Here is a 49,185-nt window from a genome sequence, read left to right as displayed (position 1 = left end):
CAATGGTACTGCGTCTTAAGACGTGGGAGAGTAGGTCGCCGCCAGGTCACTCAGGCTCAAGAGACGCTAAACACCGAAGCACAAACGCTGGCATCGTCACGACATCCATCACCCCATATGACAGACATCCGCGGGGTGGAGCAGCCCGGTAGCTCGTCAGGCTCATAACCTGAAGGCCGCAGGTTCAAATCCTGCCCCCGCAACCACCATTACCGAACGTATCTGTTCCCGAAGGCCGGACGCTCCCGCAGCGCCGGCCTTCAGTGCGTTTGCGCCCAGCCCAAGGCTGAGCAGCGCCACCAAGTCGCCCTCAAGCTCAATCTCGACACCTCGGGAGTCGGCAGTGCCGGCGCGCTTCGATCGTAAGCGTCCGCCGAGCTACGCGGCTTCGGCGTTTCCGGTGCTTTCAGCGACCTTGGTCCAGTTCCAGGGCAGCAGTTCGTCGATGCGGGTGAACTTGTGATCGGTGATGCGGGCGATCAGGTCGCGCAGGTATGAACCGTGCCGGGTTTGTCGGAGGCCATTCGGTTGATGGTGTGGACGACCGCTGCCCACCGGCCTGAACTGGCCATAAAGTGGTCGGTGTCGAACGCCACGTCAGGGAGGGCCGTCCACATGAGCATTGTCACTGTCGGTCTGGATCTTGCCAAACAGGTCTTTCAGGTCCATGGGGGCGACGAAACCGGCCGAGTGGGTGTTCGCCGTCAGCTCCGGCGCGATGCCGTTGAGAGCTTTTTCCGGGATCTGCCTGCTTGGTCGGCATGGAGGCGTGCGGCACGGCGCATCATTGGGCACGAAGGATCCTGGCGTTCGGCCATCGTGTCCGCCTGATCCCGCCGGCTCGGGTCAAGGCCTATGTGGCGCACGGCAAGAAGAACGACGCGACCGATGCTGCCGCCATCGCCGAAGCTGTGACACGGCCGGACATGGCCTTCGTTCCGGTCAAGGGTGAGGAGCAGCAGGCGGTCTTGATGTTGCACCGGACACGCGATCTGCTTGTGCGTCAGCGGACCATGCTGATTAACGGCCTTCGCGGACATCTGGCTGAGTTCGGCATCGTTGCCGCCCAGGGACGGCGAAAGGCTTCAGCGCTGATCGCCGGACTGGATGACCAGGATTTCCCGGAACCGGCGCGTGCCGCCTTGCAGGAATTGGCCGGGCAAATCGAGACATGTGACCAGCGGATCGCCGTGATCGAGCAGCAGATTGTTCGATGGCATCAGAACAACGAGGCAAGCCGGCGGCTGGCCACGATCCCCGGCATCGGACCGATCACGGCATCGGTTCTCTCGGCCACCGTCACGGACCCGACGGCCTTCAAGAGTGGCCGGCATCTGGCGGCATGGCTAGGCTTGGTGCCCCGGCAGAATTCCAGCGGCGGCAAGCAGCGGCTCGGCAAGATCGCAAAGACCGGCGACAGGTCCATCCGCCGCCTGCTGGTCATCGGCGCCACCTGCATTATCCGTCATGCTCGCACCAAGGCTCCGGGCGACGCGGATTGGGTGAAGAACCTGCTGGATCGAAAGCCGGCCCGGTTGGTCACCGTGGCCTTGGCCAACAAAATGGCGCGCATCGCCTGGGCTGTTCTGGCCCGAGGAGAGGTGTACCGCAAGACCTCCTCCGTCCCGGCAACGACCTGACCGAACAGGGTTCAGAAAGTTACCAGGACGAGGATGTGCGAGGGTGACGAGAGACGTGATGGCAATACGGTTTGAGCCGAGAATCGGGAAAACCCGGGTGACTCAATGCGTGCGAAACGCGCTTGGTTGATAGGAACCTGATCCGCGGATTTCATCATGGCCCGCGGTCCTACGTGCCGCATCATTCGAGGCCGGACACATGACCGCACCTGACCATATTGCTGAACACGCCACTTTTCCCTTGCGCCGCAGCGGTCGTCCACACATGATAACTGTTTCGTCATGAGGACCCTAGTTTCTCAACAAGTGGGGCCTTCGACAATCCCGGCGCGGTTCACAAACGGCTCAGGCAGCGGCTTGGATGAAAGAGTTGGCGAAGGCACGCCAACTCCGCTCCCCGCATATGAACGCCCGCCCCCTCTCGGCACAGGCACGTGCAGCCGCCCTGTCGGCATATACGTGTTCCAACTGTTCGATCACCTCCTCCACAGCGGATTCGCCCCAGCCCCGCCGCGCACCGGTGGGATCGACCACCGGAGTCTGGTCGCGGAGCGGCAGGCAATTGCCTTCACGGATCAGGTCGAGATGGCCGGTGTTGGCCGACAAAATCACCGGCACACCGCAGGCCATCGCCTCCATCGCGACAAGGTTGGTGGCGCCCTCGCAGCGGTTGGGGAAAACGGCTGCGTGACAATCGGCCATGATCGCCGCGATCCGATGCCTCGGGATGAAGCCCATGTCGACGAAGCCCTCCGGCGGCATGCCATGCGCCATCGCCCATTCCACGATTCGAAGCTTTCCGTTGTCGCCGATCATCGGGGGCATCGGCGTCAACGGGGATTCGGCAATCGTTCCGGAAGTGTGCGGCCAGTGATTGTGCCAAGCGGTGACCAGCAGCGCCTCGGGATGGCGTTCGTGGAAACGGCGGAAGGCGGCCAGCACGATGTCCTGTCCCTTCCGGAACTCCAGCTTGCCCCCGGAGAAGATGACGAAGCGGTCGCCGAACCGGCCGGTGGGAGGCAGAGGGGTGAGTTCACCCGGATCTATGCCCTGGAAAGCGCAGCCGACCTCAGAGAGTCCTTGCTCCAGAAGCAAATCCCGGTTGTAGGTCGAATGCACCACGAGCTTGTCATAACTGCGCGCGCGCCCCAGTGTTGCGGTGTCGAACCGGCTGTCCTCGAAGGCGATCACGCCGACATTGCGGCTGCCGCGGAAGCGCGCGGATGTCGGCCCCTCGTTGAAGCCGTTGGCCAGCGCGTGCAGCAGCGTCCAGCCCTTGATGACCACCACAGAATCCCGGACCTGATCGGCGATGGCGCTGATGCGCTCATGCCCGGCAAGCAGGGGCGTCATTCTTTCCCGGTTCTCCGGCCGCAGCGTGGCCAGCAGCGGCCGGTCCAGCAAAAGCGGCGGGCGGCCGTGGTCCAGCAGGTAAAGCGCCGTGTGCACCCCAACCAGACCCCAGCCATGGATTTCCGAAAGCTGCCAGGTCAAAGCAATGTTCTGTTCCACCCACAGCCTTTCGACGCGCAGCGCAAATGCCGGTTGACCTTCCCGCCGGGGACTGGTGCTATGCAGCAGGAAGTGCCGGCATCCGGCCGGCCCGTTATTTTGCGCCGGCCCACCTCGACCTTCAAGGCATGACCGTCAAGATCGCATTCATCGACCCGACGAAGGGCGATTACACCCCCGAGACGCCGCGTCATCAGCCGCTTGGCGGATCTCAGTCGGCGCTCTGCTACCTTGCGGAATTGCTGGCCGCCGCCGGCCATTCGATCACCGTGGTCAACGGGACCCATGCGGCCGTGATCGTGCGCGGCGTGCGCTGTCTCCCCATCGCGTCGATGACCCTTGAGGATTTGTGCGACTTTCACGTCGTGGTCGTCCTGAATGGGTGCGATCGGGAGTTTCTGCTGCGCCTGCGCGCCAAGCTGGGCGGCGAGCGCAAACTGATCCTCTGGACACAGCACGCCGCCGACCAGCCTGCAGTTGCTGATCTGGCCGAAGCCGACCTGCGCGGCTGCCTGGACGGCATCGCCTTCGTCAGCCGATGGCAGATGGATGGGTACCTGAAGGCCTTCCATCTCGATCCGGCGCGCTGCCGGGTGATGCGCAACGGGATCGCGCCGGCCTTTGCCGGCCTGTTCGGGCCGGACGAGGACATCCTGGCGGCGAAGCCCCGGCCGCCGGTGCTGGCCTACACCAGCACGCCGTTCCGCGGCCTCGACGTGCTGCTCGACAGCTTCCCGCTGATCCGGGCGGCGATTCCGGGAACCCGGCTGCGCGTCTGTTCGAGCCTGGAGGGCTATCAGGTCTCCGTCGAGCAGGATCCCTTCACCGCTCTGTATCAGCGCTGTCGCGAGACCGAAGGGGTGGAGTATCTCGGCGGCCTCGGCCAGGTGGAGTTGGCCGGGGTGATGCGGGAGGCGACCTGCCTTGCCTATCTCAACCGCTTCGCCGAGACCTCCTGCATCGCCGTGCTGGAGGCGCTGGCTGCCGGCTGCCTCGTGGTGTCGAGCCAACTGGGAGCCCTGCCGGAAAGTGGGGCCGGGTTCGCGCGTCTCATTCCCGTGCCGGAAAGCCCGCAGGAGCATGCGCGGCGCTATGCCGAGGCGGCGGTCGCCGCCCTGAGCGAGCTGCGGAACGATCCCGATGCCGGCCGACGGCTCCGCGCCCAGGTCGACCATGCGAACACCGGGACGACCTGGAGGGCGCGGGCACAAGGCTGGATCGATTGGTTCAAGGAATTGCTGCCGCCCGTTTCTCTGCCGCCAATTCCTCAGCCACCGGTTCCGGTCGGGGCCGCCACGGCGATCACCGCCAAGATCGTCTCCGCCCAACAACAGATCATGGAGGCGTTGGGCATCCATCTGAATTCCGGGGGCGACCGCCGGCTGGCCGACCCGGCTTGGCGGGCGGAGGCGCGTGGGATGATCGAGCTGGTGGAGCGCTCGCTCCACCTCGATCACAACGACGAGGAGGCGCGCACCGGCGTCTGGTCGGCTCTGCGGGGCTATGACGCCTGGCTGTCCTACCAGACCGCGCTGCCCGAACTGCCGCCGCCGTCCCCGCTGCCGCCCGGCGGGCGCCGGATTTTCGACTGCTTCCAGTTCTACAACGAACTGGATCTGCTGGAGGTCCGGTTGGCCGAACTCTACCCGGTGGTGGACCGCTTCGTCCTGGTCGAGGCTACCTACACCCATGCCGGCGCGGCCAAGCCGCTGCATTACGCCGACAACCGGGCGCGCTTCGCGGCCTATGCGGACAAGATCGTCCACATCGTGGTCGCCGAGGATCCCGGCGGCTTCGCCTGGAACCGCGAGGCGTACCAGAGGGAGGCGATCCTGCGCGGCCTCGGGGACTGCCGGTCCAGCGACATGATCCTCATCTCCGACGCCGACGAAATCCTGCGCGCCCCGGTCGTCGAGCGGCTGCGTTGGGAGCCGGATGAGGGCGCAGGTATGGGCGCCACTCTCTTCGCTCCCCATCTGGACATCTTCCTCTATTTCCTCGACCTCAAGGCGCCCGACCCCTGGGTTTCCGTGGCGGCCGCCCCCTGGGAGTTGATCCGCCGCATCGGCGCCAACCGCGCCCGCTATCTGGCCAAGCAGGGGATCGGGCGGGTCGTTCCGGATGCCGGCTGGCATTTCACCTGGATGGGGGGCGCCGACCGTTTCCGCGCAAAGCTGGAGGCCTTCGCCCACCGCGAGATGATGGCCGGCTTCGACCGCGATCCGCAGGTCAACCAAGCCCGGCTCGACCGCTTCTACGCCACCGGCCGTTTCGATGACGGCGCGTTGCCCGGCATGTGGACGGGCCTTCACCGTGTGCCTATCGACGGGCGCTATCCCGCGCGCATCCGGGAGACGCTCGCCCGCTTCCGCCATCTCGGCTGGATCACCCCGCAGGCGGAACCCACGCCGGAGGACCTGATCGAGGAAGGCCGGACGCAAGAGAGGGGCGGGGACGGTGCTGGGGCAGAGGCGCTCTGGCGCCGCGCCATTGCCCTGGAGCCAACCGACATCGAAGCCTTCCACGCGCTTTCCGAGGGGCTGCTCGCACGGAACGCAATGGCTGAGGCGCTCCGGCCGCTACGCTGCTGCACCCGGCTGGACCCCGAGGGAAGTTTCCACCTTTTCAAGCTGGCCCACAGTCTGCTTCTGCTCCGCCGGTACGGGGAGGGAGCAACGGTCCTGAGGGAACTGATCCGCCGCGAGCCGGAGGAGCATCGCGCCTACGGCAACCTCGCGGTCGCGCTGAAGAATCTCGGCCTCCACGAGAAGGCGGTGGCGGTCGGCCGCCGTGCGCTGGCGCTGATGCCGGCGGATGCGGGCCTGCTGAGCAACCTGGGGCTCGCTCTGTCGATGCGGGTCGGAGGAGACGAGGCGGCGGCCATCGCCCTGGCGCGCGCCTTGGTCCTGGAGCCGAACCATGCCGAGACGCGGATGAACCGCGCCCTGGTCCTGCGCAGCCTGCATCGGCTGGACGAAGCGGAGGACGCGTGCCGCCGCCTGATCGCGGAGCGCCCCGACGAGGCCGGGGCCCACGCGCTCCTGGCAACCTGCCTGCTGATGCGGGGCGATCTCGCAGCGGGGTTCCGCGAATATGAATGGCGCAGCCGGCTGGCCGATGGGCAGGTGGTGGCGCGCGGCCTGCCGACGCCGCCGTGGAAGGGGGGCGCTCTCGACGGCCGGCGCATCCTTCTGCACGACGAACAGGGGCTCGGCGACGGGATCCAGTTCGCACGCTACGCGCCGCTGCTTGCGCGGCGCGGCGCCCATGTGATCGTGGAGTGCAACGACGCGCTGGTACGGCTCTTCGCCACGTTGCCGGGCGTGGCGAATGTCGTCGGGCGTTCCTCGCCGACGCCGGAGCATGATGGTCATGCGGCCCTGATGAGCCTGCCGCATCTGCTTGGCACGTCCCTCGCTTCGGTCCCGGCGGAGGTGCCTTACCTTGCGGCCGAACCCTCCCTCGTCGGGATGTGGCGCGACCGACTGGGGCCGGCGCAGGCGGGGCTGCGCGTCGGGCTGGTCTGGGCCGGCAACGCGGGCCTTCCCGACGATCCGAAGCGCTCGCCGGGGCTGGAGCCCCTGCTGCCGCTTCTCGACCTTCCCGGCGTCGCCTTCGTCTCCCTTCAGAAGGGCGACGGCCGGGCGGATCTGGAACGGCTGGGCGGTCGGCTTCCCACTGGCTTCCATGACGTCGGCTTCCATGACGTCGGCGACGCGTTGGACGACCTCGCCGATACCGCGGCCGTCGTGGCGCAGCTCGATCTGGTCATCTCCGTGGACAGCGCGGTCGCCCACCTTGCCGGCGCGCTTGGGCGGCCGGTCTGGACCATCCTGCGCGCGGAGTCCGAATGGCGATGGATGCTGGAGCGCACCGACAGTCCTTGGTATCCGACCATGCGGCTGTTCCGGCAGAGGCGGGCGGGGGACTGGAGCGACGTCGTGGCCGCGCTGCGCACCGCGCTTCAGCGGGCGGTCACGGAGTCCGCACGGTGAGGGTGCCCTGCGCGGCGCGCTGCCGGACCTCGTTGTGGAGAGCGGCGCGGACGCTTGCGAAGACGGGCGCCCAGTCCAGTTCCGGCCCCTGGCGGAACAGGCGCATCGACGGGTACCAGGGCGTGCGCTCGCCGGTGAAGCCATAGACCCAATAGGGGACGTGCTGAACGAGGTTCCAGATGGGGGTGCCGAGCGAGCCGGCCAGATGCGCGACGGCGCTGTCGGTCATGATGACCAGATCGAGCCGCTCGATCATCGCCGCGGTGTCGGCGAAATCCTCCAGATGGGGGCCGAGCGGCACCACCAGCCGGCCTGCCGGGCCGAGCGCGTCCAGTTCGGCCTCCTGCGGTCCTTTCTGAAGACTGTAGAGCCGCACAGCCGGGATTTCGGCGAGGCGCAGGAAGGGCGCGAGCTTCGTGGCGCGCCACGCGTTGTCGGCGAAGGTGGACCGACCCGCCCAGACGATGCCCACCCGCAGCGTACCCGGTACGCGCTCCCCCAGCAGCCGGGCCGCTTTCTCCCGAGCCTCCACCGGGATGGTGAGCGGCACCGGCGGAGGCACGGAGGCCAAGGTCGTGCCGAACAGCATCGGCAAGGTCATTTGCGACACCTCGACGTCGCAAGCCGGCGCGGGCGCACCCCACGGCCTCCAGTCGTCGAGGCCGAGGCCGGACAACACCCGTCGCAATTCCGAATGGCATTCGTAGATCACCCGGCCGCCGGCCCTCTTGACCATCGGCAGATAGCGGGCCACCAGCAGGCCGTCGCCGAAGCCCTGCTCGGCCGTCACGAAGATGCTGCGTCCATTCAGGGCCTGCCCGGTCCACGGCGGCGCCGAGGGCGGTCGCGCGAGATATGAGGGAATCTGCCGTCGGGCCTCGTAATCGTCGAAGCCGTGCACATAGTCGCCGATCTGCAGCCGCGTCAGCGCCCGCTCCCACCGCAGGAGCGCCGTCGGCCCGCCGTTCTCGGTGACGGCGAATTCGATCGCCGCCAGGGCTTCCGCATACCGCCCCGCCTTGCGGAGGGCGACCGCGCGGTTGAACAGAACCGTCCGGTCGTGGGGGGCGCGCCGGAAGGCCTCCTCCTGCGCCGCGACCCCCTCGGCAAGGCGTCCGGCGTCGGTCAGCGCGTTGCCGAGATTGGTCCAGATGCCGGCCTGATCGGGTGCGTGTTCCAGCCCGCGACGGTGGCAGGCGATGGCCTCCTCCGGCTTTCCGGCGCGGCGCAGCAACAGGCCCAGGATGCTCCACGCCTCCGCGTCGGACGGATCGGCGTCAAGCGCCGCCTCCGCGGCCTTGCGGAGCCGGTCGTCCTCATCGCGCGCCTCACCGGCGTCAACCGCTTCGATCCGCATACTCAACCGTTTCGCAGGAATAAGGTGCTCAACATCCGTGCAAGCCTCCGTGCCCGAAAATCGAGGACAGCGGTGGTGACGATCATGGCTTGAAGGCCGGGGGGAGCGGGCGCTAAATTCATGTGCGATGGAACCATTTGGGCGGCAAACCCTGCACCATAGCACCCGCCACCACCGGCATGAAGGTCGTAGGCTTTTGCGAGGTGCGACGCGGACGGGTGAGCGTGCGATCACCGTGCAGGCGGTGACCGGCTGATGACGGACGATCCGGGTTCGGTGAAAACGCACCGGCGGACGCTGGCCGAAGATCCGGCGGAAGCAGTTTCCTGGCAGCACCTGGCGGTGGAGTCGTACCGGGCCGGCAAAGGGAGGCATGCCCTGTCGCTTTTCGTCCGTGCCGCCCGGTTGCACGGGGACGGCGCCGTGCTGGAACGGCAGATCGAGGGGGTGATCACCCCCGCCCTCAACCAAGCCCTGACGCTGATGCAGAACGGGCAGGTCGACCAAGCGGCCGCGATCATCGAACCGTTGGCCGAAGTCATCGCCCTGCGTGGCGACTTCGCGCATGTTCTCGGCGTTCTTCGCCTGGTTCAGGGGCGCGACGACGAGGCCGCCCGTTTCCACGCCGCGTCCCGGATGGAGGACAGCGGCCTCGGCGTCGCCCTGGCCGGGATCGCCCGCCACCGGGCCGATTACGATTTCATCGGCACGGTCGTCATTCCCGTCTACCGGATGGAGGACACGATCGAGCGGGCGCTCGACAGTGTCCTGGCGGCGGTCCGCTACCACCGCGCGGCGTCCGGCGACGCAGGAGCGAAGGTCCATGTCTGCGTCGTCGACGACGCCTCCCCCGACGACACCGTGTCACGGGCGCTGCGCTGGGCGCGGGCGCATCCGGAACAGAGCGTCGCGGTCATCGCCAACAACCGGAACCGCGGGGCGGGGCGGACACGCAACGCGGGCGCCGCCGCAGCGCAGGGCCGCTATCTCTGGTTCCTCGATGCCGATGACCATTATCTGGAACGGCACCTGTTCCTGACGATCCAGACCCTGGATGCGGCACCCAACGCCGGCTTCGTCCGCACCGGCATGGTCTTCGACGCGATCGACGCCGACATCACCCAGGATTGGCGGCAGGCATCGGAAAACTGCTATCCCGGCAATCTCTGCGTCCGGCGCGACTGCCACGACCGGATCGGCGGCTTTCCGGAAGAAGCACCGTTTCACCCGGCGGTCGCCGACGATGTGGCCTACAGCCGCGCCTTGCACAGCCGGTTCGGTGGCCTGAAGATCTCCGAGAAGACCGTCCACTACACGATGCGGCCCGGCAATGCGCTGGAGCGGCAACGGGTCGAGATGACCGGCGGCCCGCCGTCGGCGGAGCGCCAGCGGCCGGACAGCCGCTTCCTGGCCATCGAACTGCTGACCCAGCGCCGCCTCTACAGGCTGGCGGCCGACGGGCCACCCAAGCCGCCCTCGCCGCCGACCGACGCCGCCGTCTGGCTGGAGAAGGGGAGGGAACTGATCCGCGGCCAACAGCCGGAGCCTGCCATCGCCGTGCTGGTCCGGGCGGCAGCCCTCGATCCCGCCAATGCGACGGTCTGGTTCGAGTTGGGGCTGGCGGCGAACGGGTTGAACCGCGATGCCCTGGCCCTCCGCGGGTTCCAGGCGGTGGCGAGCCTTCATCCGGATGCGGGAGCGGCGCGCTTCAACCTTGCCTCCCTGCGGTTCGAGCAGGGCGCCCTCGATGCGGCCGCCCGCCACCTGTGGGAGGCGCTGGCGCTCCGGCCCGAGCATGCCGGTTCCCTGTTCCTGTTGGGGCGCACCGAACGGCGGCGGGGACAGGCGGCCATTGCGCAGGGAATTCTCAGGCGGGCCGCGCGGGTCGAACCGGAGCTGGGAGAGATCCGGGCGGAGCGGGCCGAGGCGGCCCTTGCCCACGGCCATGCGGTCGAGGCGATGGAGCATGCCCTACATGCACTGGCGCTCGCGCCTGCCCTGTTCGACGGCCACACCGCGCTTGCCGGCGCCTTGGAGGCGCTCGGCCGGCCGGATGCGGCGCTGCCGGTCTGGGAGCGGGCGATCCGCTGCAATCCCGGCCGGGGAGAGGCCTTTACCGGGCGTGCCGTCAATCGGCTCATCCGGCGGTTCGGACCGCCGCCCGTGCCGGCGCCGCGGGCGGAGACGGGGCGCCGGCTCGTCTCCACATCGCTCGGCTGGCATGGTCGGTTCGGCAACCAGCTTTTGCAGTACGGGGTCCTGCGTCTGTATGCCGCGCAGCATGGCCTTACCCTGGAAGTGCCGCACTGGCCGGGGCGCCATCTCTATGGGCTTGACGATCCGCTGCCCGGCCCCGCCTTGCCCCGCCTGCCGGAGCGTGAGGTCGAGGCCAGCGTCATGGCATCGCTCGGCGGCGTAAGGCGCGTCGCGGGAGGCGAGGTGCTGGCCGACCGCGACGTCACCGCTTACTTCTGCGGCGACACCGGCTTTCTGGCACCGCATCGGGATGCCTTCCGCGGCTTCTTCACGCCGGGACCACACATCAGGCCCTGGACGGACGCGCTGACCGCCCGCCTGCGCGCAGCCGGCCGTACGGTGGTGGCCTTGCACATCCGGCGCGGTGACTTCGGCTGGGGTCCATTCTGGATGGCGCCGGAAAGCTGGTACCTGCACTGGTTGGATGCGGTCTGGCCCGGCCTGGACCAGCCGGTCCTCTACGTCGCGACGGACGACCCGCGCTGCCTCTCCTCCTTCGCCGCCTACCGGCCGCTTGCCGCCAAGGATCTGGCGGAGCCGATCCCCGGGGCGGAGTTCCTCACCGATTTCCATGTCCTGTGCGAGGCCGATCTTGTGGCGGTGTCCAACAGCAGCTTCTCCTTCGTGGCGACCATGCTGAACCGGCGGGCCCGAAGCGTCGTCCGTCCCGACAAGTCCCGGCAGGCGCTGCTTCCCTATGACCCCTGGTCCAGCCCGGTCCTGCTGTGATGATGGACGCCAGACACCCCGCCGCCTTGCTGCAAACCGGTATGGCCCACCATGCCGCCGGCCGTGCGGCGGAGGCGGAAATCGCATACCGGGCGGTGCTGGCCGCCGATCCAGGCCATCCCGGCGCCCTGCATCTGCTGGGGGTGCTGGCGCTTCATCATGGACAGCCGGCGGTCGCGGCGCAGCTCATCGGGGACTCCATCCGGCAGAACCCCGGCAATCCCGCCAGCTTTTCCGGTCTAGCCGGCGCCTTGCTTCAGCTTGGCCAACTCGGCAAGGCACGGGCAAGCGCACGCTTGGCGTTGGCACTGGACCCCGGATCCCTCGACGGCCTCGCCAACCTCGCCGACATCCTGTCCGAGCGGGGGGAGAATGGTGCCGCAGCGGACACGCTCGGTCGCCTGCTGGTGCTCAGCCCGTGGTCGACGGAACCGAGGCTGAAACGCGCCCATGCGCTCCTCCACGCCGGCCGGAACGAGGATGCGGTGGAGACGTTGCTGACCCTGCTCGGCATGACGCCCCTGTCGGTGGCGGGATACACCAATCTGGGCGTTGCGCTGCGCCGGCTCGGGCGGGTGGAGGAGGCGATGGCCGCCTACCGCAGCGCGCTGGGCTTCTCTTCCGGGGAGCCGGGAACCCTCAACAACCTCGGCATCACCTTTCAGGACCTGGGCCGCTACGAGGAGGCCGCCGCCTGTTTTCGCCTCTCCATCGCTATGCAGCCGGACGGCGCCCACGCCCATCTCAACCTCGGCCTCGTCGCGCGCGACGAGATGCGGGTGGACGAGTCCATCCGTCTGGCGCGCCGCGCCGCCGCGCTGGAGCCGGCCCTGGCCGAGGCGCACACCGCCCTGGGCCACGGACTCCTGATCAAGGGGGAGTACCGCGAGGGCTTCGCGGAATATGAATGGCGGTCCCGCATGGCGGATTTCCCCTCGCCCCGCCGCGACTTCGCTTCGCCGGTCTGGGACGGTTCTCCTCTCGCGGGCCGCACCGTGCTTGTTCATGACGAGCAGGGGGTGGGGGACACCATCATGTTCGCGCGCTACGCCGCGCTGCTCCAGACGCAGGGTGCGCGGGTCTTCCTGGACTGCAACGGACAGCTCGTCCGGCTGCTCTCGTCGATGCCCGGAATTGCCGGCGTCATTCCCCGCTACGATCCCGTGCCGCCGCACGATTTCCATGTGGCGCTGGCGAGCCTGCCCCATATGCTGCGCGCCACCCTCTACACCATTCCCGCGCCGCTCGCCTATCTGCGGGCGGAACCGGCCTTGGTGGAGAGCTGGCGCGCGCGGCTCGGTCCACGGCGCGGCCTCCGCATCGGGCTGGTCTGGGCCGGCAACCCCGAGTTCAAGGGCGACCGGCTACGCTCCCCCGGTCTCGCGGCCTTCCGGCCCCTGCTCGATCTGCCGGGGGTTTCGGTTTACGGCCTTCAGAAAGGAGCCGGGCGGCGCGATCTGGATCTGTGCGGGCCGCTGCCGGCGAGTTTCGTCGATCTCGGCGCGGACATCGCCGACTTTGCCGACACGGCGGCAATCATGGAGACCATGGATCTCGTCGTCACGTCCTGCACCGGGCCGGCCCATCTCGCCGGGGCGCTCGGCCGGCCGGTCTGGACCGTGCTGCCCTTCGCGCCGGACTGGCGGTGGCTGGAGCACGGCGTCTGCACCCCCTGGTATCCGACCATGCGCCTGTTCCGGCAGGAGAGGCGCGGCGATTGGACCACGATCGTGGCGCGGCTGTGCAGGATGCTGGAAAGCACCGTCTGACCCACGCTTGTTTTACCGCTGAACCGAGCGGGCATCCGGCTCCACCGTGAAGGCCTCCGGCGGCAGTCCGGCCGCGTGGCGGTCCCACATGATCCGGTAGGCAGTTTCGAGATGCCGCGTGAAGCGCGGGCTGTCGAACAAGGGTGCGGTGGCGCGCCCGGTCTCAAGCCGGCGGCGGTAGGCGGCGAGCGTCGCCGGCTCTTCGGCCAGCCGCACCGCGCGTTCCTCATACTCCGCGAAGGAGTGGGTGACCGTCTCCGGCAGGCCGGCCGCGTGCAGCAGGCTGGCTGCGACGCTAGAGGCGAAGGTCTCGCCCCGCATGGTGAGGACGGGCAACCCCATCCATAGGGCGTCGGAGGTGGTGGTGTGGCCGGTGTATGGGAAGCTGTCGAGCGCCAGATCGCCAAGCCGATAGCGGGCGAGATGCCCGGCCAGCGGACGGGGGGCGGCGAAGACCAGCCGTGCCGGTTCGACGCCATGGCGCGCCGCCTCCATCCGCAGGTTGGCGGTGGCGTCGCTTCCCGCGTCCAGCAGCCAGAGCGTGCTGCCCGGCACGCGGCGCAGGATGCGCATCCACAGGGCGAACAGGGCAGGGGTGATCTTGAAGGTGGCGTGGAAGGCGCAGAAGACCACGCCTTCGGCGGGTAGGCCGCAGGCCGCGCGCGTCGACACGGCGGCGTTCGGCACGGCGGCGTCGGCCGGCCGGCGGCGGTCGTTGACCTGATAACTGTCGGGCATCCGCACCAGCCGCTCGCGGTAGAAGGGCTGGTGCTCCGGCGGCGTGACGATGCGGTCGCCGATGGCATAGTCCAGCAAGTCCGCTCCCAGGGTTCCCGGATAGCCCAGATAGGCGACCTGGATGGGCGCCAGGCGCCGCGCCAGCAGCGTCAGACGGGCGTTCTGGGTATAGCCCTTCAGGTCCACAAGGATGTGGATGTTGTCCTCGGCGCACAGCGCCGCGACCGCGTCGGGATCGGCGTGCCGCAGGTCGCGGAAGCGGTCGAAGCCGGCCTCCAGCCGCCGTCGTATCGGGCTTCCATCGTCCTCGCCGTAGGAATAGCCGAAGACGGTGAAGCGGCTCCGGTCATGCAGTTCGAAGAGTTCGGCCGTCAGGTGGGCGGTGGCGTGCTCGTGGAAGTCGGCGGAGAGATAGGCGACGTTCAGCCGCCCTCCCGGCAGAACGGGACGCCGCATGGCCGGAGCCGGTGGGACCGGTCCGACGACCGACCGGTGGAAATTGCGGGCCGCGCGGTCCTGCTGCGCCGGGCTGGTCCCGATGAGCAGGCTCAGCAGCGGCAGCACAATTCCCTCGTCGCGGTCGATGACCTCCAGCAGCCGGCGGCAGGTCTCCCCGTGAGTCCGCCAGTCGCAGATGGACAGGCTCGCGAACAGGCGGTCGCAGAGGGATTCAGTCCGTTCGGGGGCAAGCCGATGGGCGTGGTCGTAGCCTTCGGCGGCCTTTGCCATCCGCTTCGCCGCGCGCAGGCTGTGCGCCGTCTCTCGCCAAGCCTCCACCGAGTCCGGCTGGAGTGCCAGCGCCCTTCCGTGGGCGTCCAGCGCCTCTTCGCCGCGCTGTTCGTCCCGGAGCAGGGTGCCGAGCCGGGTGAAGAGCAGGGCGTCCGGCTGAAGGCGGAGCGCGCGCCGGATCAGGACCGAGGCGAGGCGGGGGCGGGCAGCGCGTTCCAGCAGGGCGAGATTGCTGAAGGCATCCGCGAGGTCCGGCTGCAAGGCGATGGCGATGGCGAAGTGCCGCCGCGATTGCTCCAGCCGCCCGAGCGAAAAATCCACCACTCCCAGCAGGAAGGCCGCCGCCGGCTGGTCGGCCGAAGTGGCGAGGATCGCGCGGCACAGCATGCCGCTCTCCTCCGGCTTTCCCTGCTGGTAGAGGGCGAAAGCCCGGCCCAGCGCCTCTTCCGGGCTGGAGGCCGGCACCCCGTGGCTGAGCGGGCGCGTGACCGTGCCGCCGTCGGGTGTGGAGAGGGTGCGGGGGTCCTGCTTGCGGGGCAGGGGGTAGCCCGCCAGATGCAGGATGCCGAGCGGTGCGTGGGGAAGCTCCGGCTCCAGCAGCAGCCGGCCGTCTGCGGAACTGAAGGGTGTGGCCCGGAAGCAGAGCCAGTTGCAGCGCGCCGGCAACTGGCTGAACGGCAGCCCGCCGGTGCGCAGGGCGAGGTTCAGCGCGACCTGTTCGCTGACGAAGAGCACGGTCCGGCGAAGGGAATCCGCCAGCAGGCGCGCCCAGAGCGCCCAGTGCGGCGCGTCGCGGCGCGCGGCGAAGACCCCGCAGTTCAGCAGCGGATAGGCGAAGAGCCGGCGCGCCGTGTCCTCGTCGAAGCAGGCCTTGTACCAGTCATGGAGGTGATTGGCGTAGGGCGCGCCGTCGTAGAAGGGCGTGTAGGCGCGGTCGAGTTCCGGCACGATGGCGAAGCCGGTCGCCGCCGCGCCCGCCAGCAGCAGTTCGATGGCCGACCAATCCTGCACCCAGCAGTCGGCGTCCAGCCACAGGATGGTGGCGGCGTCGGGAACATGGCGCGGGAGATGCGGGCGCGACACCATCGCCTTGAAATACTCCGGCATCGGCCGGTCGAAGGGATGGTCCCAGCCGGGGAGCACCAGCCGGGCGCCTTCGCCGGTCAGCCAGCGCCGTTGCTCCGTCCCAAGTCCGAGATCGAGAACCGAGATGGGAACCCCGGCCCCTTGTGGAAAGGCGCGGATCGAGCGGATCAGCCCCTGGAGCAGCGGGAAATAAGCGCCGTCGCCGGCCGTCGCAATCGCGAAGGGATGCACCGATCAACTCCCGGCCGGCGTTCCTCTCCCGCGGCGGGGGAGGGGCAGCAGAAGAGCGAATTGTCTGAAGCGGGAACCGGCGGTGCGTTCCATTCGTTCCCTCTTTCATCGAACAGGGCATCGACCCTGCATCATCGACCGGGTCTTGGCAATCCCGCGGGCATCTTGCCACGCTGATGTGTTCCACCCCATGTTCCCCCCGTTCCAGGATTCACGGCCCTGGGTTCAGGCCGCCTGGGTTCAGGCCTGTGTGTTCAAGCTCGTCCGAGGTCCCGGTATGTCCATTCGCCCGCGTGAGACTTGCCGGGTCTGCGGTTCGCCGGTCCTGCTGCCGGTCATCGATCTCGGCCCGCAGGTCCTGCAGGGTGCCTTCGCCAAGCCAGGGCGGCCGGCACCGGCCGAGGTGACGCTTCCCATGCGGCTCGTTCGCTGCGGCGCCGACCGCGACCCGGCGGCTTGCGGGCTGCTGCAGACCGCCGCCAGCGTGCCGCCCGAGTTGCTGTACCGGACCTATTGGTACCGGTCGGGCCTCAACGCGACGATGCGCGATCATCTGCGCGGCATTGCCGAGCAGGCCGGGGCGCTGGCGGGGCGGCCGGCGCCGGCGGTGCTCGACATCGGCTGCAACGACGGCACCCTGCTCTTCTCCTATCCCGCCGCGTCGCTGCGGGTCGGGGTCGATCCGTCCGACATCGCCGCCGGGCTTGACGGCGACATCACCGTCGTCAACGCCTTCTTCCCCTCCGACGCCGCCCTGACGGAACTCGCCGGCACCCGGTTCGACATCGTGACTTCCATCGCCATGTTCTACGACATCGAGGACCCTTGCGGGGCGGCGGCGGCGATCTCCCGGCTGCTCGCTCCGGACGGGGTGTGGGTGCTGGAGCTGTCCTATCTGCCGCTCATGCTGCTGCGGAACGCCTTCGACACGGTTTGCCACGAACATCTGGAGTATTACAGCCTCGCCGTGCTGGAGAGCGTCGCCCGGCGGGCCGGGCTACGGATCTTCCGGGCGGAGGTCAACGGGATGAACGGCGGCAGCATCCGCTGCTTCGTCTGCCACGCCGCGAACGGCCGGTTGGGCACGGCGGAGGACCGGGCGTTCCTGGGGGCGTTGCGGCGGCGGGAGGCGGCGATGGGGCTGGCGACGGACCGTCCCTACCATGCCTTCCAAGCGCGGGCGGAAGCCCTGCGGGAGGAGGTGGTCGGCCATCTGCGCGCCGTCCGGGACGCGGGTGGGCGCGTGCATGTCTATGGCGCCTCCACCAAGGGCAACGTGCTTCTGCAATGGTGCGGCATCGGCCGGGAACTCGTCGAGTGCGCCGCCGACCGCAACCCCGACAAGGTCGGCGCCGTCACGCCGGGCACCGGCATCCCGATCGTCTCGGAAGCGGCGTCCCGCGCGCTCAGGCCCGACCTCTACCTCGTCCTGCCCTGGCATTTCCGTCGCGAATTCCTGGAACGCGAACGCGCGATGGTGATGGGCGGAACCAAGCTGCTGTTTCCGCTGCCCAAAGTCGAGGTGGTGGAGGCGGGGAACTTCGAACAGGCTCTGGCCCGTCTGGATTGCATGGAGGCGCTGTTGCTGGGAAACGACTGGGGCGGGGCGGTGGCTCACCGCGGCCCTGATTCCCAAGGCTTTGGGTGAGCCAGAACCTCGTCCAGCAGCCTGCCGAGCGCGTCGGTGTCGATCCGCACGGGAATGTCCAGCCTGGCGAGCAGGTCGTCGGGCCGGCCGGTGGGATCGTCGGTGAACCGGCCGGCCAGATGATGGAAACGGCCGAGCAGCGGGATCTGCACGCCCATCTGCGGGTTCCAGCGGGAGTCGGGATGGAAGAAGTCCGGGTTGCAGAGATGCACCCAGCGCCCGCCCGGCGGCAGGAAAACCTGGTTGGCGGTGGCCGCCCCGACCGGGGCCACCACCATTTCCGCCTCCGCCATCAGCTCGATCGTTTCCAGCACGCCGAGCCGTTCCGGCTGCACCGTTTCGAAGCCCCGGGCTTCAAGCAGGGCCGCGATCTCGGCGTCGTTGGCGATGCGGTGCTTGGGCGCCGAGCCGCGCCGCGACAGGTAGAGGCGCCGCGTCGGAGGCCCGTCGCTGCGCCTGTGCGGCAGCAGCCGGTTCCGCAGCCAGCGATAGGCAACAGGATAGGGAATGGCCGACGGCACCGCCGCCCGGCTCAGACGGTAGAGAACCTGTGCGCTGTCCGGACCCGCCAGATCCCGCGCGTCGATGACCTGTTCGGCGGGCAGGCCGGCGAGTTGCAGCATTTCCCGATGGTAGGGACGTAGGTCGAAGAGAAGGACCGGCAGGGGGCGTGTCTCGGCCGCGCGCTCCCGCACCATCAGCCTTGGCAGCACCTCCACGAGGAAATGCCAGTAATTGGGGGTGGAGGGGAGGAAGAGCACCGGCTGATCGATCGTCACCGTCGGGTAGAGCGGGCGGGGCAGGCGGAAGGCGCCCGCCGTGGCGCCGGGCGTCACGGCGACCAGAGGCACCCGTGACCCGTACACGACCGTGTCGGCCACCTCCCGCAGCAGGAAACGCCGGCCGGCCAGCAGATGGCTTTCGTAGTTGTCCTTGACGTAAAAGCCCTGGACGACCTCGATCTCCGCATCGAGCGCCACGCCCACTGCTTCCCGCGCGAGCGCGGGCAGCCGGTCGATTTGGGGGCGCAGCCAGTCGGGGCTCGCCGATGCCAGTGTCTCGTCGGGCTCCTGGGCCGGGGCTACCCAGGTCTCATGGCGGAAGCCGGCGGCGGCGCACCAGGCCGGGAAGGGCAGCAGGGTCAGAGGGAAGCGATCGATGTCCAGGGGCGGGACTTCGGGGAAGTCGAGTGTGTCCTTGATCGCCAGTAGCTCCATGGCCAGGGCCGGGCGCTCGACGAGCAGCGCCACCCGCACCAGCCGTTCCAGCAGGTCGCGCAGGGCTTCGGTGAGTGCGGGCGCTTCCCGCACAAGGGAGAGCGCTCGTTCGCAGAACCTCTCGGCACCCTCCGGATCTCCGCCGCCGAATGCGCGAACGGCGGCGCGCTCGCAGAAGGCGGCATAGACCTCCCGCAGGGGAAGGAAGCCGGGTGCCCGCGCCACGCCCTGCCGCAACCACGCGACCGCTTCCGGCTCGTCACCGCTCTGGCCGTAAAGCAGGGCCAGCGCGAGGTGGCTCGCTCCGTCCTCCGGCCGCAGGGCCACGGCGCGCCGGTGGTGGCGGCAGGCCGCCGCCGGCCGGCCGGCGGACTGCTCCAGGATGGCGAGGTTGCGGTGAGCGTCGAAGAAACCGGGGTCCAGCGCCGCCGTGGCGATGAAGTGCGCGCGCGCCGCTTCCAGGCGGCCCTGCCCGAAGGCGATGGTGCCCAACAGGCAGCGGGTCTCCGCCTGCTCCGGCCGGACGCGCAGGATCGAGCGGCAGAGATCGGCCGCCTCCTCGGCACGGCCGGCCTGAAGGAGCGCGAGCGCCCGGTCCAGGGCTTCGGCCAGCGTGAAGGCGCCTTGCGGCGGAACGGCTTCCATCCGACAATGGTTAGCATTCGACGCCGGCCCGCCGACAGGGCTTTTCCGGATGGTGCTTTTTTCGGTGACGTCCATGAGGGGGACAGTCGTGGACGACGATTTCTTTCTCCGAACATTCAGTCGGGGGGTGTCAAGCGTCCAGGAATCCAAGCTGCCGGATGCGGTGGCGCACTTCCGAACCGCCGCCGCTCTGCATCCCGAGCATCCGGTGGTCTGGTTCCTGCTGGGAGTGACCCTGCGCACGACGGGCCGCGCGGAAGAGGCCGCGGCGGCGCTGCACGCGGCACTCCGCCTGCGGCCCGAGCATCCCGACACGCTCTTCCATCTCGCTTCCGCCCAACTGGACCTGTTGCGGCCGGATCTGGCTTTGCCGGCCCTGCGGCGCCTGATCGCCCTGCAGCCCGACCGGATGGGCGCGGCCTTCGCGCTGGGCAGCGTGCTGATGGCGCTCGATGCCCCTGAACAGGCGGAGCGCGCCTTCCGGCTGGCGGCGCTGCTGCAGCCCGATGGCGCGGCCGTGAACAACAATCTCGGGGCGGCGATCATGGCGCAACGGCGGCCGGGCGCCGCCATCGGGCATTTCCGGCGCGCCATCCGGATCGACCCATCCCGGCCCGAGCATCGCAAGAATCTCGGCATTGCCCAGCTCATGCGCGGCGAGCTGGAGGAGGGCTTTCGCGAGTATGAATGGCGCATGGGCCAAGCGGTCTGGCAATGGAACCAGAGCTTTCCCGGCAAGCCGGTCTGGGACGGCGGTCCGCTCGCCGGCCGAACCATCCTGGTCCATTACGAACAGGGGCTGGGCGACAGCGTGCAATTCGTCCGCTATCTCCCGCTGCTCAAGGCCATGGGTGCGCGAACCGTCTTCGAGTGCCAGCCGGTGCTGAAGCGGCTCCTCGCCACCGCCCCCGGCATCGACGCGCTGGTGGCGCGGGGGGAAGCCTTGCCGGATTTCGATTGCTGCCTGTCCCTGATGAGCCTCCCGTACCGCTGCCGCACCGGGGTGGATACGATCCCCCGGGGCATTCCCTATCTGCGGACCGATCCGGAGCGGGCGGCCTTCTGGCATGAGCGGGTCCTTGGGCAAGCACGGGCGGGCGAACTCCGCGTCGGCATCCAGTGGCGCGCCGACGGCGGCAACCGCTCCATCCCGCTGGAGTGTTTCGATGCCCTGTCGCGGGTTCCCGGCGCGCGGCTCTTCAGCCTGCAGCAGGTCACCGGGCTGGACGAGCTGGAGCGGCTGGGCAAGCGGTTCGGGATCATCGACCCGCCGGGCCGGCGGGCCGGGGCGGAAGGGTTCCTCGACACCGCCGCGCTCGCTGAGTGCATGGATCTCGTGGTTGCCTGCGATTCCGTGGTCGGGCATGTTGCCGGGGCGCTGGGCAGGCCGGTCTTCCTGGCGCTGCCCTGGCTGGGCGACTGGCGCTGGATGAAGCATCCCGACCGCACGCCCTGGTATCCGGCGCACCGGCTGTTCCGCATGGCGCGTCGCAACGACTGGCACGGGGTCATGGCGCGGGTGGCCGAAGCCGTTGCGGAAGAGGTTCAACGTGCCCGATCTTGATCCCGCCATCGCGCTCTACGAGGCCGGCCGCCCGGCGGAGGCCGCCGTTGCGTGCCTTGCCCTTCTGGAGGCGGGATCGCGTGACGCCGACATTCTCACCCTGCTGGGAGCGGCACTCATCTCGACCGGCAACGGCGACGCGGCGGTGGGAGCGCTGGAGGAGGCGTTGCGGATCGCCCCAACCCATGTTGCGGCTCGGAGCAATCTGGCCCACTTGCGGCAGCAGCGGCGCGACTGGGCGGCGGCGGAAAGACATCTCGGCGTGCTCGCCTTGCTGGACCCGTCCTTCCGGGCCCTCCAGGACCGGATCGGCACCGTTCGGCAGGAGCGGGGCGATCTGGATGGGGCGCTCCGTGCCCTGACGCGGGCGGTCCGTATCGATCCGCGTTCCGGGCTGGCGTGGTTCAACCTCGCCTCGGTGCGCATGCTGGCCGGGCTGTTCAAGGAGGCCATCGCCGGATTTCGCCACGCCATCGCCGAGGACCCCGCCGGTGCCCTCGCCCATGTCCAACTCGGCGAGATGCTGCTGCGCCTGGGGGAGGTCGAGGCGGCGTCGGAGGTCTTCCGGCGGGGCCTGAGGCTCGATCCGGCCGCTGCGAATGCGGGGAACGGGCTGGCCCGCTGCGGACGCTACCGCGCCATGATGGCCGCCACCGGCGCGCGAGCCGGCGGCGTGGCGATACGCGGGCCCTACGAGAGCGTCACGGGGTACGGCTATTTCTGCCAGCGCCTCATCCGGGCGTTGCGGGCAAGGCAGGTGCCGCTGGAGGCAATCGGGATCATGGGGACGGAATCCTGGCCGGGCGGCGCGCTCGACCGGCCTATTCCGGCACGGGCGGTGGTCAACTGCCTCATCCCGCTGGCGGTGGAGCGGGTGCCGGGCCGCGCCACCGTGACCTTTTCCATGTTCGAGGGGACGCGCATTCCGCCGGCCTGGCGGCGGATGAGCGAGTTCAGCGACCTGATCGTCGTTCCGACCGAATCCTCGCGCCTCGCCTGGGCGGAGCAGGGCTTCCCCGAGGACCGTCTGCGCGTCTGTCCGCTCGGCGTCGATCCGGTGGCGGCGGGGAACGTCCCGGTCCTGGTTGCTCCCGGCGGTCGACTGGTGTCGAGCTACCGGCATCGCTTCCTCAACGTCTCGGATTTCAACCCGCGCAAGAACATCGACGGGCTGCTGCGGGTCTGGATGCGCGCCACCGCGTCCACGGACGATGCCGTGCTGATCCTGAAGCTTGGCCGCACTCTCGGGCCGGCGGCGCGGGCGGAACTCGGCGCGCTGGTGCAGGGGGCGGAACGGGCGGTGGGCCGGCGGCTGGCGGATGCCGCGCCGGTGATGGTGGTCGACCGGCTGCTCACCGACGAGGAGATGACGGGGCTCCACCGCGCCGCCACCCATTACTGGAGCCTGTCGCATGGGGAGGGCTGGGACCTGCCCATGGCCACGGCCGGGGCCATGGGGTTGGGGCTGATCGCGCCCGCCCACTCCGCCTATCTCGCCTATCTCGACGAGGAAAGCGCGCGCCTCATCCCCTCGTCCGTCGCACCCGCCCGCGTGCCGGGGCAGGAGGGCTTCCATCCGCCCTTCCACGGGCTCGACTGGTGGGTGCCGGACGAGGCCGCCGCCGCCGCCATCCTGGCGGGCATCATCCGGGGCGGGGATCGCCTGCCGTCCGCCCGCGACCGTCTGGCCGGGCGCTTCACCTGGGATCGGTCGGCCGACCGGCTGCTGGCCATCCTCGACGAGGCGGGGCTGCGCTGATGGGAATGGAGGAGGCCTTCGCCGCCGCGTTGGCGGAGCATGAGGCCGGGCGGTTCGCGGTGGCGGAGGCCGGCTACCGCGCCGTGCTCGCACGGGAACCCGGTCATCCTCAGGCCAACAACAACCTCGCCGTCCTGCTGCGCCGGGCGCAGCGCTGGGAGGAGGCCGCCGTTTGCCTCCACATGGCCGTGGCGGGCTGGCCGGAGGACGCGGGCGTGCGGAGCAATCTCGCCTGCACGCTCGGCGACCAGGGGCGCGTCGTCGAGGCGCTCGCCGCAATGCGCGTCGCGCTCGCGCTCAGCCCGGAGGCTCCCGGTTCCTGGTTCAACGCCGGAAACCTGCTCAAATCGGCGCAGAACCGCGAGGGCGCCAAGTTGGCCTACCGGAGGGCGATCCGCCTGAATCCGGACATGGGCGAGGCGCTGAGCAATCTCGGCGACTGTCAGCGCGAAGACGGGGCACTGACGCAGGCGGTGGAAAGCTATCTGGCGGCGATCCGGGCGCGGCCGGATCTGCCGCAGCCCTTCGTCAACCTGGGCGAGGCGCTGAAGGAGCAGGGGCGCATTTCGGAGGCGATCGGCATTCTCCAGAAGGGGCTGGAGCATCACCCGGATATGGCGCTGATGCGCTCCAACCTGCTGCTGACCCTGCATTACTCGCCCTGGATTCCGCCCGAAGTCATCGCCCGCGCGCACAGGCATTGGAGCGAACGTCACGCGCGGCCGCTCTTCGATGGCACGAAGCGCTTCGCCAACGACCGCGATCCGGACCGGCGCCTGCGTGTCGGCTATGTGTCTCCGGACTTCTGCCATCATGCCTGCGCCCATTTCATCGAACCGCTGCTGCGCGAGCATGATCGTGGCACGGTGGAGGTTCTCTGCTATGCCACCGCGCGGCGGCGCGACGACATGACCTTGCGGATGGAGGCCCTGGCTGCCGGCTGGCGCTCGCTGTCCGATCTCGACGACGCAGCCGCGGCGGCGCTGATCGAGCGGGACGGTGTCGACATCCTGGTCGATCTGGCCGGCCATACGGCGGGCGGGCGGCCCCTGCTGCTCGCGCGGCGGCCGGCGCCGGTGCAGGTCACGTGGCTCGGCTATCCCGACACGACCGGCATGCCGGTGGTGGACTGGCGGCTGACCGACGCCATCGCGGACCCGCCGGGCGGAACCGCCGGCCGGCACGCCGAGCGGCTGGTCCGGCTGCCGCGCGGTTTCCTCGCCTTCCAGCCTCCCGCCGGCGCCGGACCGGTCGCGGACCCGCCGGCGCTCGCCAACGGCTTCGTCACCTTCGGCTCCTTCAACAGCTTGGCCAAGGTGACGCCGGAGGTGGTGCGGGTATGGTCCGCCCTGCTGGCGCGGGTGCCGTCGGCCCGGTTGTTGTTGAAAAGCCGGGGCTTCGAGGACGTCGCGGTGCGGAGTGCCGTCCTTCACGACTTCGTCCGCCGGGGCGTGCGGCCCGAGCGGATCGAACTCCTGGCGCCGATGGAGTCCGTCGCCGATCACCTGCGGACCTACGACCGGCTGGACGTGGCGCTCGACCCCTTTCCCTACAACGGCACGACCACGACCTGCGAGGCCTTGTGGATGGGGGTTCCGGTGGTCACGCTCGCCGGCCGGCATCATGTGGCGCGGGTGGGCGCAAGTCTGCTGGCCCGGTGCGGACTGGAGGAATTGGTCCGGGAGGATGAAGCCGGCTATGTCGAGGCGGCGGCGGCGCTGGCCGGCGACCTCGCGCGGCTCTGCGGGCTGCGTCGGAACATGCGGGCGCGGCTGAAGGGCTCGGCGCTTCTCGATCACCGCGGCTTCGCGCGGTCGGTGGAAGAGGCTTACCGCGCCATGTGGCGCGATTGGACGTCGGACGGTCGTCCTTAAACGCGCCGTCATGCGCTGCCGCGCCGTCGTACAACCAGGAATCGCCGATCGGGTCGTAGCCCAACCTAGTCCGAAAGCCGCTGCGCTCTCGGAAGCCGCTGCGCTCTCGGGCAACCATACCCGCGCCGTGCGGGCGAGGTTGAAAATTCCACCAAACCCTCAATAAGAGGGGCGCAATCACATAAATTTTTTATCGGAAGTCAATCTTGAAGTTCTGAGGTTAATTATTTGTTAATCAATACTAACAACTTCTTGATGGATGTTTTTGTCACAAATCGACCGATTTTCTTCTTGGACTTCTTTGATCCTGTCCCCTTAAGTTGTTATTGCGCGCCTAGCCCCAAGCAGAAGTTATGCGTCTTCAGGTTATGCCGATGGGCAGGGTTTCGGTGCGCGGTGCATGTCTTGAGACCGTGATCGTCAAGCTTCCTCTTGGGAAGCGTGTAAATGGGGACTGTGATGGCTGCCGGTGGAACTCTGACCCTGGGCGCGGGTACGGACTATATTTTCTCCAAAACGGAGACCTGGTCCGGGATCAAGGGGTTCGGCACGCGTGGCGTGGTGTTGGATTCCCAGGGATACACCATTGCTGTCACCAACCTCGATCACATCACCGGTGGCAGAAATGCTCCGGGCAGCGTCAAGAAGGACGTCATCCTACTGGCGGGCGTGGGCGGCAACACCATCACCGTCTCGGGTTTGGAGACGCTGATCGGCAGCAGCGGCACCGACCGGGTCGTCGGCACCTCGACCGGCACGACCATGGCGGTGGAGTCGATCGAGACCTTCATCGGCGCCAGCAGTGGCACCAACCTGATCGTCCTGACCAACGACGCCGGCAATACGATGTCGGTGGCCTATCTGAAATCCATCGTCGGCAGCGCCGGCAAGGACGTCATCAACTTCGGTGCCAACGGCCAGCTGGGAACCACCACCGCCGTCACGGCGGTCGAGACGTTGATCGGCACCTCGGGCGACGACCTCATAGCGACCATCGCGGCGGGCAGCAACACCGTCCAGGTGAAAAACATCGAGGTGTTTCTCGGCAATGGCTCCAAGGCCGGGGACACCGTGTTGCTCGGCTCCTCGGGCAGCACCATCGGTGCAAGTTTCATCGAGACGCTGATCGGCAGTAGCGCCAACGACGTTTTCACGATGGGCTACAAGATCGGCTCGGCCAACATGGCGACGGGCGGCGGCACCACCGCCGTGTCGCTGATCGACACCATCGTCGGTGGAACCGGATCCCGCAACACCGCCATCCTGATGGATGTCGGCACCACCGTCACGGTTGCCAGCCTCAACACGCTGATCGGCGGCGGCGGCAAGGACGTCGTCAACATGACGTTCCGGGATGGCACGCCGATCGTCGGCGTGGGCCCCATCGCCTGGAACACCGTCGGCAACACCATGCAGGTGGAAGCGCTCGAGACGGTGATCGGTACCGCCGGCGAAGACGCGCTCATGGTGGTCGGGAACACCGGCATCACGATGAGCGTCACGGCGATCGAGACGATCATCGGTCGGGGTGGTGCTGAAACGGTGCAGTTGGGGGCCGGCGGCAACACCGTCAGGATCGCCGCCCTGGAAACGCTGATCGGCAGCGACGGCATCGACGTCGTGTCCGTAACCGGCATCAGCGCCGTCACCGGCATGACGACGATGGTGTCGGCGGTCGAGACGCTGATCGGCGGCACCGGCAACGACGTGGTGTGGTTGACCGAAACCGCTGGCACCGTCTACGTGTCCGGGATCGATACCATCTTCGTGGGCGGTCAGGCCATGGAGATCGGCAACACCGAGCGTGTACTGGTCTTCCCGCTCGCGGTGTCCGCGCCTTCGGCCCCCGTTCTCAGCCCCGGCTCCGACACCGGGACGCCGGGCGATTCCAAGACGAACACGACCCTGCCGACCCTGACCGGAACGGCCGCGGCGGGCAGCGTCGTCAATCTCTATGGCAACGGCATCGCGCTGGGCAGCGGGACCGCCGGCGGGGCCGGCCAATGGGCGGTCACGGCGACCACGGCGCTCGCCGACGGCACCTGGACGATGACGGCGAAGACCGTCTCCTCCGGCATGGAGAGCGCGGCGTCGGGCGAGTTTCTGCTGACCATCGATGCGACTGCGCCGACTGCGCCGACCCTGTCCTATACGCCGGGGTCCGACAGCGGCCGCTCGTCCTCGGACGGAATCACCAACGTCAATACGCCGACCGTGACGGGCACGGCCGAGGCCGGAAGCACCGTCACCCTGTATCTCGACGGGGTCAGCGTCGGAACCGCGACCGCCAGCGGCGTCGGCGCCTGGACGATCACCACGCCCACGGTCTCCCAGGGCAGCCACACCCTGACGGCGCGCGCGGTGGACACCGCCGGCAACACGAGCAATGCCTCGACCGCCCTCACGCTCACGGTGGACACGACGGTTGCGGCTCCCACCGGTATCGCGCTGGCGACGGCGAGCGATACCGGAACCCTCGGTGACAACCTCACCGCCGTCAACACCCCGGCCATCGGCGGCACGGCGGAGGCCAACGCCGTCGTCAGCCTGTACAAGGACTCCAGCACCCTTCTCGGCAGCGCGACCGCCGATGGAAGCGGCGCCTGGCGGATGACGCTGGGCGCGCTGGGCGAAGGCGCGCACACCCTCACCGCGCGCGCGGTCGATCTGGCGGGCAACAGCAGCGCCGCCTCGAACCCGTTCACCATCACCATCGACACCACGCCGCCGACCGCTCCCTCCGCGCCGTCGTTGACGGCGGCGTCGGACAGCGGAAGCTCTTCCTCCGACCGGCTGACGAACGTCAAGACGCCCACCTTCACCGGCACGGCCGAGGCGAACAGCGTCATCGACCTCCTGGTCTCCGGCAGCGTGGTGGGAACCGGCACCGCCGACGGCTCCGGCGCCTGGACCGTGACCGCCGGCAGTCCCCTTGCGGACGGCAACTGGTCCTTCTCCACCCGCTCGCGCGATGCCGCCGGCAACACACGCGACGGTGTGGGGAGCCTGACCGTCACCATCGACACCACGGCTGACGCGCCGGGCGGCCTGAAGCTGACCGCCGCCACCGACACCGGCCGCAGCACGACCGACGGCCTCACCAACCTGACCGCGCCCACCGTCGCCGGCACCGCGGCGGCCGGCAGCAGCGTGACGCTCTACGACGGCGCCCTGGCGATCGGCACCGCGACGGCCAACGGCCAGGGCAACTGGGAAATCGCCACCAGCGGCCTTGCCATCGGCGCCCACACGCTGACGGCCAGGGCCGTCGATGCCGCGGGCAACACCAGCCTCGCCTCCAGCGCCTTCACCGTCACGGTGGACACCAGCGCCTCCGCGCCGACCGGTTTGGCGCTGGCGTCCGGCTCGGACACCGGCGTCACGGGGGATTCGAGGACGAACCTCACGACGCCCTCGGTCACGGGTATGGCCGAGGCCTCCAGCATCGTCCTTCTGTACGAAGGCTCGACTCTGCTCGGCCAAGCCACGGCGGGGGCCGACGGCGGATGGACGGTCGCCTCATCCGCGTTGACCGGCGACGTTCACACCCTGACCGCCCGCGCCGTCGATCAGGCCGGCAACACCTCCGTCGCGAGCGGCGGCCTTGTCGTCAACATCGACCTGACGGCGCCGAATGCGCCGGGCGCGCTGGTGCTGAATTCGGACAGCGGCACGCCGAGCGACAACCGGACCCAGGTGACGGCCCCGGTGATCGCTGGCACGGCCGAGGCCGGAAGCACCGTGCGGCTGTATGAGGGCGGCACCCTGCTCGGGACGGGCACGGCCGACCTTTCCACCGGCGCCTGGACGATCACTTCCTCCAGCCTGGGGGAGGGGGCTCACACGCTGACCGCGCGGGCGGTGGACACCGCCGGCAACACGGGCGCCGCCTCCCCAGCGCTCGCCATCACGATCGACCAGACATCGGCCACGCCGGGCGGCTTGGCGCTGAGCAGCGCCACCAACAGCGGCAGCCTGGCCGACGCCCTGACCAACGCACTGACCCCGACGATCACCGGTACGGCCGAGGCCGGCGCCACGGTCACGCTGTATGGCGGCGGCTTGACCGCCAGCGCGACGGCCGACGGGTCGGGCCGCTGGGCCGCCACGATCACCGGCCTTACCGAGGGCGCCCACACGCTGACCGCCAGCGCCGTGGACGTGGCCGGCAACACCAGCCAGCTGTCCGCCGGCCTGGTCGTCAGCATCGACCGGACCGGGCCGGGATTGTCGGCGCCAACGGCCGATACGGCCGGGCCTTCGGGCCAGTTCACCCCGATCCTGTCGGGGACCGCCGAGGCCAACAGCATCGTGACCCTGTACGACGGCGCCGTCGGCGCGGCGGTGCTCGGGGTCGTGACCGTCGACAGCACCGGCTTGTGGTCGATCACCACGCCGGAACTCGGCGGCGGCACACATACCATGACTGCGCGCGCGCTGGACGCGGCCGGCAACGAAACCGTCACGAGTTCCTTGCTTTCAGTGACCGGGCGTGTCGGCGTACCCGGCGGCCTGCAACTCGTCTCCGATTCCGGCGTGGCCAACGACGGGATCACCAATGTGGTCTCGCCGATCCTGACGGGAACCGCGCTTGCGGGCGCGACGGTCTCCCTCTATAGCGGTCTGACGCTGATCGGCACCGGCACGGCCGATGGCGGCGGCCTGTGGACCATCGCCTCGACCGGCACGCTGGCGACCGGCAACGCCCACACGCTTCAGGCCAGGATCGACGCCTATGGGACGGTCCTTACCTCATCGGGGTTGACGGTCACCATCGACACCACGGCGCCCGATCAGCCGGGGGCGCTGGCGCTGCAAGCCGGTTCGGACAGCGGCTCGAACGGCAGCGACCGCGTCACCAACCTCGAAGCGGTCACCGTCACCGGCACCGCCGAGGCGCGCAGCGTCGTCACGCTGTATGGCAATGACGGGACCACGGCGCTCGGCACGGCCACCGTCTCCGACGGCGGGATATGGTCGCTCGGCACGGGCTCGCTGGCGGCCGGCGTCCACACCCTCATCGCCCGTGCGGTCGACATCGCCGGCAACACCGGCGCCGCGTCCAGCGGCCTTGTCGTCACCATCGACCGCACGGCCGCCGCCCCGACCGGCCTCGCCCTGGCGAGCGGATCCGACACCGGCCTGTCGGGCGACGCGATCACCAGCGTCCTCGCCCCGACCATCACCGGGACGGCGGAGGCCAACGGCACCGTCTCGCTGTACAACGGCGCCAATCTCGTCGGCACCGCCACGGTGGACGGCACCGGCAGCTGGTCGGTGACCGCCTCCGCACTCGGCAACGGCACGCATAGCCTGACCGCGCGCGTCGTGGATGTCGTCGGCAACACCAGCGACGCCTCCTCGGCCTTCGTGGTCACCATCGATGCCTCCGCGCCTGACGCGCCGGGCGGGCTTTCGATCGACCCGGCCAACGACAGCGGCATTTCGAACAGCGATCGCCTCACCAACATCAGCGCGCAGACCGTCACCGGAACGGCGGAAGCCGGCGCCACCGTTGTCCTGTATGACGGCGCCACCGCGCTCGGCACGCAGGTGGCGACGGGCGGATTCTGGACGATCGGGACGGGCACGCTTGGCGCGGGCGGGCACACGCTGACGGCGCGGGCCATCGACGTGGCCGGCAACACGGGAGCCGCCTCGGCGGCACTGACCGTCACCATCGACCTGTCCACCCTGGCCCCGAGCGCCATGGCGCTGACCGCGGCGTCGGACACCGGCTACAGCGCCACCGACCGCATCACCAACGCCACGACGCTGTCGCTGACCGGCTCCGCCGAGGCGAACAGCTCCGTCACCCTCTATGACGGGATTGCCGGCAGCCTGACGCCGCTGGCGACCCTGGTCGCGGATGGCAACGGCGCCTGGTCCTATACCGGAAGCGGGTTCGCCGAGGGCACGCACACCCTCTCCGCCACGGCGGTGGATCCCAGCGGCAACACGTCGAGTGGCGCCGGCACGCTGGTGGTGACGGTCGACCTGACCGTCGACGCCCCCGGCGCGCCGGTGCTGGCCCCCGCGTCGGACACCGGCGTATCGGGCGACGGGAAGACCCGCCTGCTCGCGCCCACCTTCACCGGCACGGTGGAGAGCGGCGCGGTGGTGTCCTTGTACGACGGCGGCAATTTCGTCGGCATGGGCACGGCCAATGGCTCGGGCGTCTACTCCATCGAGACGCCGCTGAGCAACGGGGCGCACACGATCACGGCGCGCGTCGTCGACGCCGCCGGCAACGCCACGGCAGCCGCTTCGGCCCCGCTGGTCATTACGATCGACGCCATTGCACCCGACGCGCCGTCCGCCCCGGTGCTGGATTCGGCCTCCGACAGCAGCACGCAGGGCGATTTCATCACGTCCGACGCCACGCCGACCGTGACCGGCACGGCGGAGGCGCTCAGCACCGTCCACCTCTACAGCGGCGGTGTAAGCGTCGGAACGGCCACCGCCGACGGGACGGGGGCCTGGACGCTCACCGCCGGCAGCCTGTCCGATGGCGTCAACACGCTGACCGTCCGGTCTGTGGACGACGCGGGCAATACCAGCAGTGCCTCGGGCTCGCTTCTGCTGACCATCGACACCACGCCCCCGACCCCGGGTGGCTTGGCATTGACGGCGGCCACAGACAGCGGCCGCGTCGGCAACGACGCGGTCACGTCGGTGACGGCGCCGGTCATCACCGGCACCGCCCAGGCCGGCAGCATCGTCACGCTCTACTACCCGGACGGCATCACCGTACTGGGCAACGCGACGGTGGACAGCCTCGGCCAATGGTCGGTGGCCAGCCCGACACTGGGCGAGGGCCTGTACACGCTGTCGGCCCACGCCGTTGATCCGGCCGGCAACACGGCGCTCGTGGCGGCGGCGCTGATCATCAACGTCGACCTTACCGTCCTGCCGTCGTCGGCGCCCAGCCTGACCGCCGGCTCCGACACCGGTCTGCCGAACGATCTGCTCACCAACGACACCACCCCCACGGTGAGCGGAAGCGCCGAGGCGAACAGCGTCATCACCCTCTACGCCGGTGCCACGCTCGTCGGCACGGGAACCGCCGACGGCTCGGGGAACTGGTCGGTGACCACGGGGACGCTGATCAACGGCGCCCACACGTTGGTCGCCCGCGTCACCGATCTGGCCGGCAACAACACCGCCGCGGCGTCCGCGCCGCTGATCGTCACCATCGATACCGAAAACCTCACGATGTCGAACCTGGCCTTCGCGGCCGGGGACGACACCGGGGCGTCGGCCACCGATGGGCTGACCAAGCTCGCCACGCCGACGATCGTCGGTACGGCGGAGAGCTTCAGCGTCGTCACCCTGTATGAAGGAAACGTCAGCGTCGGCTCGGCGACGGCGGACGCGACCGGCGCCTTCTCCCTCACCACGAACGCCTTGTCGCAGGGCAGCCACTCCCTGACCGCGCTCAGCGTCGACCGGGCCGGCAACACCTCCACGGTTTCGAGCAACCTTGTCCTGTCGGTCGACCTGTCCACTCCGCAGCCCAGCCTGCTCATGGCCGTCTCGTCCGACAGCGGCATCTCGAACGGCGACCGCATCACCAACAACCAGATCCTGCCGCTGAGCGGCACGGCCGAAGCGGACAGCACCATCGTCCTGTATGACGGCCTGACCGCGTTCGGCACCGTCCTGGCCGATAGCCTGGGCGGCTGGTCGCTGCTGTCCCCCTCGCTGGCGGCGGGCAGCCACAGCCTGACCGCCGAGGCGACCGACCTCGCCGGGAACCGCTCGACCTCCGCGGTTCTCGTGGTCACCATCGACACCGTTGCAGCGGTGCCCTCGCTGGGCCTGTCGGCCGCGAGCGACACCGGGGTCACCGGCGACAGCATCACCAACGACGCCACGCCCGATTTTACGGGCACGACGGAGGCCGGCGGGTTCGTCTCGCTTTATGAAGGCAACACCCTGCGCGGCTCGACAACCGCAGATGGCGCAGGCCTGTGGACCATCACCAGCAGCCAGATGGGCAACGGTCCGCACACGCTGACCGCGCGCGGCATGGATGCGGCCGGGAACACCAGCGTTCTGTCCCCGGCGGTGGTGATCACCATCGACACGGTCGTGCCGAACGCGCCGACCGGTGTCACGCTTGCGCCCGCTTCCGACAGCGGGGCGTCGAACACCGACCGTCTCACCAACATCTCGACGCCGATCCTGTCCGGTTCGGCCGAGGCCAACAGCACGATCACGCTCTACAGCGGTTCCACGGCCGTCGGCACGGCAACCGCCGGCGGCAGCGGGGGCTGGACCGTCACCGCCGCGTCGCTGGCCGACGGCGTGAACACGCTCACGGTGAAGGCGACCGATGCCGCCGGCAACACCAGCGCCGCCAGTTCGCCGCTGACCGTCACCATCGATACCGTCCAGGCGGCGCCCGGCACGCCGGTCCTGGGCGCAGCCTACGACAGCGGAACCTCCAGCTCGGACGGCATCACCAGGATCGTCAACCCGACGATCACCGGCACGGGCGAGGCGGGCAGCGTCGTCACCCTTTACGACGGCGGCGTGAGCTATGGCTCCGCCACCGTGAACGGGCTGGGCGTCTGGTCGATCGCAACCGGGACCCTTCTCCCGGGCACCCGGACCCTCACCGCCAGCGCAATCGACCGTGCCGGCAACAGTTCGGTCGCTTCCGCCGAGCTGGTCATCACGATCGACACTTCGGCGTCTGCGCCGGGAACGCCGTCGCTCGTCGTCGACAGCGGCGCCTCCAACACCGACCAGCTGATCAACACCGGTTCGCCGACCCTCACCGGCACGGCCGAGGCGAACGGCCTCGTTCGGCTCTATGACGGAGCCAGCCTCATCGGATCCGGGACGGCGAACGGTTCCGGCATCTGGACGATCGCGGCCAGCGGGCTGGGCGCGGGTGCGCACACGCTGTCGGCCCGGATGGTCGATGCCGCCGGCAACACCAGCGATCCGTCCGCTACGTTGACCATCACCATCGACACCACGGCGCCCGGCGCGCCGGGGACCCCATCGCTCAGCGCCGGTTCGAACAGCGGATCCACGGCCGACCTCATCACTTCGGTCTTCACGCCGACCATCACCGGTTCGGCCGAGGCGAACAGCATCGTCACGCTGTACGACGGCACGACGGCTCTCGGCACGGTGACGGCCGACGGCAGCGGTGCCTGGTCGACCACCACGCCGTCGCTGGCAGATGGCGCGCACACGCTGTCCGTGGTCGCGCTCGATCTGGCCGGCAACACCAGCGCCGCGTCCACGGCGCTCACGGTCACCATCGACACCACGGCGGCGGCTCCGACGGGGCTGGCCTTGGCCGCCGTCTCCGACACCGGCTTCCGGGGCGACAACCTGACCTCCGCCACCACCCCGACCATCACCGGCCGGGCGGAGGCGGGGAGCGTCGTCACACTGTTCAAGGTTGGGCAACCGACGCCGCTCGGCACCGGCACCGCCGACAGCACGGGCGCCTGGTCGATCACCAGCTCCGTTCTTGATGGCGGCACCGGAACGGCACATTCACTGTTCGCCACGATCATGGATGTCGCGGGCAATACCAGCTCCGCGTCCGCTTCGCTGACCTTCACCATCGATACCGTCCCGGATGCGGTCTCGATCGAACTTGCCCCGTCTTCGGACACCGGGTCGTCCAACAGCGACCGGATCACCTCCGACACCACGCCGACGCTCAGCGGCACGGCGGGTCCGGGCCGGGTCGTCACGATCTCGAGCGCGTTCAACGGGGGAACGGCCGCAGACGTCGGAACGGTGACGGCGGATGCCATCACCGGCGCCTGGAGCTTCACGCCGTCGAGTTCTCTTGCCGCCGGTGTCTACAACTTCGGGATATCCTCCTTCGATAACGTGGGGCTCGCGGGCGTCAACGGCGTCACGGTGACCATCGACCTCACCGCCGACAAACCCGGCGGGCTGGCTCTGGCCACCGGATCGGACAGCGGTCGGAGCACGACCGACAAGAAGACGAACGTCGCGACACCGACCATCACCGGCACCGCCGAAGCGGGCAGCACCGTCACGCTCTATGACAATGGCGGCTCCATCGGGACGGTCACGGCAAGCCAACTCGGCACCTGGTCCTTCACCACGCCGACGCGGGCCGACGGCACCCACACCTTCACGGCCAGGGCCGTCGACGTCACCAACAACACCAGCGATCTCTCCGACGAGTTGATCGTCACCATCAGCACGCAGGCGGCCGTGCCGGGCGGTCTTGTCCTGACGACCGACTCCGGCAGCAGCGCGACCGACAACAAGACCAACGTGGCGTCGCCGACGATCAGCGGCACGGCGGAAGCCTCCAACATCGTCATGCTGTATGACGGCTCGGCGCTGGTCGGCATGTCGACGGCGGGTGTCGACGGCAACTGGACGGTCCAGGCCATCGGACTGGCCGACGGCGAGCGCACCCTGACGGCGACGACCATCGACCAGTTCGGCAACACCAGTGCCGCCTCGGCCGCCCTGCTCGTCACCATCGACACCGCCGCACCCCAGCCTTCGTCACTCGCCCTGACGGCGGGTTCCAACAGCGGCTCGACCACCGACCTCGTGACCAACAGCACGACGCCGGTCCTGACCGGGACGGCGGAGGCGGGCAGCGTGGTCATGCTGTATGACGGCGCGAACCTCCTGAACACGACGACGTCCGACGGCGCCGGCGCCTGGACGATGAGTTCGGCGTCGCTGAGCGTGGGCACCCACAGCCTGACCGTCATCTCCCGCGATGTGGCGGGCAACACCGGCGCGGCCTCGTCTCCGCTCGTCGTCACCATCGATCTCACCTCCACCACGCCCACGGGGCTGGCGCTGGGCACCGGCTCCGACAGCGGCTCGTCGGCAAGCGACCGCGTCACGAAGGTCGCCACGCCCACGGTTCTAGGCGTTGCGGAGGCGAACAGCGTCGTCACGCTGCATGACGGTGTGAGCGGCCAGGGCATCGGCACCGCCACCGCCGACGGAACCGGCGTCTGGTCCATCGACGTCGCCTCGACGCTTTCCGGCGGCACGCATTCGCTGACGGCGACCGCCGTCGATGTGGCGGGCAACACCAGCGCCGCCGGTGTGCTCGTCGTCACGATCGACACGACTGCTGCCGTTCCGACCACGCCGGTGCTGACGGCGGGCTCCGACCTCGGTCGCTCGAACAGCGACCGGCTGACATCCGACCGCACGCCCACGGTGAGCGGCAGCGCCGAGGCCAACAGCGTCATCACCCTGTATGACGGCAGCGTCTTCGTCGGGCTCGGGACCGCCGGCGGTGACGGCTTGTGGTCGGTGACGGCCGGCGCCCTGACGGAAGGCGAGCACACGCTCACCGTGCGGGCGACGGACGTGGCCGGAAACACCAGCGATGCCTCGGGCGAACTGGTCGTGACCATCGACCTGACGACGGCCGTCCGTTCGATCATGCGGGCGAGCGGAAGCGCGGGCGCCAACAGCGTCGTCACCCTCTACGAGGGCGTGAACCCCGCCGGGGAAGGCATCAACGTCTTCGGGTCGGCGACCGCCGACGCCAATGGCCTGTGGACCCTGCTGGCAAGCGACCTGGGCGTGGCCGACTACACCTTGACGGCGGTGGCGCCCGGCGCGAACAGCGGCACGGCAGGGCCGTCCGCTCCGCTCGTGACCATCGATGTCGTGACGCCGGTCCGCTCGATGCTGCTGGCCCAGGCGTCCGACACGGGCAGCGGGCGCGACGACCTGCTGACCAACGACACCACGCCGACGCTCATCGGCATGGTCGAGGCGGACAGCGTGGTCACGCTGTACGACGGCAACCTCGCGGTGGGCACCACGACGGCCGATGGCACCGGCGCCTGGACGATCACCTCGACGACGCTGAACTCCGGTCTGCGCCAGCTTTCGGTCACGACGGTCGACCGGGCCGGGAACACCGCCACCTCCGCGTCGGGGCTGGCGGTGACGATCGACACGACCGCACCGTCGGCGCCCGCGATCCCGGCGCTGAGTCCCGACAGCAACAGCGGCCGTCTCAACAACCTCGTGACCAACGTCCGGCAACCGGTGCTGACCGGCAACGCCGAGGCGAACGCGCACATCCTGCTGTACGCCAACGGCACGCTGGTGGGCGAGACGGATGCGGATGCGTCCGGGAACTGGTCGGGCGGCACCTCGGCGCTGAGCCTCGGCGCACAGACCTTGACCGTCAGGGCCGTGGACGCGGCGGGCAACACCTCGTCGCCAAGCAGCGGCCTGACGCTGACCATCACGCCGGAAAGCGCTGCTCCGACCGGCATCGGGTTGGCGCCGGCGTCCGACAGCGGCGTCCAGGCCGACCGGCTGACCAACGACAGGACCCCGACCATCACCGGATCGGCGGTGGCGAACAGCGTTGTGACGCTGTACGACTACATCACGGTCGTCGGGACCGGGACGGCGGACGGCAGCGGCCTCTGGTCGATCACCACCGGAAGCCTGAGCGGGTCGAGCTGCACCTTCACCGCCACGGCCATCGACCCCGACGGGGTCGAATCGCCGCTGTCGGCCCCCTTCTTCTTCAGCATCGACACCACGGCCCCCACGGCGCCGGGCAACCTCGACCTTGCCAACGACGACGACACCCTGACGAACAACGCCACGCCGCCGATCACCGGCACGGCGGAGGCGGGCAGCACGGTGCTGCTGTACGACGGCAACCTCCTCGTCGGCTCTGCCACGGCCGATGGCGGAGGCGTGTGGACGGTCAGCCCGTCCTCGGCGCTGTCCGACGCGGCGCACAGCCTCACCGTCCGTGCGGTCGATGCCGCCGGCAACACCTCGGCGGCGTCCAGTGCGCTGACAGTGACCGTCGACACCGTCGCGGCGCCCCCCGGCGCCCTCGACCTGACGACGGACAGCGGCGCCAGCAGCACCGACAACCTGACCAACATCACCACGCCGACCATCGCCGGCACGGCGGAGGCCGGCAACAGGGTCGTGCTGTACGATGGCATCACCGCAGTCGGGACGGCCACTGCCGGCGGCGGCGGACTGTGGACGATCGCGGCCTCCTCCTTGTCCGACGCGGCGCACACGCTCACCGCCAAGGCCTTCGATGCGGCCGGCAACACCTCGGCGGCTTCCGGCGGGCTGATCGTCACCATCGACACCGCCGTGGCGGCGCCGACGGGCCTCGGCCTCGCCAACGACCTCGACGCGCTGACCAACACCACCACACCGACGATCACCGGTACCGCCGAGGCGGGCAGCACCATCGTCCTGTACGAAGGGGCGCTCTCCCTCGGTACGGTGACGGCCGATTCGACCACCGGCGCCTGGAGCCTCTCCCCGGCCTCGCTGAGCGAGGGGGCCCACACGCTGAGCGCGACGGCCGTCGATCTGGCCGGCAACAGTTCTTCCGCATCAGGCGCGTTCATCGTGACCGTCGATACGGTGGCGCCGACGCTTCTGACGGCGCTCTCCGTCAACGGAAACCTGCTGACCCTGACCTTTGCCGAGGCGGTGAGCCTCGCGGCGGCCCCCCATCAGACCACCGGCATGAGTGTCATGGTCGACGGCACGCCGCGCGCCATCACCGCCGCCTCCGGTACGGGCAGCAACACCGTGACCCTGACGCTCGCGTCTGCCGTGTCTCACGGGCAGGCCGTGACCTTCAGCTACGATGCGGCGCTGTCCGGCAGCGCCCTGTCCGACCAGGCGGGCAACGAGTTGGCCAGCGTCGTCGGGCAGGCGATCGCCAATGCCACTCCCTCGCCGCCCCCGCCACCTCCGCCGCCGCCGACGACGGTGGTGGACGGCGTGCCGCTGACGACGACGACGGGTACGGACGGCATCGGCCGTCCCACGGAGACCGTGGTGATCGCTCCGGTCACGGAGAACCGGACCGACACAGATGCCAAGACCAGCCTGGCGGATGTGCCGTTGGCTGGAACCGGAACCAACCCGGTGTTGGAGGCCAGCCTGCCGACGGGCGTGGGCATCACCTCCACCGGCACCACCTCCGGCCTGACGCTGGGCGAGTTGGCCACCGCCTTCTCCAGCCAGTTGGGCAGGCTGGGCACCGACGCGCCGACCAATTCGACCGTGCCCAACGCCGGCCTTACCCAGTTGCTGCCGTCCACCAGCACGGTGACGTTACGGAGTGTTACGCCCACGGTCGCTTCGGGGCAGGCCCCGACCACGCCGATCACCATCACCGGCTCGGCTCCGGCCGGCCAGGCCTCGGCCGTACTGCTGGACGCGCGTCAGCTTCCAGCCGGAGCGGTGGTGAACCTGCAGAACGTGGACTACGCCGTCATCACCGGCGCGGTCACGGTGGGTGGCGGTGCCGGTTCGAACGTGGCGATCGGCGACGGCGCCAACCAGACCATCATCCTGGGCGCCGATGACGACACTCTGCGTGGCGGCGGCGGCGACGACGTGGTCGGCAGCCGGGAGGGCCGGGACCTGCTCTATGGCGATGCCGGCAACGACACGGTGTTCGGCGGGCTCGGCTACGACCGTCTGTCGGGCGGTACCGGCGACGACCTGCTGCGCGGCGACGAGGGTGTCGATGCCGTACGGGTGGAGGCGAACTTCGCCGATGTGCTGATCGCCCACGGCGCATACGGCTCGCTGACGATGGCCCACGCCACACTGGGCACCGACCGATTGGAAAGCGTGGAGATCCTGCGCTTCAACGATCGGGTGGTCCTGGTCAACGCGCCCACCGGAATCATCGGCGACACCGGTGCCTCGCTGATCAGCGAGACGCTGTACCTCGCCCGCAATCCGGACGTGGCGCAGGCGGTGGCGCGCGGCGAGTTCGCCAGCGGCATGGACCATTACCAGCGCTTCGGCGCAGCGGAAGGCCGGCTGAAGCCGGTGGCGCTCGACGAGGCCTTCTATCTGTCCCAGAACGCGGATGTCGCCAGGGCGGTCGCTGCCGGGCAGTTCACCAGCGGCCTTCAGCATTATCTGCTCCGTGGCGAAAAGGAAGGCCGCGATCCCAACGCGCTGTTCGATACGACCTGGTACCTGGAGCACAACGCCGACGTCGTGGCCGCCCTTCAGGCGGGCACCATCGACAGCGCCTATGAGCATTACGAGAGGTTCGGCTGGAAGGAGGGCCGTACGCCGTCGGCGTGGATGGACACCAATGCCTATCTGGCCGCCAACCCGGACGTCGTGGCCGCCAGGGTGGATCCGATGACCCACTATCTGAACTTCGGCGCCCGCGAGGGACGGACGATCATCGCGGCGGACAGCGGCCTTTGGCTGAGCTGAGATCGATTGGGGCAGGAAGCGGGGCAGAAAGAAGGAAGCGGCCGCTCTCTGTTGAAAGCGGCCTTCCCGGCGGGGCGGGGCGGTGTTCCGCCCCGCCGTCCGCGGGTGCGGCATCGCGGGGGATCACGCAGGCGAGGTGATCATGCGACCAAGTCATGAAGGGCGTCTGCGACGCGCCGTATGACGGCAGTCCAGTCTCCCGGCGCGGTCTGGCGGAAGAGCCGCATGGTCGGGTACCAGGGCGTGTCGTCACGGTCCAGAAGCCAGCGCCAGCAGCCGTCGTAGCGCGACATGACCCAGACCGGCTTTCCCAGCGCTCCGACGAGATGGGCGACCGAGGTGTCGACCGTGATCACGAGATCGAGGCGCATCACCAGGGCCGCCGTGTCCGCGAAATCGGTGACTGCTCCCATCGGATCGTGGATGTCCATCCCCGCCGGCGGATCGGCGAGCTGCGCCGCCGGCCCGCCCATCTGCAGGTTCACGAAGCGCAGGTTCGGCACCTCGGCCAGGGGCGCCAGGTCGCGCAGGGTCATGCTGCGCCGCCTGTCGGTCAGATTCGCGCGCAGCAGGCCTGGGCGGGGGTCTCCCGACCACACCAACCCGACCCGCAGTCCGGTGCCCGGCAGGGGCTGGCCCAGCCACTTGCCGATCGCTTCGGCGGGCGGGTAGAGGTAAGGAATGCTGCCGGGAATTGTGTCCAGTTCGGTGCCGAGCAGCCGAGGCAGGCTCATCAGCGGACAATGGAACTCCGGCTTCGGGAAGGGGTCGGTCAGCGCATGAACCGCATCCACACCGGGCATGCCGGCGACCAGCCGCTTCAGTGCCGGCTGGACCGCCAACACCACGCGCCCGCCCTGCGCCGCGACCAGCGGGGCGTAGCGGACGAAATGCAGGGTGTCGCCGTGCCCCTGTTCGGCGTGCAGCAGGATGGTGGCGCCATTCAGCGGCTCGCCCCGCCAAGCCCGCAACTGCCCGTTCACCGTCGGCAGCTGGCCGGTCTCCCAGCGCGCCTCGTAATGATCCCAGCCCTCCTTGAGCCGGCCGGCTTTGAGCAGGGCCAGCGACAGGTTGAAGCGGGCGTCGGGATGCTTCGGTTCGGCGGCCAGGGTGCGGCGAAACAGGCGCTCCGCCTCGTCCAAATGGCCGAGGTCGAGGTTGACGATGCCGAGATTGTTCAGCGCCGACACATGTGACGGGTTGATCTGCAGGGCTCGCCGGCACAGTGTCGCCGCCTCGGCGAAGTCGTCGCCGTTCCGGGCCTGTGATCGCTGGACGTAACCGAGGTTGGCGTAGGGATCGGGATGGTCCGGCTTGAGCGCCACGGAGCGGCGGCAGAAGCCGATGGCGCCCGGGCCGTCGTTCAACTCCCACACCGCGCTGGCTAGGTTGTTCCACGCCCCCGGATGATCGGGGGACAGGCGCAGGGCCCGGCGGAAGGCTGTAGCGGCCTGCGCGTGGTTCTTCTCCCGCGAGGCGGTCGCGCCGAGGTTGACGTAGGCCTGTACCGTTGCCGGCTCCAGCGCCATTGCCGCCCGATAAGCGACGCCGGCATCGGCCAGCCGTCCGGAAAGCAGGCGGGAATCGGCAACGGCCAGGAGTTCGCTCGCCGTGGCCACGCGCAGGCGGCAGAAGCGCTCCAGCAGGGCCGACGCATTGTCGCCCGGTAGGGGTTGCCTGTGGAGGTTGGCAAGCGACTCCGGATAGGCAGGATTGAGCGTCAGCGCCAGACGGTACTGCTCTCGCGCCTCGTCCGGTCGGCCGAGCGCGCGGAACGCTTCACCAAGGCTGTTGCGATAGTAGGCCTGCGCCCTGTCGACCACGAGCGCCCGGCGCACCCAGTGGCGGGCCACCTCCGCCGCTCCGGCTTGCAGTGCTGTCACGCCAAGCAGGTGGAGGACGTCGCCATGCGACGGCTCGGCGGACAGAATAGCCCGGTACAGTCTGCCCGCTGCGGCATCCCCTGCCTTATGCCGAGCCACCGCGGAGGCGAGCATCGACCTCACGTCGGGCAGCGTGGCCTTTTGGCCTTCCCCGACCTCGGGTTTGCAGGCCAACTGGCCCATGTCCTCACCTCATCATCAATGCGCCAGGAAGTCTGTTGAAATACATAACGCTTTCCGGCGCCAAAGCCAGCATCGCCAAGGTGCCGGACCGGCCTGAGAGTGGGTGGACCGGAGCGCGCAGGACGGCCATCACCTCTTTCCGCGTGACGCGCTGCTGTTTCAGGGCACCCGGCAAAAACTCGCCCCGGTAGACGGGCAATGTCGGTTGCGCCTTGATGATCGCCTGGAAGCGTGGCCAGCGGACCGACGCCCAGGTGATCGCGTACTGCAGCAGGATCAGCAATGCCATCGCCAGCACCCCTTCGGCCAGCGCCACCGACTTGCTGAGCAGCACGGTGGCGAGCGTCGAGCCGAGCGCCACCGTCACCACCAGATCGAAGGCGTTCATCTTGGCCAGGGTCCGCTTGCCCGAAACCCGCAGCAGCAGCACCAGTGCGGCATAGGCGAGCACGCCGACCACCAGCACCCGGACCAGACCGGTCCAACTGTCGAAGAACATCCCGATTCCTTTCATCCTTTGGCCCGCCAACCTCCCTTGCGGCCGGGAGTTCCGGATCACGGTGCCGTCGCAAAAGAGGCAGGCAAGCCCTCACCAATGCGCCGGTCGGCAGGCAGTGGGCGTGGCAAATGGGCGTGGCAAATGTCGTCGAGCCTGCACGCAAGGCCGGGAAGGACCATGTTATCCTTCTGCGGCGGCGGGAAGGCCGGTCGCTGTTCGTTCCGCTTCCGCTGGGGTGAATCGATTGAAGGGCCGCCTGCGCTACTACTGGATGTTCCTGCGCGAAAGCCTGTGGTTCGTGCCTCTGCTGATGAGCATCGCGGCGACGGCGCTGGCCGTCCTTCTCGTCACCGAAGGCGAGGTGCTGCCCGACGGGGCGGCCGAGCTGTGGCTGATCTACAGCGGCGACCCCGAAAGTGCACGCCAGCTGCTGGGGGCGCTGCTGTCGGGCATCATCACCATGACGTCGCTGGTGGTCTCCATCACCGTCGTGGTGCTGACCCTGGCCGCCGGACAGCTGGGCCCACGCCTGGTGCGGAACTTCATCGGCGATCCCCAGACCCAGACGGTGCTTGGACTGTTCGTCGCGACGATCCTCTACCTCCTGGTGGTTTTCCGCAGCATCGGCGCCCCCTCCGACAACGCAATTCCCCATTTCGCGATCAGCGTCGGCACGGCCCTGTCGGCCCTGTGCCTGTTCGTCCTGCTGTTCTTCGTGCACAAGCTGGCGCGGTCGATCATGTACGACAACGCCGTGCGCGACGTTTCCCACCAGCTGCGGGCATCCATCGATCTGCTGTTGCCGGAGGAGGGGACGCCCGAGATGCCTCCACCGGCGCCGGCCGATGCGGCGCGCATCGGGTTCGGGCGCGACGGATACATACAGGCGGCCGATTTCGACATGTTGGTGCGCATCGCCTGCGACGCCGATGCGGTCATCTGGCTCGACGTGCGGCCCGGGCGTTTCGTGCTTGCGCGCGGATGCCATGTCGCTGTTCACCCGCCCGACGCCTGCAGCGACGCGCTGCGTGAGGCTTTGGAGAAAGCCTTCATCATCGGCACGGAACGGACACCGACCCAGGACCTGGAATATGGCATCCGCCAGCTGGTGGAAATGGCTCTGCGTGCCCTGTCGCCGGGCATCAACGACGTCTATACGGCCCTGACCGTGATCGACATGCTGTCCTCCGCCTTGTCGCGCATCTTCGACCGGCCGTTGGAGGCCGCGATGCTCCGCGATGCCCGGCAGCGCGTGCGGGTGGTCCGCGACGTGACGAACCATGATGGTCTGGTGCGCGCTGCCTTCGACCAGCTCCGTCAGGCGGGAGCCGGAATGCCGGCCGTGCTGATCCGGATGACGGAAGCCCTCGCAGCCCTTGCGCCCTACGCTTGCGACGATGCGCGAAGGCGGCCTTTGCTGGATCAGATCACCCTGATCGAGATGGAAGGGAAGCGCGCCGACTTCCTCGACCGTGACCGCGAAGCGCTGTTCGCCCGCTGCCGCAACGCCCGGGAGAGTCTGACCGCACAGGTCGGTCGTTGATCGGGTCGGGCCGCACTGGAGGGGGCAACTCATCATTCTTGAGAGGCGGTGGGTTTCATTGGCCTGGAATGACCCCATGTCTACGGCTCCCGGCCGGGGCTCCCGGCTGGGGCTCCCGGCCTTGGTCGGGCTTGGTCTTTCCTGCGTCAGCCCTTGAACCCCAGCGAGGAAGGGAACGATGAGCAATCTGAGCAAAGTCCTCGGCGTCATCCTGGCCAACGGGCTTGCCGGCCGCACGGGCCGGGGGCCGGCCTTTGCCGCTGCGATGCCTCTGCTCCTCGGCAAGAAGGGCAAGAAGAAAAAGAAGCACTTCTACGGCCACGGCTATGGTGGTCCGCATGGAATTCCCCATGGACCGGCCGCAGGGATGGGCGGGCTGGCCGGCGGACTGGCGGGCGGCCATGGTTCGGGGCTGCTTCAGAAGGCGGGGCTCGCCTCGCTGGCTTATCTCGCCTACCGCGCTTATCAGGACAGCCAGAAGCCGGCGCCGACCGGATCGCGGCCTCCTCCTCCCGCTGCCAGCGGTCCGCTGGGGGGCATCCTCGGCCGGTTGGGGCTGGGTGGCGTGTTTGGCGGCGCCTTGGGCGGTGGTGCGATGGGAGGAGGGTCCATGGGCGGCAGCGTCCTGGGCGGTGGTGCGGCGGGTGGTCTCGGCGATCGTCTGGCCGGGGTTCTGCGCGGCGGTGCGCCGGAGCCCGATCTGGGCGACGCCAAGGCGCTTCTGCTGATCCGTGCCATGATCGCCGCGGCGAATGCGGATGGCCGGATATCGCCCGATGAACAGCGCCGCATCCTCGACAGCCTGGACGCCGCCCAGGCGGATCCGGAAGATCGGCGGATCGTCGAGGCGGAGTTGCGGTCCCCGCGCCCGATGGACGACATCGTCCGCGAGGTGCGCGACCCCGACACGGCGGAGCAGGTCTATCTCGCCTCAGAACTGGCGGTGCGCGGCGGCAGCGAGGTCGACCGCCAGTATCTGGCCTACCTCGCCGCCCGTCTCGGCCTGTCGGACTCCCGACGGCGGGAGCTGGATTCGATGGTGTGACCCGCGCGTGGTCCGTCGAAAGGGGGGCCGTCAGGGGTGTGCCGGCGGGTCGGTGACGATGCGCACCGGAACGCCCTTGGCGGCGGGGGTCTCCGAGGCCTCGTCATGGTACCAGAGCGGGATCAGCGGGTTCATCTCCGGATAGTAGGAGCCGACGCAGCCGCGCGGCAGACGGAAGGGCGTGACAGTCAGCCCGTTCACCCGCCGGTCGACGCCGTCGCCGGCATCGCCGGCAAGCCCGACCACCTGCCCCTCCCACAAACCGGCGGCGGCGATGTCGGCCGGGTTCATCAGCAGCACGTCGCGCGTGCCCTCGATCCCGCGCAGCCGGTCCGAATAGCCGTAGATCGTGGTGTTGAACTGGTCGTTGGATCGCATGGTGATCAGCCGGAAGCGGCCCGGCGCGTCTTCGAACCCGATCGCGCGCAGGTGCCCCGGCGGGGTGAAGTGGGCCTTGCCCGACGGGGTCTTCCAGATCCGTTCGCGCGCGGGATTGCCGCGGTAGAAGCCGCCCGGCGTGAAAACCCGTTCGTTGAAGCGGTGGAACTGGTCGGGATAGGTCTCTTCAATCAGGGCACGGATGCGGCGATAGTCGGCCACCCATTCGTCCCATTTGACCTTCGGGTTCGGCGGCAGGGTCGCCTTGGCCATGCCGGCGACGATGGCGACCTCCGATTTCAGGTCGGGGCTGGCCGGCGTGTTGTTGCCGAGCGAACCGTGGATGCAGCTCAGGCTGTCCTCCATCGTCACCGCCTGGGCGCCGCTTTCCTGCAAATCCTCTTCCGAGCGGCCGAGGCAGGGCAGCAGAAAGGCGACCTCGCCGTTGATCAGGTGGCTGCGGTTCAGCTTGGTCGCGATCTGGACGGTCAGGCGCATGCGGGACCATGCCGCCTCCATCCGGTCGCGCTCCGGAATGGCGCGGACGAAGTTGCCGCCCAGTCCGATGAAGGCCTTGACCTCGCCCGACAGGATCTTCTCGCAGGCCCTGACGGTGTTCAGCCCCTCCTTGCGCGGCGGCTCGAAACCGAATTGTTCGGCCAGCCGGTCGAGCGGCACCAGCTCCGGCTTTTCGGAGATGCCGACGGTGCGCTGGCCCTGGACGTTGGAATGGCCGCGGACCGGTGAGACGCCGGTGCCGTCCCGCCCGATGTTGCCCTTCAGCAACCACAGGTTCACCAGCGCGGCGAGCGTTTCGGAGCCGCGCACATGCTGGGTCAGGCCCATGCCGTACATGGCGATGGAGCGGTCCGCCTCGATGTAGATGTCGGCGGCCTGCTTCAGGTCTTCGCGGGTCAGGCCGGATTCCCGTTCGATCTCGTCCCAGCCGACGGCCTCCACCCGCGCCTTCATCTCGTCGAAGCCGACGGTGTGCTGGGCGATGAAGTCGGGGTCGATGACATGCCGCTTCTGGCTGGACCAGCGCGCATCCTCGGCCGCCAGCACATGCTTGATAAGGCCGGTGATCGCGGCGATGTCGCCGCCAGCCTTGACCTGGAAATAGAGCGTCGAGATCTGCGTGTCCTTGCCGGTCAGCATCTCCAGCGGGCTCTGCGGATTGCGGAAGGTCTCCAGGCCCTTCTCCCGCACGGGGTTGAAGGTGACGATCTTCGCGCCGCGCTTTACCGCCTGCTGCAGCGGGTGGAGAAGGCGCGGGCTGTTGGAACCGGTGTTCTGGCCGAAGAAGAAGATGGCGTCGCAGCTGTCGAAATCGTCCAGCACGCAGGTGCCGACCGGCGATCCGATGACCTTCTTCAGGCCGACCGAGGTCGTCTCGTGGCACATGTTGGAGCTGTCGGGCAGATTGTTGTGCCCGTAAAGCCGCGCGAACAGCGCGTAGAGGTAGGAGGTCTCAAGGCTGGCGCGGCCGGAGGCGTAGAAGACCGCCTGCTCCGGATTCATGGCGCGCAGTTCGGTGCCGATGGCGGTGAAGGCTTCCCCCCAGCTGCAGGGCACATAGCGGTCGGTGGCGCGGTCGTAGCGCATGGGGTGGGTCAGCCGCCCCTGCTGTTCCAGATCGTAGTCCTTCCAGCCCTTCAGCGCGCTGACCGAATGTTGGGCGAAGAAGTCCGGCGTGCAGCGCCGGCTGGTCAGCTCCCAGATCGTCGCCTTGGCGCCGTTCTCGCAGAACTCGAAGGTGTGCGGCTTGGCCGGTTTGCCCCAGGCGCAGGATACGCACATGAAGCCGCCGGACTTGTTCTGCCGGCGCAGCGTATCGAGCACGGCGGGGCTCGGCCGCTCCTCTCCCATGATCCGGGCCATGGAGCCGACCGAACCCCAGCCGCCGGCGGGCGCGTCGTAATGCGGGGTGTTCTCGTCGTCCGACAGTCCGTCGATGCTCATGGCGCGGGTCTTTCAGCGGATTGGTCTTTAGGTCAGGCCGGGCATGATCTTCTGGACGCGGCGTGGCCGCCGGCCTTCCGGCTAAATCCAACCGGCCGGATGGCGACAGGTTCCGCCGTACCGCCGGTCGGATGGAGCCTCCGCACCCCCGAAGCCCACGCTACCCTGATGGCATATCCGCCCCGTTGAACGGGGGGCGGGCGTAATGGAGCCGGTCCGGTCCTGTTGGGAAGGGGGACAGGCCCCCGTAATGGTCGCGGTGGCCTCCAGGGAAGAGCCCCCGGGAAAAATCCTCAGGTCAGTGGAGAGCCATCCATGCCCAACGCCAAAGACAACCTGATCGCGTGGCTGCGCGACGCCCACGCCATGGAAAGCCAGGCGGTCGAGATGCTTGAGCGTCAGGTCGACCGCATCAAGAACTATCCGGAGATGCTGGCGAAGGCCCAGGAGCACATCGAGGTTTCCAACCGTCAGGCGGAACGGCTGAGCCAGTGCCTGCAGTCGCTCGGCAGCAGCACCTCCTCGATCAAGACAGGGGTCGGCATGCTGATCGGCAATGCGCAGTCGCTGTCGGGCGTGTTCGCCGACGACGAGATCGTGAAGGCCGGAATCTTCAACTATGCCTTCGAGCATTTCGAGATCGCCAACTACCGCGCCCTGATCGCCGCCGCCAACCGGGCCGGCGAGCCGGAGATCGCCCGCACGCTCCAGCAAAGCCTGGACGAGGAGATGGAGATGGCCTCCTGGCTGGAGCAGCGCCTGCCGCAGGTCACCGAAACCTTCCTGACGCGCCAGGAAGCCGGGGCGCCCGCCGAAGCCAAGCGCTGAGCAGCCGGGTGCCGGTGCCCCTATTTGCAGATCAGCGCGTCCCCTTAGAGTCCGTCAGATGCTTATTGAAGCATCTGACGGACTCTAGCCTTTTGATTTTCCGCTCGATTCACGCTTCAGACGATTCCGTCTGAACTGATCGCACTCTAGGATGCGGCGGGACCGATTCCGCGCTGTTGGGCGGCGTCCAGCAGGCTGACCAGTTCGCCCGACACCCACCAGCGGCATTTGCGCCGCTCTTCCGTCGCGACCGTCACCACGCGCTCGATCAGCCGGTTTTCCCCGGCATTGAGTTCGCGCCCGTCACGCAACGCCCGCTCGACGATGGCCAGCAGGGTCTTGTCGATGGCGGTGATCTCGATGGGGTAGCCGGTCTCCTCCGCCAGTTCGCACAGTTCGGCCATGGCGGACAGCGCGTCGTCGCGCCCATAGCTGCCGATCTGGCGGAACAGGCCGGCCAGATGTTCGCCGATGGCGGTCAGCCAGGGGTTGGTCGAGGCGGCGATGCCGCGGCGGCGCAGCCGGTGATTGAAGCCGTTGATGAACCGCACCGGCTCGACCAACGGATGGGCCGACGCGCTGGCGTTGAGGGTCAGCAGGCGATGGCTCAGCACCGGCACCACCTCTCCCTCCACCAGCCCGGTGACGCGGCCGACGGCGGCCGACACCGCGGCCCAGTTCCGGCCGCCGCGCTCCACCCCGAAACTCTGCAGCGCATCGTACCAGCGGAAGGCGCGGTCCTGAAGGCGGTCCACCGTCTCGCCCGCGGTCAGCTGCGGCGGGGCAGGGCGGCCGAGATGGAGATCCTCCAGCTTCTGGCGCAGGCATTGCCAGGCGAACTGGACATGGCCCACCGCCGCCTCCAC

The 49,185-nt window shown here is 69.0% G+C and carries 20 protein-coding genes, 1 tRNA gene and 1 pseudogene (1 of these 22 cut by a window edge); 13 read left to right on the top strand and 9 right to left on the bottom strand.

Annotated features, from left to right (window positions below; all coding sequences use genetic code 11):
* The first annotated feature begins 129 nt into the window (after nucleotides 1-129).
* Nucleotides 130-206: transfer RNA gene (locus J2Y49_RS28540), tRNA-Met, on the top strand.
* A 172-nt stretch (nucleotides 207-378) separates the two neighbouring features.
* Here the strand turns inward: J2Y49_RS28540 and J2Y49_RS28535 are convergent.
* Nucleotides 379-555 (bottom strand): transposase domain-containing protein, encoded by a 177-nt coding sequence (locus J2Y49_RS28535; protein WP_310118837.1) that lies wholly within the window; start codon nucleotides 553-555, stop codon nucleotides 379-381.
* A gap of 60 nt (nucleotides 556-615) precedes the next feature.
* On the opposite strand from J2Y49_RS28535, the pseudogene J2Y49_RS28530 reads away from it, so the two are divergent.
* A pseudogene (locus J2Y49_RS28530) lies at nucleotides 616-1,640 on the top strand (IS110 family transposase).
* 345 nt (nucleotides 1,641-1,985) lie between these two features.
* On the opposite strand, the gene J2Y49_RS28525 reads toward J2Y49_RS28530, so the two are convergent.
* Entirely contained in the window at nucleotides 1,986-3,044 is a 1,059-nt protein-coding gene (locus J2Y49_RS28525) for a glycosyltransferase family 4 protein (protein WP_310118833.1), read from the bottom strand.
* Nucleotides 3,045-3,280: 236 nt separating this feature from the next.
* Between J2Y49_RS28525 and J2Y49_RS28520 the strand changes: the two genes are divergently transcribed.
* Nucleotides 3,281-7,147 (top strand): glycosyltransferase, encoded by a 3,867-nt coding sequence (locus J2Y49_RS28520; RefSeq protein WP_310118832.1) that lies wholly within the window; start codon nucleotides 3,281-3,283, stop codon nucleotides 7,145-7,147.
* On the opposite strand, the gene J2Y49_RS28515 is transcribed toward J2Y49_RS28520, so the two are convergent.
* Nucleotides 7,128-8,504: a tetratricopeptide repeat protein gene (locus J2Y49_RS28515; RefSeq protein WP_310118830.1), complete on the bottom strand. Its 1,377-nt coding sequence runs from the start codon at nucleotides 8,502-8,504 to the stop codon at nucleotides 7,128-7,130. The genes J2Y49_RS28520 and J2Y49_RS28515 overlap by 20 nt on opposite strands.
* Before the next feature lie 255 nt (nucleotides 8,505-8,759).
* Here J2Y49_RS28515 and J2Y49_RS28510 point away from each other — a divergent pair, with 255 nt between their 5' ends.
* Nucleotides 8,760-11,489, top strand: coding sequence for a glycosyltransferase (locus tag J2Y49_RS28510; RefSeq protein WP_310118828.1), 2,730 nt, complete (start codon nucleotides 8,760-8,762; stop codon nucleotides 11,487-11,489).
* Entirely contained in the window at nucleotides 11,489-13,258 is a 1,770-nt protein-coding gene (locus tag J2Y49_RS28505) for a tetratricopeptide repeat protein (RefSeq protein WP_310118826.1), read from the top strand. The genes J2Y49_RS28510 and J2Y49_RS28505 overlap by 1 nt, the downstream gene beginning before the upstream one ends.
* 12 nt (nucleotides 13,259-13,270) lie before the next feature.
* Here J2Y49_RS28505 and J2Y49_RS28500 read toward each other — a convergent pair whose 3' ends face one another.
* Nucleotides 13,271-16,042 carry a hypothetical protein gene (locus tag J2Y49_RS28500; RefSeq protein WP_310118825.1) on the bottom strand — a complete coding sequence of 924 codons (2,772 nt, stop codon included), beginning with the start codon at nucleotides 16,040-16,042 and terminating at the stop codon, nucleotides 13,271-13,273.
* 277 nt (nucleotides 16,043-16,319) lie between these two features.
* On the opposite strand from J2Y49_RS28500, the gene J2Y49_RS28495 reads away from it, so the two are divergent.
* Entirely contained in the window at nucleotides 16,320-17,690 is a 1,371-nt protein-coding gene (locus tag J2Y49_RS28495; RefSeq protein WP_310118823.1) for a class I SAM-dependent methyltransferase, read from the top strand.
* Here J2Y49_RS28495 and J2Y49_RS28490 read toward each other — a convergent pair.
* Nucleotides 17,657-19,552: a glycosyltransferase 61 family protein gene (locus J2Y49_RS28490; protein WP_310118821.1), complete on the bottom strand. Its 1,896-nt coding sequence runs from the start codon at nucleotides 19,550-19,552 to the stop codon at nucleotides 17,657-17,659. The two genes, J2Y49_RS28495 and J2Y49_RS28490, sit on opposite strands and share 34 nt — an antisense overlap.
* Before the next feature lie 163 nt (nucleotides 19,553-19,715).
* Between J2Y49_RS28490 and J2Y49_RS28485 the strand changes: the two genes are divergently transcribed.
* The 4 genes from J2Y49_RS28485 to J2Y49_RS28470 all read left to right on the top strand — a co-directional run bounded on the left by J2Y49_RS28485 (nucleotide 19,716) and on the right by J2Y49_RS28470 (nucleotide 39,998).
* On the top strand, nucleotides 19,716-21,116 hold the full coding sequence (locus J2Y49_RS28485) for a tetratricopeptide repeat protein (protein WP_409017927.1): 1,401 nt from the start codon (nucleotides 19,716-19,718) through the stop codon (nucleotides 21,114-21,116).
* Entirely contained in the window at nucleotides 21,103-22,875 is a 1,773-nt protein-coding gene (locus tag J2Y49_RS28480; RefSeq protein ID WP_310118818.1) for a tetratricopeptide repeat-containing glycosyltransferase family protein, read from the top strand. The genes J2Y49_RS28485 and J2Y49_RS28480 overlap by 14 nt, the downstream gene beginning before the upstream one ends.
* Complete coding sequence (locus J2Y49_RS28475; RefSeq protein ID WP_310118816.1) at nucleotides 22,875-24,749, top strand: tetratricopeptide repeat protein; 1,875 nt, start codon at nucleotides 22,875-22,877, stop codon at nucleotides 24,747-24,749. Before J2Y49_RS28480 ends, J2Y49_RS28475 begins: the two co-directional genes overlap by 1 nt.
* A 447-nt stretch (nucleotides 24,750-25,196) precedes the next feature.
* Nucleotides 25,197-39,998 (top strand): Ig-like domain-containing protein, encoded by a 14,802-nt coding sequence (locus J2Y49_RS28470; RefSeq protein ID WP_310118815.1) that lies wholly within the window; start codon nucleotides 25,197-25,199, stop codon nucleotides 39,996-39,998.
* Nucleotides 39,999-40,138: 140 nt separating this feature from the next.
* Here the strand turns inward: J2Y49_RS28470 and J2Y49_RS28465 are convergent, their stop codons facing one another.
* The gene (locus J2Y49_RS28465; RefSeq protein ID WP_310118813.1) at nucleotides 40,139-41,881 is read right to left on the bottom strand and encodes a tetratricopeptide repeat protein; all 1,743 of its coding nucleotides are present in this window, start codon (nucleotides 41,879-41,881) and stop codon (nucleotides 40,139-40,141) included.
* Nucleotides 41,882-42,068: 187 nt separating this feature from the next.
* Nucleotides 42,069-42,563: a DUF421 domain-containing protein gene (locus J2Y49_RS28460; protein WP_310118812.1), complete on the bottom strand. Its 495-nt coding sequence runs from the start codon at nucleotides 42,561-42,563 to the stop codon at nucleotides 42,069-42,071.
* A gap of 244 nt (nucleotides 42,564-42,807) precedes the next feature.
* On the opposite strand from J2Y49_RS28460, the gene J2Y49_RS28455 reads away from it, so the two are divergent.
* Both J2Y49_RS28455 and J2Y49_RS28450 read left to right on the top strand, forming a co-directional pair.
* A complete protein-coding gene (locus tag J2Y49_RS28455; RefSeq protein WP_310118811.1) occupies nucleotides 42,808-44,106 on the top strand; it encodes a DUF2254 domain-containing protein in 1,299 nt (432 codons plus the stop codon).
* 178 nt (nucleotides 44,107-44,284) lie between these two features.
* Nucleotides 44,285-45,151 carry a DUF533 domain-containing protein gene (locus J2Y49_RS28450; protein WP_310118810.1) on the top strand — a complete coding sequence of 289 codons (867 nt, stop codon included), beginning with the start codon at nucleotides 44,285-44,287 and terminating at the stop codon, nucleotides 45,149-45,151.
* A gap of 30 nt (nucleotides 45,152-45,181) precedes the next feature.
* Here J2Y49_RS28450 and J2Y49_RS28445 read toward each other — a convergent pair whose 3' ends face one another.
* Entirely contained in the window at nucleotides 45,182-47,491 is a 2,310-nt protein-coding gene (locus J2Y49_RS28445; protein ID WP_310118809.1) for an FdhF/YdeP family oxidoreductase, read from the bottom strand.
* 315 nt (nucleotides 47,492-47,806) lie between these two features.
* Between J2Y49_RS28445 and J2Y49_RS28440 the strand changes: the two genes are divergently transcribed.
* Nucleotides 47,807-48,319 carry a ferritin-like domain-containing protein gene (locus tag J2Y49_RS28440; RefSeq protein ID WP_310118808.1) on the top strand — a complete coding sequence of 171 codons (513 nt, stop codon included), beginning with the start codon at nucleotides 47,807-47,809 and terminating at the stop codon, nucleotides 48,317-48,319.
* A gap of 146 nt (nucleotides 48,320-48,465) precedes the next feature.
* On the opposite strand, the gene J2Y49_RS28435 is transcribed toward J2Y49_RS28440, so the two are convergent.
* On the bottom strand, nucleotides 48,466-49,185 hold the end of the coding sequence (locus tag J2Y49_RS28435) for a hypothetical protein (protein ID WP_310118836.1). It continues 831 nt past the right edge of the window; only the last 720 of its 1,551 coding nucleotides appear in the window; its start codon lies beyond the right edge, outside the window; its stop codon occupies nucleotides 48,466-48,468.

This window comes from Azospirillum sp. BE72 (assembly GCF_031455875.1).
Lineage (GTDB): Bacteria > Pseudomonadota > Alphaproteobacteria > Azospirillales > Azospirillaceae > Azospirillum.
The sequence above is the reverse complement of the archived record's forward strand: the minus strand, read 5'-3'. Positions and strand labels throughout refer to the sequence as shown.

Coding starts and splice junctions, on each gene's coding strand:
- J2Y49_RS28520 (WP_310118832.1), top strand. CDS start 3,281: ATGACCGTCAAGATCGCATTCATCGACCCGACGAAGGGCGATTACACC.
- J2Y49_RS28515 (WP_310118830.1), bottom strand. CDS start 8,504: ATGCGGATCGAAGCGGTTGACGCCGGTGAGGCGCGCGATGAGGACGAC.
- J2Y49_RS28510 (WP_310118828.1), top strand. CDS start 8,760: ATGACGGACGATCCGGGTTCGGTGAAAACGCACCGGCGGACGCTGGCC.
- J2Y49_RS28505 (WP_310118826.1), top strand. CDS start 11,489: ATGATGGACGCCAGACACCCCGCCGCCTTGCTGCAAACCGGTATGGCC.
- J2Y49_RS28495 (WP_310118823.1), top strand. CDS start 16,320: ATGTCCATTCGCCCGCGTGAGACTTGCCGGGTCTGCGGTTCGCCGGTC.
- J2Y49_RS28490 (WP_310118821.1), bottom strand. CDS start 19,552: ATGGAAGCCGTTCCGCCGCAAGGCGCCTTCACGCTGGCCGAAGCCCTG.
- J2Y49_RS28475 (WP_310118816.1), top strand. CDS start 22,875: ATGGGAATGGAGGAGGCCTTCGCCGCCGCGTTGGCGGAGCATGAGGCC.
- J2Y49_RS28470 (WP_310118815.1), top strand. CDS start 25,197: ATGGGGACTGTGATGGCTGCCGGTGGAACTCTGACCCTGGGCGCGGGT.
- J2Y49_RS28460 (WP_310118812.1), bottom strand. CDS start 42,563: ATGTTCTTCGACAGTTGGACCGGTCTGGTCCGGGTGCTGGTGGTCGGC.
- J2Y49_RS28450 (WP_310118810.1), top strand. CDS start 44,285: ATGAGCAATCTGAGCAAAGTCCTCGGCGTCATCCTGGCCAACGGGCTT.
- J2Y49_RS28445 (WP_310118809.1), bottom strand. CDS start 47,491: ATGAGCATCGACGGACTGTCGGACGACGAGAACACCCCGCATTACGAC.
- J2Y49_RS28440 (WP_310118808.1), top strand. CDS start 47,807: ATGCCCAACGCCAAAGACAACCTGATCGCGTGGCTGCGCGACGCCCAC.